A 57671-nucleotide genomic window follows, 5' to 3' on the forward strand; every position below is an offset into this window, starting at 1 on the left:
AGAGAGTTTATCGGTGAGCAGTGGTTTACATGGTTAATTGAACAAGACATCAACTTCTGCATTCGTGTTAAAAAAACTTCATTGTCACCAATCATTTAGGAAAGAATCATAAAATTAGTGATTTATTTCGCCATCTTAAAGTTGGTCAAATTGAATGTCGTAAACGACGGATTTTGGTTGGTCGGGTGAAACTATATATAAGTGCACTACAGTTAGAAAATGGAGAGCTTTTACTCGTCGTTTCTCCTCAGTTTAATGCCAATGCTATTCAGGATTATGCATTACGCTGGGAAATTGAAACCTTATTCAGTTGTCTCAAGGGACGCGGCTTTAATCTTGAAAATACGCGCTTGACAGACCCTAGACGAGTGAAAAAATTGATTGCGGTTTTAGCTATAAGCTTCTGTTGGTGCTACTTAACGGGTGAATGGCAACATGATCAAAAAAAAGCGATAAAAATAAAGAAGCATGGACGACTCTCAATGAGTTTATTTCGCTATGGTTTAGACTATGTTCAAATGGCGATTCAGCGTTTAAGTGGTTTTGGGAAAAAAGAAGAGTTTAAGGAAATTCTGGCAATTTTAAGAAGACAGAAGCCTGATAGGATAAGGGTTCTGTGAAATTTGTCGTGTACAGAGAAGAGGAAGCTTAAACGAGCTTCCTCCTGATTGATGGGGGCTTTATTGAGTGAAATAATGCTTTTAAGGTTTTATTTCAAATAAATTTACTTGAATTATTCTGAGTAAGAGCTGAACTGCATTAGTTCAGAGTTAATCTGATTTTTTTTTATCGTAGGAAAGAAAATTATTTCACCTGATCTTAAAATAATGTTTTTCAGTAACCAGCTTAATTTTTATTTGTTTATAAAGACGCTCTTTAGGGTCTTCTTTTGATTTTGTGACTTTATCAGCAAATTTCTTATCTAACATCAAGGCTGCATATGTTTTGTAACCTATTTCCAATCGGTCTATCTTATTTCCTTCTTGTTCAAACTCTTCAATTAATTTATTGACTTTTTTTACGCTGATATCACTCATATCTTTCAACCATTTAACTTTGGGTTCTTTTAATCTAATCTTTAATTATTGAGATTAGATTAAAGTACAAAACGCATTTAAGGGCTAATAGCTTATGGAGTAATCAGCCCAGGTTAGTTAACCCGAATTGTGGATAAGAAAAACTTGAAAAATAAGAGGATTAGAGCCATCAGTTGAGTTACCACACCAAACTAAAGCTTTAGCCCCGATGTTCAATAGTACCGAATTATTCTGCGTAATTGATGATTTCTTTCTGAAATTTGAAGCAACTTATTGGAAATTTTTCAAATAAAGTCATCAGTCTATAAGAATTTGAATAGCCCAACTCAGCCTCTCAGAAATTAGTTTTATCGTCATTTGGTATATTTAGGACTTGGAAAAATCAGGCTTCATAAAAATGTCATAATTCAGAGATATTAATGTCATCGAACTGGATTAAAAAAGAACAAAAAACCCACAATAGAAAGCTGTTATGACTAAAAAAATATCCAGACGTGAACTGCTTAAGACCTCCATTGCAGGCTTCGGTGCTTTGTCTTTACCCATATCTTTGACCGCTTGTGGCAGTGATGATGATGCTTCAGATCAAGCTCTGGCACATCCTAAAGTCGCTTTTAAACATGGGGTGGCCAGTGGTGATCCCTTACAGGATCGGATAATTCTATGGACACGCTTAAGTCCGGAAGATGAAAACCTGCGTTATCAGGTACAGTGGGAAATTGCTGCCGATCAGGATTTTCGTCAGATAATCAATACAGGACAAGTTGAAACCAGTCGGTCGCAAGATTTCACGGTTAAAGTCGATGCGGATCGTCTATCGGCAGGGCAAACTTATTTTTACCGTTTTAAGTGTGCATCGGTATATTCATCTGTCGGTCAAACCAAAACTTTAGCCACACAAAGCAAGCTGGTGCAATTTGCCGTTTGTTCATGTTCCAATTATCCAGCCGGATATTTTCATGTCTATCAGGAAATTGCCAAGCAAGACCTAGATGTGGTGATTCATTTAGGGGATTACATTTATGAATACGGGATGGGTGGTTATGCGACTGAACAGGCTGAAGCATTAGGCCGAGGTCTGGCTGCAGACAATGCTGAGGAAATCATTAAACTGGAAGACTACCGCAAGCGTTATGCCTTGTATCGAACTGATGCGGACTTACAAGCAGCACATCAGCGCCATCCATTTATTGTGGTCTGGGATGATCATGAGCTGACCAATGATACCTGGGAGCAGGGTGCGGAAAATCATGATGTTTCAGAAGGTGATTTTTTTGCACGTAAGCTGGCTGCTTTGCAGGCCTATTTTGAATGGATGCCGATTCGACCAGTGTCTGAAACAGATCATTTGAATATTTATCGCCAGTTTAATTTTGGTGATCTGGTTCAGCTGAATATGCTGGATACTCGTATTTTGGCGCGTAACAAGCAATTGCAATATGCTGACTATCTTACCGCGACAGGACTAGATGCCAATAAATTTCAGACAGATTTGCTCAATCCGACGCGTACCTTGTTAGGACATACACAACGTGAATGGATACTGAAACAACTCAGCCAATCGAATGCCGTCTGGAATGTGCTGGGTCAGCAGGTGCTGATGAGCAAGATGCTAATTCCGGCCGAAATTCTGGCTGTTTTGGGGCAGATCACCAGTGGTCAGGCCACTGCAGATGTGTTGCTACAAGTGCGTCAGATGCTGACAGAACTGGTAGGCCTAAAAATACGCTATCTGCAAAATGATCCAACTTTGACAAAGGCAGAATTAGCCAGAATACTGACTGTTGTGCCTTATAATCTTGATGCCTGGGATGGGTACGTCGTGGAGCGTGAGGTGATTTATACGGCTTGTAAACAGCTGAATAAAAAACTGATTGTATTTGCAGGAGATACCCATAATGCCTGGAACTCCACTTTGAGAGATCAAGCCGGCAGTACAGTCGGGGTAGAACTAGCGACCAGTTCAGTTTCATCACCGGGTATGGAGAAGTATTTGCAGATTCCCTTAGCCCAGTTACAGGAATTTGAAATGGCATTTACTACGCTAATTGATGAGCTGAATTATTGTAATTTGAATCAACGCGGATACTTGAGTGTTGCATTTACCCCGGATCAGGTACAGGCGAACTGGATTTTTATCGATAGCATCCAGAATCGTAGTTATCAGGTTGATCAAAGCCGTGCGTATCAGCTTCAATTAGATCATGAATTAAATGAAATCAAACCGTTAAAGCAAACTGCCTAAGCTGCTTAGAGTTTAAATATCCGGGCCAATGCCCGGATATTTTTTTATAACATTTCATCCCTATAGCTATCAATATCCAGATGTTTGATCGTATTTGCAATACTGATGCTCATATTTTAGTAGCCGCGTATATAATCCGGCAAAGTGAATTAATTGCTGTTTTAGTTCGGCATACCGAGGATCATGGCTTGAATAAAAACGTAATTTTAGTCGTAGCAGGCAGGTTTTTTATAAGCCTAAAAAAAAGATTTTATGTAATGGGAACAAAAATCATGGCAGCCAAGGCCCAAGGAATTAAGAGCTTGGCTTTGTCCCTGATTCCGCGGATTTTAATCTGGGGATTTACGCATCGTTATGTGCATATCAACTCACTCATCAAAATAAGCCAAAAATTCAAATTATAGAATCAGTGGCTTAAACAGGATTCGGGTTAATTAAGATGTATGGTTTAATAAGTGCTGTTGTGCGATATACATGGGCTTATCCAAACTTGGTGTACATTGAATCCACGTTCCATCTGCTTGAAGTTCCCATGCACGGCGGTTATCTTGAAGATAATTCATTAAGCCATCTTGCAGAATTTGTTTACGAAGTTTTTTATCTTCGATTGGGAAACAGGTCTCGATACGAGAGAATAAATTACGCCCCATCCAATCTGCACTGGCGCAATAAAGCTTGTTTTCGCCCTGATGGTAAAAATAATAAACCCGGGTATGTTCTAAAAAACGTCCCACAATTGAGCGGACTCGAATATTTTCAGAAAGCCCTTTCACTTGTGGGCGTAAGCAGCAAATTGAACGGACAATCAAATCGATTTGAACACCCGCTTGAGATGCTCTATATAGGGCATCAATTAGTTGAGGTTCAGTTAAGGCATTTACTTTAATAATAATCTGCGCTTTTTTGCCTGCTTTGCTATTTTCAGTTTCAATTTCGATGAGTTCAATCAATTGAGAATGCAGAGTAAATGGTGCATGAAAAAGTTTTTTCAATTTGACCATTTTCCCCATGCCCGTGAGCTCCTGAAAGACTTTATGGACATCTTCACAAATATCAGCATCACTGGTCAGTAGTCCATAATCAGTATAGATTTTGGCATTCATTGCATGATAGTTACCTGTGCCTAAATGAACATAACGTTTAATTTTGTCTATTTCACGACGCACGATCAGAATCATTTTGGCGTGGGTTTTATAGCCAACGATCCCATATACAACAACCGCCCCAGCTTCTTGTAATAGATTGGCAACTTCGATATTTGACTCTTCATCAAAGCGAGCACGTAATTCAATCACTGCTGTGACTTCCTTACCATTTCGTGCCGCTTCAGCAAGAACTTGCACAATTTCAGAATGTACACCACTCCGATAAAGGGTTTGTTTTATGGCTAACACATGTGGATCATGGGCTGCCTCTTTCAGTAGCTTAATGACCGGAGCGAAAGAGTGAAAAGGGTGATGTAATAAAACATCTCCGGTTTTTAATACCTCAAATATGGATTTTTTCCCATACAACACTTTCGGTAATTTTTGTACATGGGGAGGAAAACGTAACTCTGGCAAATTGAAGTTCGATATAAAGCGCGCCAGATTAAGCGGGCCGTCAATACGATAGAGTTGCTCTTGCTTAAGATCAAATTGTCTAAGTAAATAATCAATAATATTTTCAGGGCAATTTTTAGTCACCTCAAGTCTTACAGCCCGACCAAAGCGCCGTGAGGATAGTTCATCTTTTAAGGCAATTGCTAAGTCTTCAACATCTTCTGAGATAGTTAAATCTGCATTACGTGTGACCCGAAATTGATAACATCCAGTGGTGGTCACCCCTGGAAATAACTCATGAAGATGTTGCTGAATAATGGCTGAAAGTAGAATGTAGTGTTCATCCTCGCCAGAAATACTTTTAGGTAACTTTACTAATCTAGGTAATGATCGTGGTGCGGGAACAATCGCCAAATCAATTTTTCGTCCAAATGCATCTTTACCTTCTAGGGTTACAATGAAATTTAGACTTTTATTCACTAGCCGAGGAAAGGGGTGGGCTGGATCTAAACTGATAGGTGTGACCACAGGTCGAACTTCATTATGGAAATAGTCCTTAATCCATTCTTTATGTTTTTCGAGGATGTCACCATACTGAATGAAATGAACACCATGTCCTTGCAGTTGTGGTAAGAGATTATAATTAAGTATTTTATACTGTTCTTCGACAGCTTCGTGTGCAAGTTTGGAAATGGTGGTGACTATATCTGAGAGGAGTGAGTTATCTGGACGAGCTCTAGCATGATCTGAAAGTTCAATTTGTTGCATTAAACTGGCAACTCGTATTTCAAAAAACTCATCCAGATTACTTGAAAAAATAATTAAAAAATTTAATCGTTCAAGTAAAGGATATTCAGTATCTTTCGCCTGTGCCAACACCCGCTTATGAAACTCAAATAGTGAGAGCTCTCTATTTATATACTTTTTTAACGGATGTGATGAAGAGTTTGAAGACACATTTAAGGTAGTCATTTATGGCTCTTATAAAGTCAGATTGCAGCGCTGAAGGAAGCTAATAGAAAATTCTTTAAAGCCTTTGAAAGAGGTTAATTGACTCTTCGTAAATAAAAAAATGACTAATTCTGTAGAAAGGCTAAGAATTAAACTTTATTCAACTAAGCATTCTGTGACTGTTTCATGACATATTTATGACATCGTACTGTATAGTTATTTCATCTGGGTAATATTCAGCCTTTTATCTGAATTTAGAAGAAAAGGGGCAACGTTGATTTAAACCGGGACAACTTGGGGGCTTAATAAGAAAAATTCTAGAAAAGCGATTTCACTAAAACTGTCATCAGTTATTCATAGTGATGTCATGTATAAAAACTAAGCTATTTTGAATTTTAACAACTGTTCAAAATCATTATGAATATAAAACCAAAAATATTGAGTTTAAGTTTAATACTTATGGGGTGCTCGTTTTCTGCACATGCACAATTAATGTTTAGTCAGTATATAGATGGTACATCTAATAAAAAGGGTTTGGAAATCTATAACCCTGACAGTTTAACAGTGAACTTAGCTGACTATGAGATTCAACAATTTACTAATGGTTCAACCACGAAATCTGCGACTTTTCAATTAAAAGGCTCATTGGCAAGTAAAGCAAAATACATTATTGGTCGAACAGAGTTGCAGGCAGTAATGATGTGGGTCTAGGATTTTAGACCATGCCTATAAGTGATAATCTACTCCCCAATAAGCATGGGAAATGCTTGTTTTTGGAGTCAACCATGACACGAAGAAAACGTCGTAATCATTCAGCAGATTTTAAAGTTAAAGTTGCTCTCGCAGCAATTAAAGGCGACCACACACTCGCTGAACTTTCTACTCAATTCGACTTACATCAAAACCAAATAATTGATTGGAAAAATCAACTGCTTGAGCAATCAATCAATATTTTTTCACGACCAACAGCACAACAAGAACCTCAGATTGACCTCAAAGCTCTACATGCCAAGATAGGACATCAGGCATTGCAAATTGATTTTTTAGAAGGTGCGCTCAGAAAAATAGGGCAGCTGAGCGGCAAAAAATGATCGATAAGACCCATCAACTTTCGGTACGACAACAATCGCAATTGATTCAAATCAATCGCAGTACGTTGTATTACAAGCCCAAAGAGATTTCATCAACTGATTTGAGTTTGATGCGTCTGATCGATGAAATTCATCTCGACTACCCATTTATGGGCAGTCGAATGATACGAGGTATGCTACAGCGTCAAGGGCATCAAATAGGTCGGCGTAAAGTCCGACGTTTAATGCGCTTGATGGGAATACATGCCTTGTATCCAAAACCCAATACAAGTAAGCCTAATCTTGCACATCGTATTTTCCCATATCTGTTGAAAAACATGGTCATAGATCACTCTAATCAAGTCTGGTGTACAGATATCACGTACATTCCTATGGCTAAAGGTTTTGTCTATCTATGTGCAATTATAGATTGGCATAGTCGTAAAGTACTGGCTCATCGAGTATCGATCAGTATGGAAACAGACTTTTGCATAGATGCGTTGCAAGAAGCAATTGTGAAATATGGTTGTCCTGAGGTGTTTAATACAGACCAAGGCAGTCAATTCACAAGCGAGGCATTTTTGAATGAGTTAAAATTGCGAAATATCCGTATCAGTATGGATGGGAAAGGACGATGGATGGATAATGTAATGATTGAGCGTTTATGGCGCAGCGTGAAGCATGAGGAAGTCTATTTGAAGGCTTACGATACGGTTAAACAAGCGAAACAATCAATTGCTGAATATTTGGATTTTTATAACATGATACGTCCTCATTCAAGTTTGAATAAGGCAACACCGGATGAATTTTATGATCAACATTTACTAAAAGTAATGGCAGCATAATTTAAATATTTAGAGCGGATTTATCACTTATAAAACTGAATTGAGTGGTCTAATTAACGGAACCACATTATATCTCCTGTAAAAATGGACAGTTAACTCATTAATTCTAGTGATAGAAACTTCCGAAAAAGATGCTTATCTTGTGCTGCCAAAACAAGCTCATTATTTCAATAATGGAATCATCAATTTAGATAGAATCTAGGATATTATGGCAACATATTTGAATAGCCACCAAAATTCTAGATACACATAACCATCTTTTGGACTGCCACCACTCTCCTAGACAAATATCGTCTATTCTTTTTGCATAGGAGAGAACATTATGAGTGGACAACGATACACCCCAGAGTTTAAAGATGAAGCTGTTAAATTGATTACTGAATGTGGATATTCTGTCACTGATGTCGCAGAACGTTTAGGCGTATCACAACACAGCATTTATAAATGGCTAAAGGCAGTGCAACCCTTACGCAACAGCCCTGATGAACATGAATTGCTCGAGGAAAAGAAAGAAATCCTTCGTCTTAAAAGTCAGCTTAAACAGACTGAAGAGGAACGGGACATCTTAAAAAAGGCCGCAAGGTACTTTGCAAGCCTGCCCGAGTAAAGTATCAGTTTATTCTGGAATACAGCCATCAATTTAAGATTAAAACGATGTGTCGAGTTCTTAAGATTGCTCGTGCTGGCTATTATGCTTGGCTACATGAACCCGAATCAGGCAGAACAATTGAAGATAGACGGTTATTACAACTAATCCGTTCTTCTTATGATGCCAGTTATGGCCTCTATGGTTATCGTCGCATTACGCTGGATCTTAAAGAGCTAGGTGAAAGCTGTGGACCTAATCGTGTGTTGAAGATCATGAAAGACAATGGCATTACCGCTGTTCGAGGATATAAGAAGCATAAAAGTTATGGTCGTGGTCGTCCTCAGATTGTGCCACCTAACCATTTAAATCGAGAGTTTGTTGTAAACACACCTGATACCTCGTGGGTAACTGATATTACCTACATACGCACCTGGCAAGGCTGGTTATATCTGGCTGTGGTTCTCGATTTATATTCAAGGAAATTCATCGGTTGGTCAATGAAACCTACGCTTGCCAAGGATATCGTTTTAGATGCAATTCTTATGGCGGTATGGCGACGCAGACCCAATGAACCTGTGATCATACACTCAGACCAAGGATCACAATACAGCAGCGGAGACTGGCAGAAATTCTGCCAGAAGTATAACTTGGTTCCAAGTATGAGTCGCAGCCTTACGCAGTATACTGCTCATGTTGGGATAATGCTGTTGCTGAATCCTTTTTTAGCAGCTTAAAGAAGGAAAGAATTAAAAAGAGGATCTATAAAACACGAGAAATGGCACGTGCAGATGTGTTTGACTATATCCAGATGTTTTACAATCGAATCAGGCGCTTCGCATCTCGATGGAATGAGTCCAGAAGCCTTTGAGGCAGCTTCAAAATGAGGCTGTCTCATGTCTAGGATACTGGGAGCAGTCCACAGTCCAGATTTTGATTATATTCCTTATGGTTTTTGCTTTTTAGAATACAAATTAGAATTGAGATTTATTTAGGATGCTAAGAATCGGTTTATATCGTTGGATATATTCAACTAGTTCAGCACTATCAATAACCTCAATTTTATGATTATAACCAGAAGGTAAAGGCGTTTCATCATTAAAAAACAGGCTGCCAAAAAAAACATAGTCATATTCGTAGATACGAATACTCATCATGCTACCTACAATATCTAATTGTTGTACCTGAGGTCGGTGATCAATAATAGTTTTTAATTTAAACCCTAAAGATGACACTAAAAAAGATTTTAATTTATCCATGGTAATTCGGTAGGGTGGTAACTCATCATCACTAAAGCATTTTATATCCGTCTTGCTAAGGCAATGATGAGATAAATATCTATCCAATTGTTCTAACTCTTTATTAAGGGAATTAGACGTTACTACAAGTTGCTTATAGTTATCATTAAGTAATTTGGTAAATGTTGAAAATAGGTCAATTACGGATTTGTATTTACATTCTAAGGCTTTATGTTTCAATACTAATACAGGATCAGGTGTTTGTGGTACGACATGAGGTAGATTAAACGGGTGGGGGGTAAGGCTTGGTAACTTTGCACGTTCACTCCCATACGACTTGTAATGCTCTGCAGCATTTTCTCCCATATATTTGGTAAAAAGCTTCATAGTAACTTGATCTAGAAAAATATTTCTTTTTCCATACATAATTAAATCTTGAATATCGAATATCATGGTCCTTCCTAAAAGCAACTAATCATTTAATTGAATATTTATTCAAATATTATCTTTAATTTGTAAATTGACTACAATAAAAGTAAGCGTCCGCTGAACCCCATCGCTATTTTTAACTTGGGGTGGAATTCCAGCGGTGTGGCAGTAATTCTTCAGTTTGCAACAGTGCCGTTCGCTTTATCGTTTGTTCAATGTCTATAAAAGTGTTTAAGGCAATAAATATGATGTCCTTTTAATAAAAATGGACACTAATGGGATGTTGAGCAGATAAGAAAAGTGGGGTTCAGCGGAAGTTTACATTAGATTTAATAGACCTCTTTCATAAATCATTTTTTACTCAGCTCCAAGTTATAAATTCCAGCGATTAAACTAAATCTCAAACCAAGTCTTTTAGCTCTATTGCGATAACGTTCCGCAAGGATCTTAAAAGTTTTTAGACTGCCAAATACATGCTCAACCCCTATTCTTCTTTTATTGATTTCCTGATTATAGATTTTTAGTTCAGGATCCAATTTACAGCGTCTTTTGGCTTTTAAAGGCAACAGGCTATTGGGATACAAAGTATAAATCCCCTGATAACCTTTATCCGCAAGAACAAAGGCTCCTGAAGGAATCTGGTTTAAATTGCGTTTGAACAACTCGAAATCATGCACTGCACCGCGACTGGTACATAAACTCAGAATTTGCTGAGTTTTGTAGTGAATCATGGCCTGTACTTTAAAGGTATGGGTCTTTTTCTTACCGCTATAGCTTTTCTTCTGTTTTTTTAGGCCTTTGGATTGGAATTTCCGTGGCATCCACGATCACAACATTCCAGTCGATGCCTTCGCCCTCGGGTAAATCTTTGGGTAAATTAAACAGATTGGACCGAATCAGGCAGTCTTCAACATGACGGACAATTCTTGACGCTGTGGGCTCTGAAACCCCGTAACTCGTCGCAACGTGAAATAAGGTTCGGTATTCCCGCCAATAGCTCAGACAGAGCAGAACCTGATCCTCCAGGCTTAACTTGGGCGGTCTGCCTTTGGCAGAGACATGCTTCTGCAATTGCTCAACCATCAAATAGAAAGTTGACCATGAGATGCCTGTATATCGCTTGAACTGAGGATCAGAAAGCTTGTTTGAATCGATGTATTTCATCCGCAGATTATGCACGAATGCCAAGAAATCTGGAGTGCAAATATTAACCAAAAAGAAGATCATTTTTTGATTTATGAAAGAGATCTAATATTCAATTTATTTAAATAGTAATGTTCTACTTTATCAGGAAACAAGGACATACGTCTTGATTATATTGGAAATTTCTTCGCTGAAACTAATTTCTATATCATTATTTTCCTGAACATTTAAAGTTTTTTTCTCTATAGTAAACAAGTCTTTAAGTATTTTTATAGTCAGAGTGCTTTGAGGTGATGTTGAAAGTCGAAAGATAGACTCATCCAATACAGCATTTAACTTTTTAATCTCATTTTCAGAAGTATTTTGTTTTATAAAAACTAGATACGCACGATATAAGATTGCAATAGTATTTTTATATTTCATAAATCCATGCATATTTACTTTCCCTCGTTGCATAGAAGATACAATCATATCTCTGCAGGTGATCTTCTTATTTGATAAATCAAAATCAGCATGAGCAACTAAATCTCGAATTTCACGTTGAATATGTGCTTTGTTAAAATAAGGTAAGCTTGTTTCAATCGCTTTTTTAAGATTTTTAGGAGTTAAATCAGCCTTTTTATTAGCTAAGCTTGAAAAATCATAGCCTTTTGAACTATCGGCATATACTAAGGCATTACTACGCGTCATCATTGTAATAGCTGACCAGAATTGATAATTTATTTCAGCTCTAAGTTCAGTGCTAAGATTGAGCGCTACATAGTTTTTATAAACATAGACAATATCATCAAGATTTTTTAAAAGTTCAGAGGCAATAGCTACCTCAGACTTAACAGGATTGGGATTAAATTCAATTCCAATCATTGAAGAGATTAAAAAGCCGAACAGGCGAGCCATGTCCTGATTTTCAATAATGGATTCATAGTTATATTCTTGAGCAAAAGTATCCATTGCAGTTTGTGCCAAGGCTTCGTATAAATTTGAATCTTGTACTGGATTCAATTTACTTTTAGTGGCGACAGAAACATCAGGGTGTATGAAACTGGTGAATAAACCTGATGCAATATTAAATTCAGCATCAGATTTAAGAAGCTCATTCATCATAAGAACACGAATGAAATATTCTATATTTTTAATATTCTTGTTAGTTGGTATTAAGTTAATAACAGCATAAGTAAATCTTGGATCGCCCGTTTCCATATAAGAGACTTTTTTAACTTCATAAGGATGACGATAATTCTTAAGTGGTATTAGCTTAAACTTTGGCTCTAACATAATGATTTCTTGGGAACTCTGAATTTTAATAGTGTAAATTTAGGTAGGGTAGGTATCAACTTGATGGATAATCCATAAGAGGCGGTATTCGTATAAGGAACATTTGTGTTCTATAAAGAACCTTTTTACCCAATTTTATCAAATAAAACTACTATTTATCTAAAATATAATGTTAATGCAATTTTGAAAAATCTGATTATAAAAAGCCAATTATCTCGGAAGATAATTGGCTTAAGGGAGAGTTAAGCTTATCCGATTATTCGTCGATCATCCCAATAACACGGCACTACAATCAAATTGTTTTCATGCAACCGCGACCATAATCGAACACCTAAATCCCGCTGCATATTCTGGACTGTGAAATTGGAAATTAGCAGCGTGGACTTCATATTGTCATAACGGCTATACAGAACCTTATGCACCATCTCCAGGCGTTTTTCATGTCGGTCATGCAGGCCATATTCATCAATCACCAATAAATCAAAACTGGAGAAATGCTCGATAACTTCCTTCTCAGAACGTGAAGCATCTGACCAGGTATCCATCATTTTTTGAGCAATTTCTGTACTGGTATAGTAGCGTGCAGATTTTGTACTGTTATGCAGAATGTTGCGAATGATTGACGCACTCAGATGAGTCTTTCCTGTACCCGGTGTACCAATGAGCAGTAGGTTTGGATAATGGTCAGAAATAATCTGCTGTGCAAAAGCCTGACATAGTTTGATGGCATTGTCTTGTGCAGGACATGCAACTACATAATTCTTGAAGCCACGATCCAGGTAGCGTTTATTGAGCCCTGAGTTTTTGATTTTCTGTTGTAGCAATCGCTGTTGCAACTCATCTGCATAGGCTGCATGTGAGTGATGGACGGTTTCTTTGGCACACAATTTACATAGCTTGTGACCAGCGATTTCCATCAGGGGTATATGATGGGTAGGGCAAAGTGTTTCCGTTGTTTCTGTGCGAAACTGGAGCGTTTTAAGCATGGTATTCATGATCACTCTCCTAAATCCATTTGGAATTTTCTAAAAAATCCTCATTTTTTTCTTCAAAATTTGAAGATGAAGATGAAGATGAAGATGAAGATGAAGATGAAGATGAAGATGAAGATGAAGGGCATGGTTCAAGCATGACTTGAGTAATACTCGGGTTCTTCTCAGGAGCTGCTTGAGCATTTACTTTTCGTTGCTTGGCTGATGCTTGAGCATTACTTGCGGATTTCCCCCAACGTACTTGAGCTGCATTTTTAGCTTTATCAGATTTCATTTGCTGATTTTGCAATGCTTGGCTTTTTAAACTGCTTAAGAAATTTGAATGAATCTGCTCAGACTCGACTTCAAACAATTCTAGGGCCATCAGAGTATTTAACAAAGTTTTAGCCTTGGTGTGCTGCGGTAATTTCGTGATGCTACATACAGTAGCTAGGTCGTGAGGAATGTCACCATTTTTCCAGAAATCCATCATTAACAGCAGTGCCGCACCAATTTGTTCTGCTGTCATTCGTGCAAATTTCGCCTGTAGGTCGCCAATATAGAGTGGCATCCAAATTGAAATATCTTTATGCATGTGTTCACCTTTTTATAGGTATAAAGGGGCTGAGGTCATCAATTAGATGACCTTTTATGTTTGTTTTATGAGTGAGCGAGACTCATTAAGCGGACACGGGCCTGTTGAGCTAAGTCATCGTAATGAGCTTGCCCTTCATCCAGCATTCGCTGTAGCCAAAGTCTCAACGCCTGGTGATCATCGAAGCATTTATTGATTTCCAGCAAAAAGGCCAGATTGTGCAGTTTCGGAATGTGTAGCTCATGGATTAATTCACGAGCGACCATATCTGCTTCAGGGCTGATCACCACACCACCAAAGAAAGCTTTACTATTCATGTGCAAGCTCCTCTGTAGTGAGTCTCTCCAGCATGGCTTCAAAAGCACTGCCATCGCGACGGGTAACATTCGGAATGTAGCGGCTATAGACCCGGAACAACATTTCAGTGGTTGAATGCCCCAATTGGCGAGCGACCCATTCTGGATTTTCACCTGCCGCCAGCCAGAGCGTTGCTGCTGTATGACGTGTCTGATAAGCACGACGAGGCGTTAATCCTAAAAAGCGCAGGATAGGGTGCCATACACGCTTATTAACTAAACGGTAGTCTAGAGGACCGCCATCACGGTTACAGAAGACGAAGTCCGATTTTCCGTTGTTGAGGCTTTTCTGTTGTAGAAAGGCTTGGTATACCCGGTCATTCATCTGGATCGTGCGGTCAGAACCATACGTTTTGGTTCCACCAAGAACACCATTCACCAATGCTTCACGAATGTGGATTTCCCGACGTTGTAAGTCCACATTTTTCCATTGCAAGCCATCGATTTCACTGGTACGCATACCTGTGAAAAATCGAACAGTATAATAAGGCTTAAAATCATCACGAACTGTGGCAAGGATTGCGTGTACTTCCTTTAATGAAAAAGGTGTTACTTCAATCTTTCCTTGCTTTAAGTTCTTGATATTTTTATAAGGGCTATCAAATTCATATCGTTCGGCAGCACTATCGAGTATCATACGAAGCACTATCATAATCTGGTTGATTCTTGATGGTGAAAGGCATTCTTGGTTTTTTCCGTGAGTCACTTTGGCGAGGGATGAACGGAATCCAAGAATGTCTGACTTTTTAATATTAATAACAGGAATTGCGCCAAAAAAAGGGATCAAGTACTTTTTGATTACAATTTGAATTTTCTCCTTATAGCTTGTACGCCACTCTATTTCTTTATCAGTGAACCAGATTTCACAGAACTTTGAAAATAGAGGTGTTTTAGAGCTGATTTCATTTACTCTGTTTTCTGCATTTTTGATTTCTTTCAAACGAGAACTTTTTGGAAAGTACTTAGCATAGTCAAAAATACCCAATAAGATTTCCGCTTCCATTCGCTCAATCACTTTTTCAAGCTTTTTGCGATTTGGAGCATTGTCTTCAAGAGCTGTTGTTTCACGACAACGGATGTTTAAGTATCGAAAATCGACACATAACTTACCGTATCTAGTACGGATGGCAGCCATAATAATATCCTCCTTATTGAAGTTGTAGGCTGTGTAGCGAGCCTAAAGTGGTTTTAGTCATATCTTCTTCAATACGCTCCCATACATATAAAATTTTGCGTCCACCAAAAGGGCGGATGTAATGAATACCTTCGATTAGAACGCTATCCTTTAACTGATTACGAATGGTACGTTCGTTATAATGGATTCGTTCTGCCAATTCTTTTGTAGTAATATAAGTAAGATTCATGTTTGTATCCTTTTATAAAGTATCACAATGGTGTTATTTAAGATCACAATGCAATAATAAATGCGTTTAATACATCATGCAAGTACTTTATTACACAATGGTGGTAATTAATGATAGTTTGTAACTTGCCTGTTCTTTTGGCGGAACGAAGAATGAAAGTGGCAGATGTAGCTCGGGCAACCGGAATGAGTAAGACGACTTTACATAAGCTTTATAATGGTCAATCAACTCGTATTGATTTTGAAACATTAGAAAAATTGTGCGTATTGTTAAATGTAGACGTTGGTGATTTATTAAAGTTCAAGCCAGATGAATAATTATTGCTAATAAAAAGCGTCATATAATTTAATGATTTTCTAGTTAGTATATTGTTTTTATTGAGTATTTTTGGTGACCAAATTTGGTCACCATTTTTTATAAGAGATTAAAAAGCTTTAATGAAAGCCATAAGGGAGTGCTTCAGGTTTTTTTAAAAATTACTCAGTTCATATTGAGTAGAATTCATGCAAAAACTTAAACATGTTGATCTATAGTTGACATTGATAGGGCACGTTTTGGTCACTTTTGGTCACGTAAGCCCACTCTTAACTGATCTAACTTAACTTTTTACTCACTTTGAAGCTGATAGCTTTATAGAATGAAAGAAAAAATGTTATTTAAAATCAACAACGAAAAAGCCCCAATCTTTCGATTAGGGCTTTTTGAATTTGGAGCGGGAAACGAGACTCGAACTCGCGACCCCAACCTTGAGGACGTCAAACAAGGTCAGCCGTTAGTTAAAGTCAGCAGTGCTAACTACTCACAGCAAGTAGTACAAGCGCAATCAGGGCTGGAACAAGCGACCACCAATTTAGCCAACCAGCAACAAATCATCGAGCAGCGCAAAGCCGATGTCAAAGCCGCGCAGGCAAAAGTAGCACAAGTTAAAACCCAGCTAGCATTGTCTATCCAACAGCTTAAACGACTTGAATCCTTGGTCGGTGTTGGCGCCGTGTCACAAAATGAAGTCGATACTGCCAAAGCGGCAGTTAAAAACAATGAAGCACTGATGAGCCAAGCAATCGCCAGTGTCAATGTCGCCCGCGAAGGTCAAAAGACCGCGGAAGTGGCAAAAATTGGTTTGGTGGCACAGATTAAAAGCGCCAATGCACAGCTAAATCAAGCCAATACCAACCAAGAGTATGGCTTAATCACCGCCCCGACCTCAGGTAAATTAGGGCAAATCAATATCCGTACCGGTCAGTTGGTGACACAAGGCACGCAGTTGGTTTATCTCATTCCAAAATCGATGTGGGTCATTGCCAATTTTAAAGAAACCCAAATTGATAAAATGAAAATCGGGCAAAAAGCGTGGTTTACTGTCGATGCCCTAGGCAAACAAAAATTTACGGGGGTAGTCAAAAGCATCTCCCCCGCAACAGGGTCAGAATTTAGTGTCATTAAAACCGACAATGCCACCGGGAATTTTACCAAAGTGGTACAGCGCATTTCTGTACGCATTGACATCGATGGCAATCAAAGTCGTCTGAATGAATTGATACCCGGCATGTCGGTAGTGGCAACAGTAGATACGTCAAGTTAGCAAATTACCCCTTTTTTATTCTCCTTGGCCAAACGCAGTTTAGTGAATTAAGCTTAAAAAATCTTTCGCTAAATAAGCTGGGTTAGGATATTGATAGAACCCTTCACCCGTGGCTTCACCCAATTTGTTGGTATCGACCAGTTCTGCTTTGAGCTTTTCAGCGGGCTGCTGCAAAGAAGGGTCCGTTTTTGCCAGTTCATTTAAGATATTGTAGTTGGTTGTCATGCCATTTTTATCCAAAATCGCCATCGGTCCAAAGGGTGAACCCGTGGCTATCATCCACGTTTTATCAATGGTTGCGGCGTTGGCAACGCCGTTTGCCCACAGTTTTAACCCCGCTACCAATAACGGAATCAATAAGCTATCAAGCACATAGCCCGATTGTTCTTTTTTCACCGCTATCGGTAGCATAGCAATGGCTTTGGCAAATTCGATGACGTCAGCATAGACTTGTGGGTCGCAACTTGGGGCCGCCATCAACTCCACCGTATTACGGATATGGATATGATTGGCAAAATGCAGCATCAAGAATTTTTCTGGACGGTTAGTAAAGGTTGATAACACGCTTGGCAATAACGTCGATGAGTTACTGGCAAACACGGTTTTGGCAGGGGCGGCGGCTGAGGCTTTGCTATAAAAATCTTTTTTGATGTCTAAGCTTTCTGGCACCGCTTCAATCAATAGGTCTGCATCTTTTAACGCCTCATTCAAGTCCGTGGTGTAAGCCAAATTGTTGCTGGCTGCTGCCACTTGGGCATCGGTTTCACCTAGGTCATGCTGATGCTGATTGGCAAGGTCGGTAAAGCGGGTTTTCGCCTTAGCAATCGCGTCATCGTTAATGTCATAAATCGTCACGTTAAACCCATGAAACGCACATTGCACCGCAATTTGGTTGCCCAATACGCCACTGCCTGCCACGGTAATATTTTTATAGGGTACTTTGGATAAATCCGCTTTGGGTGGTTTTAAAAAATCAGGATTTTTAAAGGCGGGATTGGGGTATTGATAAAATCCTTCGCCCGTTGGTACGCCCAGTTTATTTTTCTCAATGTAATCTTTTTTGAGCATATCGACGACCGCTTGGTCTTGTTGTTTGCCCTTAGCCACAGCAAGCTTGTAAATATTGTAAGGGGTAGTCAGCCCCAGCATATCATAAAAAGCAAATGGTCCCATCGGCGAGCCTGTGCCAAGCATCCAAGTTTTGTCGATGGTTTGAATGTCAGCAATGCCTTGGATATACAGCTGCATCCCTGCATTTAACCAAGGATTGAGTAGTGAATTTAGTACATAGCCCGAGGTTTCTTTGTTGACGATAATAGGCACCATGCCGATTTGTTTGGCAAACGCGGTCACCGCATCAAATACATTAGGGTCAGTATCGGCATGCGACATAATTTCGGCAAGATTGCGCTTCCAAATCTCATTGGCAAAATGCATCATCAAAAACTTAGCAGGACGGTCGGTAAATTTGACCAAATCACTGGGCAACATGGTAGATGAGTTACTGACAAATACGGTTTTTTCGGGTGCGGCTGCTGAGGCTTTTTGATAAAAATCTTTTTTGATGGCGACATCTTCGGGCACCGCTTCAATCAACAAGTCGGCGTCTTTTAAGGCGGCGGTTAAATCTGATGTATAGCTCAAGTTTTGTTCAGCCTGTTTGGCTTGTTCGCTTGTTTCACTTAAATCATCCTGATGACGTTTGGCGATATTGGCAAATTTGGTTTTGGCTTTATTGAGCACCTCGTCATTGATATCATACACAACGACTTTAAAACCATGAAACGCCGCTTGTACGGCGATTTGATAGCCCAAAACACCACTGCCTGCGACTGTGATATGGGTAAAATTAACAAGAGGATTCGACTCTGACATACAATACTCCTAGATTGATTGGCAAATACGCAACTTTATTTTTGGTATTATCGTATTTGCTAATCACTATGTTTAATAGCTTAAGTTTAATGAAATAAGTTTAATGGCGTAAAAAGGTAAAAAACCGTTAGCCCAGTCACAGGCTAACGGTTTTTGAATGATTAAAGGCGATGTAGTTTTTTACCCAATGGGTGAAATTTTACCCCAAACAATGCCCCCATAACCGCCCCGCTACTGGTTTTTTGCCAAATTTAAAGGTTATAAAAATCTTTATCAAATGCCTGTTTTAGATTGATTGGCTCGGCACGTTTTTTATGATTTAAACGATGGCGAGTGGTCGAGGCGGTCTGATAGGCACGCAGTCGCGCATGTTGCAAATTACCAATCGGACGGTTGGCTTCAATACAGCGAAACGGGGTAAATGACAAGTGTTCCATAATGTCAAAATTACCGTCATCCGGCACATCTTGGCAAGGGATGGTGAGTTTTGCCACTGTCACAAACGGGGCGTCTTTTTCATCCCATTCTTTGGTCAAGTCATTAATGGGTTGGTCTTTTAAGTTACGGCACAGCTGGATTTGCACATCAAACTCATAATCGTGCTCACGGATTTCTTGTAAAATCAGAGGACGAATCGCCTCGTTAGTAGCGTTGACATCTAGGTCACGGCGCTTGATTTTGGCTTGTGACGCTTTGGTCGGAGCAACACGGATTTTTGCCATATAGTCGCCATGACGCACCGCTCCTTGTGAATAAAAACTGTATAACAAGGTATTTTGCGGTTTGATGGTTTTAAACTTACTAAAAGCCCTAAAAGTCTTGAGGGATTCTTTGGATGGCAGTTTTTTGCCATATTGGGTAAGCCAGTCAAAGGCAAATTTGGCTTGACCTTTCGCCCCTTTGGCAAAATAATCATTTAATTGTAAAAATAGCCGTGAAATATAACTATAGTCTTGGATAGTATTACAAAAGAAAATAGGGAAATTAATCAGATTGTAGTCAAAGTTTGGGCTATCTGGCTCATCTGGCAGTAATTTGTCGCCTTTGACACCAAAGACTTTAATCGCCAACCCTTGAGAAAGCCCCAACTTGTTGTCGGCAGCCACACGAGATGAGCCGTTAGAAAAACGAATCACTGCTTCATGACGAGCGGGTTTGGCATAGATACCTTGGGCGTATTCTTTGGGCAGTTTTGGTAAAATCTCAAAGTTGGCTTTTAAGGCACAGTAGCCTTTGGCATGTGCATCTCGGGTGTGATAATTGATTTTGCTAACGGTGTCTGATTTGCCGATATAGTCACGAATATCTGCGGTGATTTGGTCGATGGCTTTTTCATCGTCGCTAGTAAGCTGGTCGATGGCTGGATCAAACTTGGCATAACGACCACCGAATAATTTATTTAACATGATGATTGTCCTTTGTTATTTTCATTATTTTATAAGGTTAGGTGCACTAAAAACGCCTAACCTTTTTTTATTTAGTTTTACTCTAATATGAATTTTCGTTAAGCTCACTAATCCATTTGAGTGCCGACAAGCTTGGTACAAAAAGATATTCACCGCCTTGTAGGGTATTAAATTGCAAAATATTGGTATGACGCTTACGAATTGGCTCATCGGGTACGGTGAATACATCGCTATCAGCGTCACTACCTGCGTGTACGCCTAGCATTGGGTCACGTTCTTCCCCAAGGTTCATAAAGTTACCGTCATTAATCCATTGGCTTTGCAAAAACTCAAGCGTGTCCATGGCATGCGCGCTGATACCGATAAAAAATAAACCCCGTTCTTGACCATCGTCTTGGGTCACGTTGGGCGGCACGATATCGCCATACGAAACGCTACGGCGGATGATACGGTGAAGACGCACATCGCTTAGAATAAAATCTTTGGTATTGCGGGGGTTCATACGGCGAGCATGGGCACCAAATGGGCAGCCTTTGCCATACGGATCGTCCGTGTAGTCAAATTTATTGTTTGCTACATTGTCTTTACCGAGGGCTTCATCATCATGGTCTGGGCTTAGGGTGATGGGGGCACCCGAACGCCAGCGACCAAACATTTTTGCCCCCAATTTATCGGCTTTAGCTGGGTCATTGTCGCTTTGTTCAAGGCAATAGCGGTGAAAGTCAGCCACATTACTGTGGTATTTTCGCAGTACCATAAACGAGCCGTTTTTTCCCAATACTTCAGGCTGTGGCATGGGGGGTACCACGCCCGCCTCACCTTTATAACCTAACACAAATTCACCTGCCGCAATCGGGCGTTCGGTGTTATTTTCAAGGGTGATACCACTGCCATCCACTTCTGGGTTACTGATGCCATCGCGATAACCAAACACGTTTTTGACGTCACCATCTACGCCAAAATCATGTTCCACCAAGATTTCGATGGCGTTACGGCTGGTATCTAGATAAGGGGCAAACGCCTGTTTAAGTTCGGCAAGTTTGGCTTGCCATTTTTCTTGGCTACCGGCAATCACCGCGCCGCAAATATGAATATCGCCTTTATCACCAAATGGCGCAAGCCAGTTGCTCGGGTCATTGTCACCTTTGTCACCCAAGATATCGGAGCGGCCTGCCATCCCTGTTTTGAAATTTTCTGGGAAAGAATCAAGCGAGCTTTGCGGTAAGCCTAAAGCTTTTAGCCCCTCATACGTCATCACAATGGTCAAATTGGCATCCATGTCTTTTTGGAAATTTTTTGAGCCTGTGACGTTTGGTAATACCGCTTTTAGTAATTCACGACCTGCGTTGCTGTCATTGACTTTTAGCGCGGCAAGCGTGCCATAGTAAGGTGCAGGGCGGTCATGCAAGATGATGGCTTGAATATCCTCAAGCTCCATCGTGGCGATATTGGGATAGATAGCGTTCGTTGCCCGTGTCATGACGCTGTGCAGCTGCGTGCCGATTTTTTGTTTGGCTTCGTGTACCCGTTCTTTGACACTGCCTTTTTCAGCGGGTGTATCGCTGTGTTCAAATTTGTCTTTAATGGCATCTATGCCATGCTCGATACCATCTTGTAGATGGGTTTTTAATTTGCCAAGTAGGCTTTCATTCGCTGGGTTGTCGTTATTCATGGTCGTTCCTAGCAGAGAATTTTAAAAATTTGATGCTGAAAGCTTGTTCACCATACACCACGCTAAATATCGCTTGCTTATGGTAAAATCACTGAACAAATCGCTTTTGTATCGAAATTTTAACCTAAAGCTTGCCCGTTCAGAGTACGGTTAGAATAGTACGCTGATAAACGTGATATGGTGAATACAGGTTCTAAGCGGGCTTATTGGGCTTGTTCAATGGCTTTATTAATGCCACGCACGATTTTGTCATTACGCGCAATATCACGAACCGTCAGATGCGGTACACCTACATACCAACCGGTAGCGGTAATCTGATGGTCAAGGATAAATTGCTTGACAGTCGGGCTTTTAATCCCAGGCCAACCCTCTACATTGCCAAAAATCAAATCCATGAGTTCTGGAATTTTGGTAGCAAAGTCGTTGATGTAAGCATCCCAATCGCCATCATAGGCGGTACAAAACAGTAGCTTAGTATCATTGTCTAAAAACACCAACCGCAAATCATGCAAGGTGCCTACATTGGTCGCCCCTGCAAGATTGCCTTTGGTAATTTCCAAAATTCGCTTGATACGAGCTGCCCCATCTTTGGTCAAGGGGGCGATGGCGGTGAGTTCAGACACTTTGCCTGATTTTAAGCCCTTTTCACCGGCACTGGTGACAGAATGGTCATAGCCATCATTAGCGCCCTCTTTTAGATTTGCCATGAACATTTGGGCTTTTAATGCGACATCGTCTAATAAAGAAAGTTTTTCATTGTTTTCAGTTGTCATATTTATTGCCCTTATAGTTAGTTGATCATTAATTGAAGTGCATGATTTAAATTTATTTATCCCATTGTTTTATGATTTAAAATTTAAATCTTTTTTATTATATAAGCCGCAAAAAGCAAAAAGCGTTAAAATAACTTTCATCACCCATAAAATTACAAAACTAAACTATTGATTAAAAAATGACATACTAGAGACCGTAAAACTAACAGTGTTGGCTTAAAAAATTTTCATTACTATCAATAGGTTATTCACATCCCGAATATAACCTAGCTATAGAGAAGTCATTTTTCCTGTGTTGCATTTGCTAAAAAAGTTGGGATATTGACACCTTGATGATTAACTTTAGCAAAGTAGCTTGCTGGTCTAATCTCACCGTATAACTGGCTACCACTTTTTAAAACAAAGTCTATCAGTTAAAAGGTTTATCAGTTAAAAGATGTTTATCATGGCTAGGGTGGATTCCACAGACCCTGTCGGATGATAGGTGTCTAATGATAGGTATAGACGAAGCGAAAAACGTGCTTTAATTAGCACGTTTTATCACAAGCATTGAAGACGCCTTTAATATGTCTTTAAGATGAATTTAAGAGGCGATGGCGTGTTTAGGTGCAGCAGTGGTAGGTGTTTTTGGGGTTGCAGTGTCACGGGTTTGTTGCGGTGGTGCATAGTTATTAGCGACAATCTCACCAAACGGTCCTGTCAAATTTGGCTTGACCAAGGTGTTTTGGGTGTCTATCGGTAATAATGGGAAAACCAATTCAGCAAACCGATACGCCTCTTCTAAGTGTGGATAGCCTGAAAAAATAAAGTTATCAATGCCCAAATCGGCATACTCTTGAATACGCGCGGCAACAGTTTGTGGGTCGCCCACCAGTGCGGTGCCTGCGCCACCACGTACCAGTCCAATCCCTGCCCATAAGTTGGGCGAAATTTCTAAGTTATCACGGCGACCGCCATGCAAGGCTGCCATACGTTGTTGTCCCACCGAGTCCATTTGGGCAAATTTGGCTTGGGCAGCGGCAATGGTGTCGTCATTCACATGACTCAATAATTCATCAGCGGCTTGCCAAGCGGCTTCATTGGTTTCACGCACAATCACGTGCAGACGAATACCATAGCTTAATGTACGACCTTTGGCAGCGGCTTTGGTTTTAAGCTGCTCAATCTTCTCTTTGACGGCGGCAGGCGGCTCACCCCACGTCAAATAACTGTCAACTTGTTCGGCAGCCAGTGTTTGCGCCGCCTCAGATGAACCGCCAAACCACAAGGGCGGATATGGCTGTTGTAGAGGGGGGTACAGCAATTTAGCATCTTCTACTTGCAAGCGTTCACCGTTAAAAGTAAAGGATTCGCCTGTGTGCGAGCGAGTCAAAATCTCTCGCCAAATCGTGGTGTATTCACTGGCTGTCTGATAACGCGTCGCGTGGTCTTCAAAGATGCCATCGCCTTTAAGCTCTTGTTCATCGCCGCCTGTGACCAGATTAAGCAGCAATCGACCATTTGATAATCGATCAAAGGTGCCTGTCATGCGAGCAGCAAGCGCGGGTGTCGTCACCCAAGGGCGGAATGCCACCAAAAACTTTAAGCGAGTGGTCGCATCAATGAGACTAGCGGCGACCAACCAAGGGTCTTCACATGAGCGACCTGTCGGAATCAACACGCCCTCATAGCCAAGGTTATCGGCTGCCACTGCAATTTGCTTCATATAGGTATGGTCAACGGTTCTTGCCCCTTTACTCGTGCCTAAATAACGACTGTCGCCATGTGTCGGTATAAACCAAAAAATTTTCATCGTAACCCCTGCTTGTAAGCTCAAAAATTGATTAAGATAACTCGCCTTCGGTCGTCTTTGCGTAAGTCCTATTAATAAGTACGCTATTCGGTAGTAATTATTTTGATACCGGTAATTCATTAATGAACTTTATGATTTTCAACATAAAATGATAGGATTTCCTCTCTTTTTCTAGAATTTTTCTGTCTATATTTTAGAGAATAAAGTTGAGATTTTTAGAAATTAATTATAAAAAATGCCAATTATATCAATAATATAATTGGCGGTAGTAAAGACTTCTTTTATCCGGTGATGCGTCTATCATCCCAATAACACGGTACTACAATCAAATTGTTTTCATGTAATCGTGACCATAATCGGACACCTAAATCTCGCTGCATATTTTGGACTGTGAAATTGGAAATCAGCAGAGTAGATTTCATGTTGTCATAACGGCTATATAAGACCTTATGCACCATCTCCAGGCGTTTTTCATGCCGGTCATGCAGGCCATATTCATCAATCACCAATAAATCAAAACTGGAGAAATGGTCGATGACTTCTTTCTCAGAGCGTGAAGCATCTGACCAGGTATCCATCATTTTTTGAGCAATTTCTGCGCTGGTATAGTAGCGTGCAGATTTTGTACTGTTATGCAGAATGTTGCGAATGATTGACGCACTCAGATGAGTCTTTCCTGTACCCGGTGTACCAATGAGCAGTAGGTTTGGATAATGGTCAGAAATAATCTGCTGTGCAAAGGCCTGACATAGATTGATGGTATTGTCTTGTGCAGGGCATGCAACTACATAATTCTTGAAGCCACGATCCAGGTAGCGTTTATTGAGCCCTGAGTTTTTGATTTTCTGTTGTAGCAATCGCTGTTGCAACTCATCTGCATAGGCTGCATGTGAGTGATGGACGGTTTCTTTGGCACACAATTTACATAGCTTGTGACCAGCGATTTCCATCAGGGGTATATGATGGGTAGGGCAAAGTGTTTCCGTTGTTTCTGTGCGAAACTGGAGCGTTTTAAGCATGGTATTCATGATCACTCTCCTAAATCCATTTTGAATTTTCTAAAAAATTCTCCTCTGTACACGACAAATTTCACAGAACCCTTATCCTATCAGGGTTCTGCCTTCTTAAAATTGCCAAAATTTCCTTAAACTCTTCTTTTTTCCCAAAACCAATTAAACGCTGAATCGCCATTTGAACATAGTCTAAACCATAGCGAAATAAACTCATTGAGAGTCGTCCATGCTTCTTTATTTTTATCGCTTTTTTTTGATCATGTTGCCATTCACCCGTTAAGTAACACCAACAGAAGCTTATAGCTAACACCGCAATCAATTTTTTCACTCGTCTAGGGTCTGTCAAGCGCGTATTTTCAAGATTAAACCCGCGTCCTTTGAGACAACTGAATAAGGTTTCAATTTCCCAGCGTAATGCATAATCCTGAATAGCATTGGCATTAAACTGAGGAGAAACGACGAGTAAAAGCTCTCCATTTTCTAACTGTAGTGCACTTATATATAGTTTCACCCGACCAACCAAAATCCGTCGTTTACGACATTCAATTTGACCAACTTTAAGATGGCGAAATAAATCACTAATTTTATGATTCTTTCCTAAATGATTGGTGACAATGAAGTTTTTTTAACACGAATGCAGAAGTTGATGTCTTGTTCAATTAACCATGTAAACCACTGCTCACCGATAAACTCTCTGTCTGCGAACACATTCACAATACGGTCTTTACCAAAAATGGCTATAAAGCGTTGAATCAAAGCAATACGCTCTTTCGTATCTGAATTTCCACGTTTATTAAGCAATGTCCAAAGGATAGGTATCGCTATTCCACGATAAACGATTGCGAGCATCAGGATATTAATATTTCGTTTTCCCCATTTCCAATTGGTTCTATCTAAAGTCAGTTGCACTTGGTCGAATGAAAACATATTGAAAATCAACTGAGAAATTTGACGATAATCAAAATACTGACCTGCAAAGAAGCGCTGCATACGTCGATAAAATGATTGTGGTAAGCACTTGATGGGCAAGGCTTTAGATGCAGAAGAAAGATTACATGTTTGCTTTAAAATAATCACAAGCATGATGAGCGCAAAGCACTTTAAATGTGACTTGTTCCATTTTAGATATTTGTTTAAGATAAGATATAACTCATTGAGATGTGTCATAGTATTCGTCGTTAGAAAACAATTATTATGACATTATTTCAATGAGTTATCTATTTTTGTCGTGTACAGAGAAAATTCTCATTTTTTTCTTCAAAATTTGAAGATGAAGATGAAGATGAAGATGAAGATGAAGGGCATGGTTCAAGCATGACTTGAGTAATACTCGGGCTCTTCTCAGGAGCTGCTTGAGCATTTACTTTTCGTTGCTTAGTTGATGCTTGAGCATTACTTGCGGATTTCCCCCAACGTGCTTGAGCTGCATTTTTAGCTTTATCAGATTTCATTTGCTGATTTTGCAATGCCTGGCTTTTTAAACTGGTTAAAAAACTTGAATGAATCTGCTCAGACTCGACTTCAAACAATTCCAGAGCCATCAGCGTATTCAACAAAGTTTTAGCCTTGGTGTGCTGAGGTAATTTCGTGATGCTACATACAGTAGCTAGGTCATGAGGAATGGCACCATTTTTCCAGAAATCCATCATTAACAGCAGTGCCGCACCAATTTGTTCTGCCGTCATTCGTGCAAATTTTGCCTGTAGGTCGCCAATATAGAGTGGCATCCAAATTGAAATATCTTTATGCATGTGTTCACCTTTTTATAGGTATAGAGGGGCTAAGGTCATCGATTGGATGACCTTCTGTCTGTGTTTGTTTTATTAGTGAGCGAGACTCATTAAGCGGAGACGGGCCTGTTGGGCCAAGTCATCGTAATGGGCTTGCCCTTCATCCAACATTCGCTGTAACCAGAGTCTCAACGCCTGGTGATCATCGAAGCATTTATTGATTTCCAACAAAAAAGCTAGATTGTGAAGTTTGGGAATGTGTAGCTCATGGATTAATTCACGAGCGACCATATCTGCTTCAGGGCTGACGACCACACCACCAAAGAAAGCTTTACTATTCATGTGCAAGCTCCTCTGTATTTAGTTTTTCCAGCATGGCTTCAAATGCACTGCCATCGCGGCGCGTAACATTGGGGATGTAACGGCTATAGACTCGAAACAGCATTTCAGTCGTTGAATGTCCCAATTGACGTGCGATCCATTCCGGATTTTCTCCTGCTGACAGCCAAAGAGTTGCTGCTGTATGGCGTGTTTGATAGGCTCTTCTAGACTTCAATCCTAGAAAGCGCAAGATCGGATGCCAGACACGTTTATTCACCAGACGATAATCGAGAGGTCCACCATCACGATTGCAGAAAACAAACTCTGATTTACCATTATTTAAGCTTTTCTGTTGGAGAAAGGCTTGGTAAACGCGGTCATTCATCTGGATCGTGCGGTCAGAACCATAAGTTTTGGTTCCACCAAGCACACCATTCACTAACGCCTCTCTGATATGGATTTCACGACGCTGTAAGTCGATATTTTTCCATTGCAGACCATCGATTTCACTGGTACGCATACCCGTAAAAAAGCGAATGGTGTAATAGGGGCGGAAGTCTTCACGCACTGTGGTAAGAATTTTATGCACCTCTTCCAGAGAAAAAGGTGTGACTTCAATCTTGCTTTCCTTCAGATTGTTAATATTTTTATAAGGCGACTCAAACTCGTATCGTTCAGCCGCATCATTGAGTATCATACGTAAAGGCGTCATGATTTGATTGATCCTCGATGCTTTCAGACTTGTTTGATCTTTTCCGTGTGTCACTTTGGCGAGAGAGGCACGGAAGTTCAGCAAGTCTGACTTCTTGATTTTCGAGAGAACCTGATTACCAAAAGCAGGAATCAAATAGTTTTTGATCACAATTGAAACCTTTTGCTGATATGAGGTTCTCCATTCAACTTGTTTCTGCTTAAACCACAATTCAGTAAACTCTTTAAAAAGAGGAACTTTGGTCTGTACAGCAATTTGCTGACTTCTTTTTTCCTTAAACTCCTCAACACGGTTACTTTTTGGAAAGTACTTTTCGTATTCAAAAGTTCCCAAAGTAATTTCAGCTTCAAGCTGTTCGAGACGTTTTTTCAAAATGCGTCGGTTATAAGCATTGTCTTCAAGATTGGTTGTCTCTCTACAACGAATGCCCATGTAGCGAAAGTCGGCAATCAGTTTGCCACTTCGTTCCCGGATGGTAGCCATCAGTTAAACCTCCTAAGCCTTATTGCAAGGCATCCATGCCTAAACCGGTGAATTTAAGCATTTCAGTTTCAATGCGTTCCCAAACAAAAAGAATTTTTCGACCACCAAAAGGACGGATGTAGTGAACACCTTCAATAAAGACACTGTCCTTCAGTTGGTTGCGGATAGTACGAGCGTCGTACTGGATTTTTTCAGCCAGTTGCTGGGCTGTGAGATAGGTATATGACATAATAGAGCCTCATATTTTTTACTAGGTAACTAGGAAAAATTATTCCTAAGACATAAATTATCATATTTTTATGTTGTTGCAAGTACTTTTTATGATTTAACTAGGAAATTTTATGATTATCTCAAACTTGGCGGTTTTATTAGCAGAAAGGAAACTTAAGGTTGCTGATTTGGTGAGAAGTACTGGAATTAATAAATCTACTTTGCATAAACTTTATAATGATGAATCTGTACGGATTGATTTTGAAACCATTGATAAAATTTGTATTGCATTAGATGTAGAAGTGGGCGATTTATTGATTTTTAAGAAAATTGATAATAATCAAAATGATAATAGCTAGTTTGGTCACAAATGGTCACATCAAGAAGTGAAATGGTCACAAATCTTTGATCGTTTGGTAAAAAACACTTTGTTTGGAAGAGGACAGGGTGATTTTTTGCTTTCAAAAAAGCTCTGAAAGTGGTGATCGATTGAGGACATTTAAGGTCAATTGAGGCCATTTTTATTGTCGTGGGCACGCCATGGTCACATCTTGGTCACAAAATACAAATTACATTAAGAATATTTTTTATTGAATCGAATAACAAAGGAAGAAGGTTTTTTAAAAAAAATAATAAAATCAACATAAAAAAAGCCCCCATCTTTCGATGAGGGCTTTTTGAATCTGGAGCGGGAAAGGAGACTCGAACTCCCGACCCCAACCTTGGCAAGGTTATGCTCTACCAACTGAGCTATTCCCGCGGAGTCTATAAAGTTTTTTAAATGAAAAAACTAAATGAAAAAATTTTGAGCGGGAAAGGAGACTCGAACTCCCGACCCCAACCTTGGCAAGGTTATGCTCTACCAACTGAGCTATTCCCGCATGCCGTGTATAATACAGCATGCAAAAATGTGGTCAACACCTTTGTTAAAAATCTTGCATCAATTGCATAAAATAAAAGCAAAATGCTGTAGACCAGACAATAAATAACCAATATTCATATAAAAATCAATAAATTTTCGCCACAATCAACGGATTGCATCTGAACAGATTACCGAAATACTCGGCAGAACAAGGTATACTGAGACCATATTTTTGAAGATTGGAGTCAGACCATGAGTTTAGAACAACAACTGAAAGACCGTTTGGCGCAATTATCCCCAACCCATTTGGAAGTGGTGAATGAATCTTCGGGTCATGGCGGTTATTTTCCGGGAAAAGAATCGCATTTTAAAACCGTGATTGTGAGTCAGGCTTTTGCCGGTTTACGTCCAGTCCAGCGTCATCAGAAAGTTTATGCTGCTGCAGGTGATCTGCTGTCAAAAGACAAGATTCATGCACTGGCTATTCATGCATTTTTGCCTGAAGAGTGGGCAGGTCAGGATACGACCAGTCCTGCTTGTGCACACGCACCTAAAAACTAAGAGGACATGATGGAAACCCAACTTTTAGTCAAGATTATTCATATGTCGGCAGCAGGACTGGCCATTGTCGCCATTCTTGCCCGTGCCTTGACCTTGTTTGTCGGTACACAAGGGAATTTACCTAATCCGGTGGCACGTACAGCGCTAGTCGCTTTACAGCATTTAGCCATCACGGTGATTGCACTGACCGGTATTGTGTCGCTCGTCATCAAAGACTTTGATGTACAGCCCTGGTTCTATGCCAAAGTTATTTTATTTTTGGTACTGGTGTCCTCTCTAGGCAAAGCCTATAAGAAAGATGATTCGATCTTGCTGTCGCAGCGTCGTGCTGGCCTGGTTATTGCTGTGATTTCATTGGTGTCTATTCTGGCTTTGGTGATGATCAAGCCGAATTTTGGCTAAAAGCAAGCTGGCTGTGATGATCAGCACAGCCAGCCCATGCAAATAATTAAAAAATACAAATGTGGTAAAAGTAATTAAAAATGTGAGGAAGGGACATGCGTACACGTGTGGTATTTAATCAAAAGGGTGGGGTAGGCAAATCCAGTATTACTGTCAATCTGGCAGCGATCAGTGCACATCAGGGCTTAAAAACATTATTGATTGACCTGGATCCGCAGGCCAATTCTAGCCAGTATGTGTTAGGCGATGATGCGACGTATTCCAGCGACAAGCCGGCACTTGAACCGAATATCGAAAACTATTTTGAAGATGTACTCGGCAATCAGCAAAGCAAGGGCCTGCTCGGCAATGCCATTGGCTCGATCTTAAAAAGCCGAAGTAAAGGCCTGGAAAGCTATGTGCATCAATCCTCTTTTAAACATCTGGATGTTATTCCGGCCAGTCCAACGCTGGGTGCATTGACCCATGCACTGGAGTCCAAGCACAAGATCTACAAGTTAAGAGATGCTTTACAACAGCTATCAGGACATTATGACCGGGTGTTTATTGATACACCACCTGCGTTTAATTTCTTTACCCTTTCTGCACTCATTGCGGCAAACCGCGTGCTGATTCCCTTCGACTGTGATGTATTTTCTAAACGTGCCTTACAGACTCTGATTGAAAATGTGATTGAAACCCAAGATGATCATAATGAAGGGCTGGAAATTGAAGGCATTGTCGTCAACCAGTTTCAGGCACAGGCCAAATTGCCGCGTGAAGTGGTACAACAACTCAAAGATGAAGGCTTACCGGTGCTTGATAGTATGTTGCCACCATCAATCTTGATGAAAGAATCTCATCAGAAAAATCAGCCTTTGATTCATTTGGCTACTGATCATAAATTGACTCAGGCCTATCAATCGTTGTTCAATGAGATAGAGCAGAATTAAGATCGAGTTAGCTATGAAACTTGTGAAAATAAGCCTGAGTATTGCTGCACTTGCATTACTGAGTGCCTGTGCAACGACGGTAAAACCGACTTATGTGTCGCCCACCCCCTATCAGACCTTGGGTTGCTCGCAACTACAAGGTGAATATAACCGTATTCAGCAGTATATCGACAATGGCGTTGAGCCACCGAAACGTACTGGCGTCGGTGTGGGCGTTGGTCTTGGCGGTGGCTGGGGCAGTCGCGGTGGTTGGGGTATTGGCCCGAGTGTTTCAGTTAATATGGGACAGTCATCTGATACCAAAAGAACTGAACTGGCACGGCTTTTAGGCGAGCAGGAAGCGATTGTACAGGCTGCGCGTTATAAGAACTGTCCGATCATCGTTCGGCAGGCGACGCCTAAATAAATCATTCAACATTAAACGGATAAATGCTGACTTCGGGTCGGCATTTTTTTATTGCTTTCACCAAGAATAGGGCGGTTTAAATTAAGATAAAACTCACAGGAAATTGACCAGAGTGTATATAAATCTGAAATTTATAAGCTTGTTATCCCACTCCCATATTGATTAAGCTACAGCCTTGGCCCGGAAAAGTTCATTGCGATGATTGAAAATTGGTTATTTGTTTTAGGACTTATTGCTGTGCTGATGGTTCCAGGGCCCGCCAATGCCTTGGTGGCCAGCTCTGCTCATCAGCAGGAGCAGGCCAAAACCAGTCTCTATCTTCCTGCCATTTTGCTCGGTTATTTTTATGCCATTAATGTCTGGGCCTTGTTGATTCATCTGGCGTCACCGATCTGGCCAAACTTTAAAGGCTTGGTCTACGTGCTGAGTACCATCTGTGTGGGCTGGATGACCTTGCATTTATATAAGGCTCAGCAGTTAGAACGTTACAGCAAGACCCATCCGCAGATTCGCCCCTGGCAAATGTTTACAACTACCCTAAAAAATCCTAAAGCAGCATTGTTGGCCTCTGGAATTTTACCGATGGAAACCTGGCAAAGCCCGACCAACTTCGTTCTGGTTTTTGCTGCCTTTAGCTTGAGTACCGTTCCGGTCGGGATTTTCTGGATGGTCTTTGGTCAAGCCATTTTGACCAGTCCATCTGAAAAAATAAAAGCCGGCCTTATTTATAAAGGCGCGGCTCTATTTGTCCTGCTTTGTCTGATCCCACTCCTGATCAAGCTTTGGGATTAAACGCACAGGCTGTAAAAAAATCTTAATGTAAAAAGCTCTTAAGCTGTTTTACTTTTTTTGAGCTTTTGTTGAATAAAGCCAATCACACCTGGCAATACGCTTAAAATAATGATGCCAAAAATCAGATAGGTGAAGTTGTCTTTGACGATCGGCATATTGCCAAACATATAGCCCAAAATGACAAATGAGCCAATCCAGGCGAATGCACCCACCACATTATAGGTCAGGAAATATTTGTAATTCATGCTGCCAGCACCGGCGACGAAGGGTGCAAATGTACGGGCAAAAGGAACAAAACGCGCAAAAATAATGGTCTTACCACCATGTCTGGCAAAGAATTGCTGAGTCGCCAATAAGTGTTTTTTATTGATAAAGCGCGATTCGATCTCGAAAACCCGAGGACCAATATATTTACCAATATGGTAATTTAGGGTGTCGCCCAATACTGCCGCCACAAACAAGAGCGGAATCAGCACCCATGGATCCATCGCACCTGTAGAGGCTGCCAGTGCACCTGCTGCAAATAGCAAGCTGTCGCCAGGCAGGAACGGCATCACCACCAGACCTGTTTCTACAAAGATAATCAGGAAAAGAATGGCATAAATCCAGATCCCGTAATTGGTGATAAATTCAAGCAAGTGATCATCAACATGCAAGATAAAATCAATCAGTTCCATGAGCCCAATACAAGCAAAAGTGTGGTCAAATCCTAACAGCCCGGGGCATGAAAGTCAGTACCAGAAAGTAAAATAATTAACGCTTCATTCATCTTCAATCGAGCCAAAATTTCTCTTACATATTATCTTCAGATTTTTATAAAAATAGACTTAATTGGATTAAATCTTGAGCTTAAAAATATAAAAATGACAAATCAAACAAGGCATCCGAAGGGATGCTTTGTTGTGCTAGAAATATAATGCAATCAACTAAATGCATACCTCATGCGAATTGTGTGCTTAATGCGCTGAAAAATGTTAGAATACGGCGCTTATCTTTCGTTTGCCTTTCATAGTTGTTCGTCATGACTACCAATACTCAAATTACTGAAGATCGTATCCTGATTCTGGATTTCGGTTCTCAATATAGTCAGCTCATCGCACGTCGTGTCCGTGAAGCTGGTGTATATTCTGAAATGTATGCCTATGATATGTCTGAAGAAGACATTCGTGCATTTAATCCAAACGGTATCATCTTGTCTGGTGGACCTGAGAGCGTTCACCTTGAGGGCAGCCCGCGTGCGCCGCAAGTGGTATTCGAGCTGGGTGTGCCGGTATTGGGTATTTGTTATGGCCTGCAAACCATGTGCGAACAACTTGGCGGTAAAGTTGAGCCAGGTACTGTGCATGAGTTTGGCTATGCAGAAGTAGATATTGTTGTACGTGACAAGCTGATCGGTAATTTACAGGACCGTGAAAACCAGCTGCATGTCTGGATGAGTCATGGTGACAAGGTTGCCCGTATTCCAGAAGGCTTCCAGATCACTGCACAGACGCCAAGCTGTCCAATTGCGATGGTTTCTGACGAAACTCGCCGTTTCTATGGTATTCAGTTCCATCCTGAAGTGACACATACTTCTAAAGGTGCAGAATTACTGTCGAACTTCGTGCATCAAATTTGTGGCTGTCGCGGTCTGTGGACGCCAGAACACATTATTGATCTACGTGTAGAACAGCTTCGCCAACAGATTGGTGATGAAAAAGTATTACTAGGACTTTCTGGTGGTGTGGATTCATCTGTAGTGGCAGCGCTGTTGCATAAAGCGATCGGTGATCAGCTGACCTGTGTATTTGTAGACAACGGTTTGCTTCGTTTGAACGAAGGCGATCAAGTGATGCAAATGTTTGCTGATAACATGGGTATCCGCGTGATTCGTGCTGATGCTGAAGAGCGTTTCTTGACTGCGCTTGCAGGTGAAGTTGATCCTGAAGCAAAACGTAAAATTATTGGCCGTGAATTTATTGCTGTCTTCGCTGAAGAAGCACGTAAATTAGATGGCGTAAAATTCCTTGCACAAGGTACGATTTATCCAGACGTGATTGAATCTGCTGCAAGCAAGCAGGGTAAGGCGCATGTGATTAAATCACACCATAATGTGGGTGGTTTACCAGCAGATCTAGCGTTTGAACTGGTTGAACCATTACGTGACTTATTTAAAGATGAAGTACGTAAATTGGGTACGACTTTAGGCTTGCCACACAGCATGATCTACCGTCATCCATTCCCGGGCCCAGGTCTTGGTGTGCGTATCCTGGGTGAAGTGAAAAAAGAATATGCAGACATTTTACGTCTTGCGGATGACATTTTCATGCAGGAACTGCGTGCCAGCGGCTGGTATGACAAGACTGCTCAAGCATTTGCAGTATTCCAGCCAGTAAAATCGGTGGGTGTAGTCGGTGATGGCCGTCGTTATGCATGGGTGATTGCACTGCGTGCGGTAGAAACCGTGGACTTTATGACGGCTCGTTTCGCGCATCTTCCTTATGATTTAGTCGATAAGATCTCGACCCGTATCATGAATGAAATTGCTGAAGTTTCTCGTGTTGTGTATGACGTATCGTCTAAACCACCAGCAACAATTGAATGGGAGTAATTTAGGGGTTTCGGACAGCACTGCTGTCCGCCTAAATTACGCCACGCGCTATGCGCGTGGCAGTATCTGGTTTATCAGATATAACCTAATAAAAAAGAGCGCTTCGGCGCTCTTTTTTTGATTTATACTGAATAAAAATAAACCTTTAAAAGCTAAAAAATGCCTTTACCTACTTATGATTAATTAATGCTGCCTTTAATGAAATTATTATCAGAATTAAATGAGCCAATAAAAATTTCGGATGCTGCGAATATCCTAGCTGAACGTTCCAATTTACACGAAGAGGATTTAAATAAAATTCTTCCGAGCGGGAAAAATATATTTAAAGATAGAGTGGCATGGGCAAAGACCTACTTAGTTAAGGCGGGCTTAGTTCAACAACCGAAGAGAGCATATTGTGAGATTAGTAGCTTGGGTAGACAGGTTGATTTAAAAAGTTTAGATGCTATAACAAATGAATATTTAGTACAGTTCAACGGATTTTCAGATTTTAAATTAGGAAAGAAAAATAAAGATGAGTTTGGGATCGGGAATCTACAAGTTATTGAAAGCCTAAATAGTTACCAAGAAACTCAGACTCCAGAAGAAACAATCCAGAACACAACGGAATTATTAAAATCTGATTTGAAAAGTGATTTGCTTCAGATGGTAAAAGATAAATCTCCTTCATTTTTTGAAAGACTGGTTGTCGATCTTCTGGTGGCAATGGGCTACGGCGGTTCACATCAAGATGCAGCTCAAGCGATTGGTAAAACCAACGATGGTGGAATTGATGGTGTAATTAGTGAAGATCGATTAGGGCTAGATAAAATTTACATCCAAGCGAAACGTTGGAAAGATACTGTTGGTCGTCCCGACATTCAACAGTTTAAAGGTGCTTTGGCCGATCAAGTTGCTAAGAAGGGTGTATTCATTACTACGTCAAGTTTCAGTAAAGAGGCCATTGAGTCGGCAAGAAAATCCGGTATTGTTTTAATTGATGGCGATAAGCTGACGTCTTTAATGATTGAATTTGGTTTAGGTGTACAAATAGAACGTAGTTTTCATATCTATAAAATCGACCAAGATCGTTTTGATGAAGATAATTTTTAACGGGTAATTTAAGCCGGTTTAACCTGCCAGTTTTGCAGCTCCCCAGCTAAACTTTGCTCCAGATCTGGATCATAAGCTTCAACCCGATTCCGTCCATTGGCTTTAGCCTGATATAAGGCAATATCGGCCTGTTTAATCAGGGTCATTAAATCTGTTTCACAGCTTTCCAGAATGGCAGCACCAATCGAAATGCTAAAACTGAAACGATGCTGGCTGTCTAGATCGATCACAATATTTTCAATGTTATGCCTTAAACGCTCGGCAACTTTTAGCGCTTCATCCAGAGAGGTTTCGGGTAAAAATGCAATAAATTCTTCACCGCCATAGCGTGCCAAAATATCATGCTGTCGCATTTCACTGCGTGTGCTCAGGGCAATCGTCTGTAAGACCTGATCTCCGATATCATGACCATAACGATCATTAATCTGCTTAAAATGATCGACATCAAATACCAGTAAACTCATAGGTACCGGTTGATCAAAATTCTGTTGTACCAGTTGTTGCGCGAGATATTCAAAACAGCGACGGTTATTCAGGCCGGTGAGGGAATCGGTATGGGCCATATTTTCAAAGGCCTGCCGGTTATATTCATTCAGGGTATGCTGCAAGAATACCATGCGTGATTTTAAGGTTGAGCTCCAACTAATATAAAGACTGAAGGTCAATACCGGCAGATAAATCAGGGAAAATAAAAACATCTGGTACAGGTCAGACCGAGTATTGAAATATACACCGATGTAAATCATCAGGGTAATCAGACTTGAAGTAATCAAAGACGGCCAGAACCGGATCTGCACACATAAATTGGCCAGTACAATAAAGACTAAGGAGGCATATTGATAAATGAGGGTATAAGCACTTTCAGACTGATTCAGATTAAAAAACCAGATGGCACTTGCACCAATAATCGAGGTAGGCAAGAGCAGATCAAAGACAGGCAGATTGCGGTAAGAGTGATACATCCAGATCGTGATCAGTACGATCAGGATGGTATAGCTGATTTTGGTCAAAATGAGTAACTTGAGAATATCATTCAGCACCAGAATATCGGCGAGGGTATAAGAGGCATATGCCAGCTGTGCGAATAAATTGACCTGTAATAAGTATTTTAAAGTGAGTTTTTTCTGATGAGCATAGTAGGCCGGTTTTAGAGGTGCAGGAATACGAACAAGCGGATCTTGAAGAGCCTCCTGAATCAGGGTACGTGATTCTTTTTCGTTATCATGCGGCATGCAGCCTTCCCAAATTAAAATATATAAAAATGAATAAGATGAAATTTATATATAGTTGTATAAAAAATATTCTATTCTTTTGTTGGATATTTTAAAAGTGGAAGAATCAAATTTATTTTATAAAATGAAATCCCCGATTAACGCATTCTAAGAATGATCCTAGCTTATAGAACAGACTAATGATTCAGCTTTAATTCGCCGTTGACTGGGCTGGTTGAGTGTCTGGCTTAAATACATTCCAGGGATTTTCTGTTGCTGGCTTGGGCTTATTCAGCATATCCGGATGATAGACTTCAATCCGGTTTCGGCCAGACTTCTTGGCTTGATATAAGGCAATATCGGCTTGTTTGATCAGATCTTCCAGAGTCTGGGTATGGGATTCTAGTTCTGCAACACCGATCGAAATGGTGAACCGGATGGCATGATTGGATTCAACATAAATATACTGCTTTTGAATTGCACAACGAATTCGTTCTGCAATCACCAGGCTGTCTTGTAGCTGAGTATCTTCCAGGAGAGCGATAAACTCTTCCCCGCCAAAACGTGCCAGTACATCGCTATGCCGCATTTCTTTACGGGTCACTTCAGCAATCAGTTGTAGCACCCGATCACCGACATCATGCCCATAGCTATCATTAATATTTTTAAAATGATCCACATCAAACATCAACAGGCAGCTACTGGCATGTTTGGGCCATTGATGAATAGAGCGTTCAGCCATATCGACAAAATGGCGACGGTTGTAGAGCTGGGTCAAATCATCGGTATGTGCCAGATTCTTTAAGGTTTGATAGTTCCATTCATCAAGCAGGGAGCGCAGAAAAGAACGCCGCACATTCAGAATATTATTCCAGTTAATATAAATGCTAAAAAACCACAGTGGACTAAAGACCACACTAAAAATAAAGGCTTGAGAGGCACTCATGAACTGGGTCACCCCAAGCATGATAAACAGCGCAATCAAGATGGAGCAATAGACTGCGACTTTAAACTGGGTCTGCACACAGAGATTGGCGATAAGAATAAAGATCGCAGAGGCATAAATATAGGTGGCAACATGGGGACTGGTTGAAAGCGCGAGTAAGCTAATCCAGGCCGCTGCAGCTACAGTGGTGCCTATCGGCAAGATTCTGTCCAAAATCTGAATATTTTTATATTTTTTAAACAGGTAATAACAGCAAAACATCGCCCCCAGAACCAGAACGACGCGCATCAGACCAGAAATAAAAAACATGTCTGGAATAATCAGGATATCGGCAAAGAAATACAGTAAAAAGGCAATTTGCGCCAGATAGTTAATTTGACGCAAGTTATGATGACTATGCGTATAGACATAATCATGAAAATACTGCTGAAACAGGGCAGGGATACGGGCATGAGGATCTGTCAGCGCCTGTTCAATCAGCTGACGGTTTTGCAGATCACATTCAGATAATTTCAGTGATTTATCGGTCGTCGAATTTTGAAAAGATACATTCGCCGTTGAATATATATTCTCATTCTGAGCAGACATGTCCTGGTCCAGTATTATTTTTATAGGTGCCTATTATGCCGTGTTTGAGTAAAAAATAACCTCCCAAAAATTGGGTATCCGGGAAGTTTTTAAAGCTAAAACGTAACAAAATTTGTGTTTTATAAAATTGAAAGTGATTGAAATACATGAATAATCATCTTATTCATTGGGGTCTTTAGTTGTTGTGGATTCGTTTCACGTGAAACATAAATGACATTCCTGATCTTCAGTTTATTTAAACTCCTAACGTCATGTACCTAAATCATGATTGACTTGTTAAAACTCAAGTTTGGGGCTTTGAATATAAATCTCATCAGCTTTTCAGAATTTAAATTGATGGGACTAGTGAGGCGTTTTATACGTATCTAAATATTTCCAGGGATAGATTTTGCCCATAGACCCTGTACATTGTCCTGAACAGAGAGGCATCTTGAATCGGTCAAATACATGTCTCACCCACTCAAAAAGTAGAATGAAAATGCCGAGGTAAGCTCAGCCATGTCGAATAATAGTGATATTGAACTGTCGAATTCTGATGATTGCGAAAAGTATGTGAATCAGTTTATTCAGGAGTTTCCTTTACGTCGCGCGGAAATCGGACAGGGCACCGTGATTAAACGTGCCTTGCCAAGCAGACATAAGCGCATGATAGGTGCCTGGTGTTTTCTGGATCATGCGGGTCCGGCCATTTTCCCGCAAGGAGATGGTCTGGATATCGGCCCTCATCCACACATTGGTCTGCAGACCTTTACTTGGATGATCGAAGGCAGCATGATGCACAATGACAGTCTGGGAAATCAGCAGTTGATTCGTCCCAAGCAGGTCAATCTGATGACCTCGGGCTATGGTATCTCACATACTGAAGTTTCTCCGGAAAGTGAGACCCATATGCATGCAGCACAGTTGTGGATTGCCTTGCCGGACGACAAGATCAATATGGCACCAGGTTTTGAACATTATCCTGAATTGCCGGTCGTCAATGAGCAAGGCATTGAATTTACCGTGCTGGTCGGAGAATATTTAAAAACGAGATCACCGGTTAAAGTACATAGCGAACTACTCGGAGTAGACCTGTATGCAGCTCAAAGTACCAGTGCGCGCTTGCCGCTGAATCCGAAATTTGAATATGGCTTTATGGTGCTTGAAGGGACGGCCAGCATTAATGGGCATGAACTGACTGAAGATAATATGCTGATCCTGGAGCCGGGGTTGCAGCAAGTCAATGCTGAAATTCATACCGGGAGCCGGGTGCTATTGATTGGTGGGGAACCATTTGAAAGCCCGATTTTACTGTGGTGGAATCTGGTTGGGCGTACGACAGAGGAACTTAAAATTGCGCGGGAACAATGGATTGAAGGTCATGAACGTTTTGGTTCCATTCCTGCCTATGATGGGCCACGTTTAGAAGCGCCTGCATTTCCAGACCAGATGCGTGCTTCCCGATAAATGCTAAAAATGATGGGAATATGGAGCGCTGTCTGAGTTGAACTCAAATAGTGAATCTACAACATAGGATACATATCATTACAGTCATCAAAAAATGAGCTAGAGTCTGCTGCTTTTTGCTATGCTCGAAAAGTAAGAACAATAAAATCATGAGTCTAATATGCGTGTTTTACATCATCTCGAACAATCACGATCATTTCGTATCCTGTGGGCCATGGAAGAATTAGGACTGGATTACGAGGTTAAATACTATAAACGTCAACCCAACCTTTCTGCGCCACCGGCCTTAAAACAGATCCATCCGTTGGGTAAGGCTCCGATTCTGGTCGATCAGTCGCAGGTACTGGCAGAATCTGCGGCGATCCTGGAATATTTGCAGGAAACTTATGATGAACAGCAGCAGTTTCGCCCAGAAGATATTGCCGACAAGGCCCAGTACCGTTACTGGATGCATTATGCGGAAGGCTCGTTGATGCCGCTGCTGGTAATGCAACTGGTGATGACCACTGTACCAAAACATACCCCGTTGCTGATTCGGCCGGTGGCCAAGAAAATCTGCGATGGAGTGAAGAAACAGTTTGTGCAGAGCCGTTTAAAAGATCATATCCAGTTTCTGGAAAGCTATTTGAGTGAGCATGATTATTTTGCCGGTCATTTCAGTTTTGCCGATATTCAGATGAGTTTTCCTTTGGAGGCCATGCAAAGCCGGACGGGTCAAAGCTATCCAGCGATTCAAGCCTATCTGAAACGGGTCTCGCAACGTGCTGCTTATGCGCATGCACTGTCCAAAGAAAAACAGATCAGCTTTTAAACGCTTAAAAGAAAAGGTGCCGATGGCACCTTTTTTGAGGGTTATCTTATTCTGGAAAGCTGAGACGCTCTTTGGGGAAAACTACCTTAAATGTGGAACCTTGGTTTTCCTTGGACTCAATTTCTAGATGTGCCTGATGTTGCATCAGCACATGTTTAACAATTGCCAATCCCAAACCGGTACCACCAGTCCGGCGGCTACGGTCTGAATCGATGCGGTAAAAACGCTCGGTCAGACGTGGCAGATGTTTGGGATCAATACCGATGCCGTTATCTTGCACCACAAAATAGGCAGATTCGCCATCATCATGCCAGCCGATGGTGATGGTGCCGCCTTTAGGCGTATACTTGATGGCATTGGTAATCAGGTTGCTAAAAGCGCTAGCCAGTTCCATATCTGAACCGATCAGATCGCAATGACTGTCAATGTCCAGATTCAGGGTATGACCATAATCAATATTATAGGCCTGGGCATCATCGAATAGCTGGTTCATCAGACTCGGCATTTCAATGATCTGGTTTTTGGCAATATTCTTATCATTTTCCAGACGTGACAGCAGCAGCAGGTCGTTGACCAGTGCATTCATGCGTCGGGTTTGCGACTGCATTTGATCAAAAGCGCGTTTCCAGCGTGGATTGATATCTTCCTGATCGGTAAAGGTTTCAATATAGCCACTGAGTACGGTCAAAGGAGTGCGCAGTTCATGGGAAATATTGTCGACGAAATCCTTTCGCATCTGTTCCAGATTGTGCATCCGGGTCACATCATAAGCGACCAGTACCCGACTTTCTCCGCCAAAACGGGTCATTTTAACCTGCACATAGTGGTCTTCAAACAGCGAAGAACGCATTTTCAGGCCGTCGGGAGATTCATCAATATGGTGATAATATTCGATAAAGCTCGGTTGGCGTAACAAGGTCAGGATATTACGGCGACGGTCATCACTGGAGATTCCGAGCAGACGTTCAGCCGCCGGATTCCACCATTCAATCTGCTGGTTTTCATCAAGCAGCACCACAGCTTCTTGCAAGGCCACCAGCGAAGATTGTGCACGATCAATCAGTTCGACCATTTCCGCCTGAACAATCCGTTCCTGACGTTGGGCGCGATAAACATTGAAAAGTAGCGCACCCCAAATCCCGCCAATATTCGGTGGAACATCATAAGGGCGATTGGAAATCCATTCATTGACCAGATATAAGGAACGCATTTGGGTCGCAAAGAATGCCACGAAGGCAATTACGATACAAATCCAGAAATACCCAATCCCAAAACCGATAAAGCTGGCGATAATTAGGAAAAAAGCCAGTAGGCGTAAATCCTGCTTCGCAAAATCCCATAAACTGCTGTAACGGATTCTTTTGTGTTCGCGTGCCAGTTCGGGGACAGGGTAGGGTTCATACATAAAACAAGATTTACCTTAAAAGATATTAACCTAAAGCGACATCTGAACGGGTCGAAAAGCGATAGCCTGTTCCGCGAACGGTCTGTACAAAACGGTCTACACCATAAGGTTCCAGCACTTTACGCAAACGGCGGATATGCACGTCGATGGTCCGGTCTTCAATATAAACGTTACCGCCCCACACCTGATCCAGCAATTGCGCACGGGTATAGGCACGTTCCGGATGGGTCATAAAGAATGCCAGCAAACGGTATTCAGTCGGCCCCATTTCCAGAATGTTATTGCCAAAATTCACCCGCTGGCTGACCGGATCCAGAATCAGACCATTGGCATCAATGGTTTTTTCACCGCTCAGGGCATTGGCGCGGCGAAGCACCGCCTTAATCCGGGAGACCAGTTCCCTAGTCGAGAATGGCTTGGTCATGTAGTCATCGGCACCGGCATCCAGACCTTGTACCTTATGGTCTTCTTCACCGCGCGCTGTGAGCATGATCACCGGAATTTCCGAGAGGCTTTCATCACGTTTCAGACGACGACACAGATCTACACCGCTGACACCACCCGGCATCATCCAGTCCAGCAAAATCAGTGCCGGACGCTGATCCACAATCATCTGATGCGCCTGCTTGGCATCTTCTGCCTGTAAGCACTGAAAACCGGCCATATCCAGAGAGGTATGGATCATTTCCCGAATCGGGAGCTCGTCATCGACGATTAATATGTAGTCATCTTTCACAACGCAATACCCTATTTCATGTAAACGGTGAACCGTTTTATATTTATGACAGGCTTATTACAAAGACTAATTATGACAGTATCATTGCAGAAAGGGAAAAACTGCTGAAATTCGAAAAGATTTGTGACAAATATAGCGCGGAAACTTGTTAAAAAATCATAAATTAATTTTACTCATTTTCGTAGTACAGCATAAAGATTGCATTTACTACAGAAGAGATAGAAATCTATTAAACACATGATTTAAAATCTATTTTTTCTCTGAATATGACTCGAGCAGCGCCAAAAAAACCACACTACAAGACGATAAAACTTCCTCAAGCGAATGCTTAAAACCGCTCATCACCCAACGAATAGCAATTTGGGTGACATAGCCATTCAAACCGGTCGAAACCAGGGAAATTTCCTGCTCACTGCGATTTAATTGCGGCATCATCAACATGACAAAGGCATGAATCATGCGGTCGAAACGTGACATGGTTTCATGAATAGTGGCCTGATTATGCAGTTCCTGCACCAGCATGGCATCAATATAAATGATCCTGGCCATACGTGGATTGTCACGCAGGGTAGTGAGCAAAGCGGTCAGACCCGCCTCGATCATTTTTTTTGGATCGGTGGAGGCCTGCATCATGGCCTGCATGACATTCTGTTGCAGCTCATCAATCAGTTTTAAGAAAATGGTCTGAAACAGATGTTCGCTTTTCTTGAAAGATTCGTAAAAATAACGTTCGGTCAGCTTGGCTTCATTGCAGATATCTTTGACCGTAACTGAAAAAAAGCCGTGACGGCCATAGGCTTCAATCCCCGCTTCGATCAGCTTTTCACGACGTGCCTGCTGCCTTTCAGCCATCGACAGGCCTTTAAACTGACGTTCCTTGCTCTTGGAGGGGCGTGATTTTGCTGCTGAGTCGGTTGAATCAGTCATAAGGCCTATGTGCTCATCTGCATGAAGATTTTGAATATCTTAGCAATAAATCACGCTTAGACCTATATGGAAATGCTGCCCTGAAATTTGGCCTTTAAAGATAGGAGATAATTATTGACAATCCATATTGTCAAAACTATATTGAGGATCTGTGCTAACTCCTGAAACAACATAACAAGATCCTGCTGTCATGGAATGGCAGTTCTTTACATAAGGAAATTGAATGAAAAATTTTAACAATAAAGTCGCTGCGATTACCGGTGCCGGTTCAGGTATTGGCCAGCAACTGGCAGTATTACTGGCTCAGCAGGGTTGTCATTTGGCCCTCAGTGATATCAATGAACAGAGTTTGGCACAAACGCTCGAATTGCTTAAAGAGAGTGATGTCCGTGTCACCATTCAGAAAGTAAATGTGGCTGAACTGGAACAGGTGCGTAACTGGGCGGCACAGGTCGAACAGGATCATGGCAGTATCAATATGATCTTTAACAATGCCGGCGTTGCACTGGGTTCAACCGTTGAAGGGGCATCTTATGAAGAGCTGGAATGGATCGTCGGAATCAATTTCTGGGGCGTGGTTTACGGTACCAAAGAATTCCTGCCATTGATCAAGAAAACTGGCGATGGTCATGTCATCAATATTTCCAGCCTGTTTGGTTTAACAGCTCAGCCGACCCAGTCTGCTTATAATGCGACCAAGTTTGCAGTACGTGGTTTTACTGAATCCCTGCGTCAGGAACTGGACATGGAAAATTGCGGAGTCAGTGCGCTCTGTGTGCATCCGGGCGGGATCCGTACCAACATTGCCAATGCAGCAAAAATGAATAACAGCCTGCTGACTTTAGGTATGAATCCGGAAAAATCGGCCCGTAATTTTAATAAATTATTGCGTTGTCCACCTACAGAAGCTGCCCGTCAAATTCTGGAGGCGGTACAAAAAGACAAGCGCCGTCTGCTCATCGGCAATGATGCCAAAGCGATAGACCTGATTCAGCGAATCTTGCCGACCGGTTATCAGCATGTCACTGCACTGGCGACCCAATTTGGTAAAAGAAAGAAAAAGTCTGCTTAAGAAATTGTAAAACAGACCCGCGAAAGCGGGTTTTTTTATCGCTGTGATAGGGGCTAATTTTTTGCAAATGAGAGTATTAACTCCTGTAATGCTTTAGGCACGTAAAAAAACCTGCATCTAAATCAACGCTTCAACCGTTTTTTTCTTCCAGACCAACTGGTAATACAGTCCCTGCAAAATACACAGGCTGACAAAGGCCAACGCGTAGGCATACCAGATACCTTCCAGACCCCACCACCGGCTAAACAGATAAGCGGCGGGAACTTCAATACAGAGAATGGCAAAAATGTTGATTAACATTGGCACGGTCACCGTACCACTCGAGCGCATGATTGAAGCAAAAATGGCACTGGCGCCAAAAAACAGTATTGACCACAGCACAATAAACAGCAGTTGTTGTCCTAGTACTACAACCTTAGGATCGGTAATAAATAGCGCCATCAGATATTTGGAGAACAGATAGGCCAGAATCACCAGACCGCCGGTAAACAGGATATTCATACTCAGCGCAGTCCGGGTAACTTTATTGAGCAGATCTGATTTACCTGCACCAATCGCTTGAGCACCAAATACAGACGCGGCAATCGCAATCGACAAAGCGGGAAATTGAATATAATTTAAGACCTGATTGACCGCGCCATAGGCCGCTGTTGCTTCTGCACCATAGCGGTTGACCAGTCCGACAATCACCAGTCCGGCAACTGAAGTGGTGACCATTTGCACACCAGTAGGAACCCCCAGTTTCAAGATCATTCTACTTAACTGTGGTTGATGACGAATATTTTTTAATAAGGCCCAGTCGAGTTTGAGCGGATGCTGCCTATAATTCAAATACAGGATTAAAAACAACAGGACCGCCAGATTTCCCAGAATGGTGGCAATCGCCGGCGAGATTATACCCATTTTAGGAAAGCCAAAATAACCTGCAATCAGTACCGGTGTCACCACCAACCCGACCCCAATGGTAAGTGCGGAAGCAAACAGGGGGGTGGTACTATCCCCAACACCGCGCAAGATGGAAGTATAAATAATATAGATAAAGATTAAGGGGCTACCCGCCAGCATCCATTGCACATAGGGCAAGGATAAATGCATCACATCCGGATCTGTGCCAAGCGCCAAGAGAATATTCTCAGCAAAAATTACCCCAAAAAGTGCAATCAAGCTGCCGCCAATCAAGGTCATAAATAAAGTTGAACCGACCACACAGCGCACTTTTTCTATATTTTTCCCGCCCCAAGCCTGGCCAATCAATACGGTAGAGCCGGCCGATAAACCAATCACAAAGGCCATCAGACAAAACAGGATCGGGAAAAAAACGGCAACAGCAGCAATCGCATTCACTCCGAGCATTTGTCCCACAAAAACCGTATTGATCGTGCCGGAGAGACTTTGCAGGATATTGGTCGCAATTAATGGCAACAGAAATACCAGAAAGGCTTTCCATAAATTCTGTTGATGAATCAGTGAGTGCTGTGCCATGCGACATCCTGTGATTGAATTATCATCTATTTATTGATGCAGCTATTATTCGGCAGAATATAAAAAAAAGCCTTAGCTTTTAAGTAACTAAGGCATTTATTTTATGAGATTTTTAGTTAAAAAATGAGTTAAATCTTTGAAAGAATTTGACCTGCCTGGATCAAGGTTTGTTCTTTTTTTGCAAAGCAGAACCTGAGCAGACGTAAATCTGCAGGGGGGTGTTGGTAGAACGCGGAGACTGGAATCGCCACAATCCCATGTTGTTCTGCCAGAAAATGGCACATGGACAGATCATCGAGCTCAGGCCGAATCTCTGAATAATCTAAGTTCTGAAAATAAGTTCCTTGAGAGGGTGTCCATTTAAAGCGTGACATTTCAATGGAGGAGTTAAATAAATCCCGTTTGTTTTGGTAGAAAGAGGACAGTTCGCGTATATGCTCAGGATGCAGTTGCATATATTCCGCCAAGGCGACCTGAACGGGTGTCACACCGCAGAAGCTGGCAAACTGATAAATCTGTCTGAACATTTTCATCAGTGCCGGTGCAGCAATACAAAATCCGGTTTTCCAGCCAGTGACATGGAAGGTTTTACCAAAAGAGCCAATTACGAAGCTACGCTCGCGAAGTTCTGGAAATGACCAGGCCGAATAGTGCTGAACGCCGTCAAAAACCAGATGTTCATAGACTTCATCGGACAGCACCACAATATTGCGCTCGCGAATCAGTTCGATCAGTTGCTGCCAGTCTGCCTTGGACCAGACACTCCCACTCGGATTATGTGGAGTATTCACGATAATCATGCGGGTACGGTCATTAATGGCATCTTTGACCTGATTCCAGTCCACAGAAAAATCAGGATGCTGCAAAGCAATATGCACTGGCTTTGCCCCGACCAGTTGTACCGCAGGTCCATAACTGTCATAGCTCGGGTCGAAAATAATCACTTCTTCCCCGGCACGCACCGTGGCTTGAATGGCACAAAAAATCGCAATTGTCGCTCCAGGGGTAATCGTGATTTCCTCGACAGGATCAATAATCAGTTGATCACGCTGCTGATAGAGATCTGCCACCAGACTTCGCAAGACTGGCAGACCATCTCCCGGTGCGTACTGGTTAAATCCATTCTGGCTGGCCCGGTTTAAAGCTTCAATCAAGGCAGGAGGCGCTGCAAAGTCCGGAAATCCTTGAGAAAGATTCAAGGCTCCGAGTTTTTGTGCCAAGGCCGACATGGTACTAAAAATGGTCACGCCCAAATCAGGTAATTTAGAAGGGAGTTTCAGCATGTCTTTGGCCTTGAAGAATGAGATCTGAATGAGTGTAACAGCAAGTTCCGTATAGGATAATCAGAAAAATAGGGAATATTGGGCAATATTTTTAATTAAGATGTACCACATGCGATTTAAGATTTTTAATTGAAGAGTCATAAATTAAAGGCCTAATTATGTGAAATGCATCGTGAACTGGACGAAATGGATAACTTTTCCTAAAATTTGCCGCACAATAATAAAGCTTAAAATTATAACTATAAAATGCCAAAACCTATCCATATGCTGCTGGAGCAGCTCGGGCTTAAGCGCCAGCATCGTGCGCTACATTTACAGTTTTCACATCCTCCTTTAAATCATCAGGTTTTGATTCAGCGGATTGAGGGTCAGCATCAGATCAATCAAGGTCTGCAGGCTGAACTGATCTGTCTTTCCACTTATGCTCATATTGCCTTGAAACAGTTTATCGGCTGTCGGGTGGCCATTGATCAGGTCACAGACCGGGGTGAACTTTTCCGGACTACGGGCATTATTACTGCAGCCAGTCAAGGGCAGAATGATGGAGCTTTGACCCTGTATAAATTGACGCTAAATGATCCGACTGCACTCTGGCAGAAGCGCCGTAACAGTCGGGTTTTTATGAATAAGACGGTGCGCGAGATCAGTGAAATCCTGTTCAGTGAATGGCAAAACAGAAGTGCATTATTCGCGGCCAGTCTCAGCCTGGATTTGACAGGACTCAGCCGGGACTATGATGTCCGACCTTTTGTAATGCAGTCGAATGAATCGGATTATGATTTTCTGACCCGTTTATGGCGTAGCGAAGGAATTAACTGGTTGATCGATGAAAAGCAATTAACTGTGCCTGTATCAGCCAGCGAGATTCAAGCTCAGTTTTTAAAACTGGTAGATCATTCCCAATATTTTTCAGCTTTAAAACGCCGCTCCATCCGGTTTCATTGCAGTCATGCCACCGAACAGCTCGACACGCTGAACAGTCTGATTGCGGTACGTCAGCTCAATCCGAATAGTACCAGGACCCAGCGCTGGCATGCCCAGCAACTTGCCCAGGATCAAAGCCAGCCTTTATTCAGTAATCATCAGCAAAGTGATATCCATGCAAATGCCACTCTTCAGCTTGAAGATGCGTGGAACATCAGTCCGGCCTGGACCGGCGACTTAAATCATGAGGATCAGGTGACAGCATCTGGTATAGCCCAACTGGATCGACTCAATCAGCAGCTCAGTGACTATCATGCTTTACAGTCTAAATATTTTAAAGCCAGTAGCAGCGTACGAGATGCTCAGGTTGGATACTGGTTTGAACTGCAACAGCATCCTGAAATTGATCAGCATCCTGCCCATCAACGTGAATTTCTGATTTTAGCTAAGCGGTTTTATAACCAGAACAATTTACCCAAAGATATCTTATCTCAGCTGGACAGTTTGCTTGAGAAGAGCGGCTGGCAGATGACACAGGAGGAACGACAGGCCAATGAACTACAGATGGTGCGCCGTGAAATCCAGGTTGTTCCTGAGTACCACCCCTTCATTCATCGGCCTGCTGCTGCATATCCGCAACGGGCTCGAGTGGTCGGACCTGAAGGTGAAACGATTCATGTCGATGCATGGGGGCGGGTGAAAGTTCGTTTTCTGTTTACCCGGAGTGAGGATCATCAGCATGATGGCGGCGCAGGTAGCAATGACAATGATAGCGATTCTGCTTGGGTGGATGTTTTGACCCCTTGGGCGGGTGAGGGTTATGGCATCAGGTTGCATCCGCGAATTGGCGAAATTGTAGTGATTGACTTCTTTGAAGGTGATATCGACCGGCCCTTTGTGGTGGGACGGATTCATGAAGCAGAACGGCATCCGACCATGTTTGATGCAAAAGGAGAACTTCCTGCGACCAAAAAACTCAGTGGCATCCGTTCTCAGGAGGTCGATGGGGATGGCTTTAACCAGTTGCGTTTCGATGATACCCCTGAACAGATTAGTGCGCAGCTGCAAAGTAGTCATGCAGCCAGTCAGCTCAATCTGGGAAATCTAAGCCATCCTAAAGAAAGTGAAAGCAGCGAAGGTCGAGGAGAAGGTTTTGAACTAAGGACAGACCAGTGGGGTGCCATACGTGCAGGAAAAGGCTTATTAATCTCCACTTATCGGCAAGATTCAGCAGCAGGCAATCACCTGGATGCGAGTCGTGCCAAAGAGCAGATTGAATCGAATCTCGATCATAGTAAAGCCTTGAGTGATATTGCTGAACAACAGCAGACAGATCCGCTGCAATTTTTTGATAGTTTAAAACAGTTTCTGAGTCAGATTGAAGCTGAAGATCAAGCCAAGGCCATCGCATTTAAACAGGCCGTGATGTTATTAACTGCCCCCCAAACGATTGCACTGAGCACAAATGAAAATATTCATTTATCCGCTGATCAGCAAATCAATCAGAGTGCCGGGGACAATATTCATTTTTCCACACAGAAGTCTTTAGTTGCTCATGCACAGGACCGGATCAGTTTATTCGCTGCTCAAGAGGGCGCAAGTGTCTATGCCGCTAAAGGCAAAATTGAACTACAAGCCCAAGATGATGCAATTGAAGCGATCGCTCGTAAGGTAATCAAGCTCATTTCGACTGAAGACAAAATCGAAATCACTAGTCCGAAGGAGATTGTACTGACCGCTGGAGGGTCTCAAATTAAGGTAAATAGTGGCGGGGTATTTTTCACGACTGGCGGAAAATTTGAGTGTAAGGCGGGGCAACATAATTTTATGGGAGGGGCTAAAGTCTCTTATGAAATACCTCAGCTTCCGAATAATGCTTTATATAGCAATAGGCTGGATATATATGATCTATTTTGGCAGTCCGATTTCAGTTCAATAAATTATAAAGCTTTTATTCCTGATACTAATTCGTATATTTCAGGTCAGCTTGATGCGCACGGTCGTACTGGAAAAATTACTACAGCTGATTCCTCTAAAGTAGAAATTTTGGTAGGGCTCAATGATGAATGGGGATTAAGTGTCCAAGGTTATGATGTTGATGACCTGATTGAGCAGAATAATAAATAGGAGATAAAAATAAAAATGACAAATAAGTCTTTAGCAACAGTACAAATTCTAGATTTGTTAGGAAATCCAATTCCTAAAGTTCAATATGAAGTCAAAAATAGTAAGACAGGTCAACATGTAGTACGGGGTTCTACCAATTCCAAGGGGTGCCTTTATGAAATTCAAAGAGACAAAGGAACGGTTTTAGATATATATGTCAAAAGCCTTTTAGGTGGAGGTATGAAAAAAGTTCAGACTTTCATAATGGCGAAAGACCGTATGCTGGTTACGGTTATAAGTCCTAAAATTCTCTTGGATTTAAAAACATTAGAAAATAATGAAAATAAAGGAAGTTATAAACGTAAAACACATAAGGTTAAAAAAGGTGAAACTTTATCATCTATTGCACAACAGTATCACACCACAATCCGAGTGCTCGAAAGGCTGAATGGGATAAAAGATGTCAATAAAATCAGCATAGGACAAGTAATTAAACTTCCAATTAATATGCCTGCTACAGGAAATAATACAAGTATTGATAGAAAGCCAAACCCTCAAAAAAATGCTTCTCAAAATAATAAGTCTCAATCATCAGAGAAAAGTAAAAAAGAGACTAAACAGGCTGATAAAGGAATTGTGAATACAGTTGAAGAGTATGAGAAGAAAGCATTAGAGCAGCTTAATGAATGGTATGAAGAAGGTAAGAAAGCTTTATCGGATGCAATAAAAATTGATATGAAAGAGGATCGCAGTCAGGATGGCGGAACACCGAAAACTGATACTTCCAATTTATGTAAAACTAATCCTCAATGTATATCTCAAGGCAAAAGTGAACTTATTAGAGAGGTTAATATCAGGCTAGCAGGCTTTGGTGGCGCATTACCTACAGATGAATTTACTCCTTTAACAGCGGAATGTATAAAGCAATTTCAACGGGATTATATGGGGGTTCCTGAAACTGGAAAAATATGCGGAAGTTTTTTAGCAGCTTTAGATAAGTTCCGTGATGAATATGGAATTGCAAATTTTATGACTAAAGCTAGTTGTCCCTGTGGTCAGTGTTCAGGTTATGGTAATAATAGAAGAGGGGCAGAGTAAAACTTGAAGTGCGACATAAACCACCTAATTAATTTAAAGGGTTTATGGAGTATATAAAATTGTCATACCATCATCTTAACTTTGAAGATCGTACTGCATTAATGCTTGAGTCAAGAAAAGAAGGCTTTTCAGCCAGAAAATTTGCTGAACTCATTAAAAGACATCCTAGTACGATCTATCGTGAGCTTAAAAGAAATAGCATCAATGACGTTTATCAAGCTCAATATGCTTCTGATAACACCTTCGCTAGACGTAGACGTGGTCACAGAAAACTCAAAATCGATTCAATCCTCTGGAAATTTATTGTTGAAGCGATCCGTTGTTTATGGTCTCCTCAGCAAATAGCAAAGCGTTTAAAGACATTTCCTGATTTGGATCAAACAATGAATGTAAGCCATACAACGATTTATTCAACGATACGAGCATTACCAAAGGGTGAGTTGAAAAAAGACTTATTATCCTGTCTGCGTCATGAAAATAAAAAGCGAAAAGCTAACGGTGAACCTAAAAAAGATTCTATATTACAGGATATTAAAACTATTCATGAGCGCCCAGCCGAAGTTCAAGAAAGAAAAATACCGGGTCATTGGGAAGCTGATTTAATTAAAGGTAAAGACAATAAAAGTTCGATAGCAACACTTATTGAACGAAATACACGGCTCTGTATCTTGGCAACATTACCTGATGCAAAGGCAGAATCAGTGCGCAAGGCTTTAACTGAAGCTCTGAAATATTTACCTGCAGAACTGCGTAAAACGTTGACCTATGACCGTGGACGCGAGATGGCAGAACATAAAATACTTGAAGAAGATTTAGGCATAGATGTATATTTCTGTGACCCACATTCACCCTGGCAAAAAGGCACATGCGAAAATATGAATGGTTTAATTAGGCAATATTTACCTAAAGGGATTGATTTAAATCAGGCAGATCAGCATTATTTAAATCAAGTTGCCATGTCACTGAATACTCGTCCTAGAAAAGCGTTAGATTGGCTTACACCATTAGAGAAATTTGCTCAGCTTGTTGATTATCATAAGACTTTTCAAACTGTCGCACCTCATGTTTGAATTCGCCAGGTATTAAATCTGGTTTGAATACTGCTAATGAATATCCAGGATTGCATAGATCTTTAATATGGATATTAAAAGCATTAAATTTTTATTTAAAAAATGAATTTAAATATAAAGGTCTTGAAGTGGCTTATATAGAATCTGGTTATAGATGTATAAATGATAATAAGAAAAAAGGCAGAACTACAGTAAATCATATGGGTTTAGCATTAGATATACATATTAATAAAAATGGGAAGAGGACTAAGGCTATAGAAGATATAGAGTTTATTAGAAAAAAAATTATGACTATAAAAATGAGAGCAAGTGAAGAAAGGGCTTCTGATAAAATATATTTAGAACCAAAAAAATTTAAGAGTGGAGCAAATGGAGCAACTACTTGGGTTCATTTTGATGTGACAAGATTCTCAAGTATTTACTTTAATGATGAATACTTCAAAAAAGAAATTAAAGATCTCAATGGAAATCCGGTAGTTGAGATTATTAAATCACTAAATATGAATTCTATTTTAAATTGTGCAGGAATAATCGTAAATACTTCTACTATTTCTAAAATAACAGATCAAACTATTGAGGCTCTGGTAAAAGAATTAGGTGATGCGATTGCTAGTGGTGAAGGTAGCTATGAAGCTTGGAATGCAGGAGCTCCAGAAGGAAAAAGAGTTAAATACGGAAAAATGAATGACTTGCCAGGTACAATCACTGAAAAAACTATTGATGAAATTTTAGACGCTGCGAAAAAATATAGATGGGATGACAATAGAAGAAGATTTGCCACTGGAAAATATCAAACAATTCCTTCTACTTTAGCAGCAGCTAAAGCGAGACTAAATTTGAGTGGTAATGAATTATATGATCCTGCTATGCAAGAAAGAGTCTTTAAGGAGCATTTATTAAGAGGTCGTTCATCTATCTACAGCTTGATTATTAAAGGTGATAAAACTGTAGAGCAGGCCATGGTTGATGCTTCGAAAGAGTGGGCTTCAATTGCTTTACCGAAGGGAGAAAAGAATAAATATGGAATTATTTCTGATGGTAGTATCGGTTATCATGAATCTAAAACGAATAAAGCAAATAAACATTCTACCGAAAAAGTTAAAGTTATATTTGAAAAAATTCATGCTTATCATTCAAATAAATAGGTTTTAAATATGAAATCCAAATTAATTTTATCATTGTTTTTTAATGGTTTATTATTTTCAAGTTGTACATACCCAAAAGAAAATATATTAATAACATCAAATAATGTATCAAGATGTTATTTTGAAAGTGAAGTTGTTGATTTTTGTTCTAGAAACAAGATTGAAATCTATAATCAACATATTAAAGATTTGCCTAATTTTTCAAATGATAAAATATTATTAATTTTAAATCATAATAGAAGTACAGGTAAAGGTGAAAGTAGAGTTGTTAAGCTGATAGTTATATTAGATCCTCTAGAAAAAAAAGTAATTCCTGTGCCTCAGATGGTAGGTAATTTTGTCGATGGTAATTTAAGGGAAATTAATGATGATCCTGCTATTATAAAATATAATAAAAAAGATAATAAAGTTTGTTTATCAGGGACTACCTACTTTTTAGAAAATAATAATATTAATATTGAAAATGAATGTTATAAGTTTGAAAAAGGACGTGTAAATAAAATAGAGGGCTTAAGATTAAATGGTATTGAAGAATTTTCTAAGTTGCCCTATTCATCTGATATTCATTTTAAGTGTATAAATAATATTAAATTAAATCAATGTAATAACTTGAGATTAATATCTTCGCAAAAAATATTAAATAAGTATAATTTTATTAACCCTCAAGATGGAATGAGTGTTTTTCTGAAAGGGGAAAAAGATTTCTTTTTAATAGTATCTCCGTTTTTTGATGAAGGGGGAGCTAATTTAAGGATTATGAAAGTTAAAAATTTTAATTTAATTTCAGAAAAATATATTTATGCAGGAAAAAATGTAAATATTGATGGTGATTTAAACATAAAATATTTTGAAGGAAATAATAAAAAAGAATTCTCATTCTAAGAATAATTAATTTAAAAAGCCGGCTTCCACCGGCTTTTTTCTTTTACCCTTCCAAAACCTCTCCCAGCAGCTCCTCACTTGGCGCAAAGTAATAGGCACCATCCAGAGGTGTTACGAAATGCAGCAGACCGTCATGAATTCCATCGCCAGAGGTACCGAACATACGTTCTAACATAGTATCAATAATTTTCAGGTCTTTGGTATAGGCAATAAAGAATAGACCCTGGTCACCACGTCCGTCACCATAAGGCAGAGAATGACGTAGAATTTCCATTTCTTCGCCTTCTTCATCTTCAACTACAGTACGTGCCACGTGCGCATTTTCAGGTTTGACTTCATCATCCAATTCAATGGATTCAAGCTTGGTGCGACCCATAACCTGTTCCTGAGTATCAACTTTTAGCTTTTTCCATTTTTCCAGGTTATGCGCGTAACGCTGGGCAAAAATAAATGAACCATCTTGGAAAATACCTGAATCTTCACCTAATAATGCGACTTCAGCACGATCATCCGGGAATTGTGGATTTTCAGTACCATCGATGAAGCCGGTAATATCACGACCATCAAAGTAGCGGAAGCAAACTCGCTCATCCAGCACCTGAACCTGGTCCTGAATTCCTTCAAAAAAAGCTTGACTGAGCGCAAAGCAGATATCAGCACGGGCACTGGCAATATGAATCAGTACATCTGCTGGAACAACCGGCATATCAAACGAACCATGAATGGGTTCAAGCTGTTTAAAGCCTGCAGGAGCTTGATCATAAAGTTTTGTCCACAGTTCAGGACCAAAAGCTACGCCTGTTTTAATTTGTGCTTGAGGGTGTTGCGTGATCAGCCGATCACGAGAAGTAAACAAATGTTCGAGTTGTTCTTTTAATTTTTCAATACTCAAATCTTTAAGACGTAACACAATAAAGCGAGCATGATCTGAAGGAAGTGGCAAGATTACCGATTGGGCTGTCATTCATGGCTCCTATAAGGATAGATCCTGTTTTTTAATGTACATATTGTGCCTGAAGCTAGACAGAGTGAATAGTGCAGTGCCTTATATTTAAGCAAGTTTTTAGCCTGATTTTATTGGAAAATTCATATAATATTGGGCAAGTTTTGCTGAGTTAAATATTCATGTCCTATCAAATGTGGTTTGCCTATATGTTGGCCTGCTGGGTGATTAGTGTCTCTCCGGGTGCTGGTGCAATTGCATCGATGTCGAGCGGATTGAATTATGGTTTTCGGCATGGTTACTGGAATGCGCTGGGTCTGCAACTGGCTTTACTGGTACAGATTGCAGTGGTTGCAGCAGGCGTGGGAGTTTTGTTTGCGACAACCCCATGGGCATTTTTAGTGGTGAAATGGTTTGGTGTTGGCTACCTGTTATATTTGGCAGTTTTGCAATGGAAAGCACCTGCACAGAACATCGAAATTAAACATGAATTGACGCGAAAATCGAGAGGAAAACTGGTACTGCATGGTTTCTTGGTTAATATCACTAATCCTAAAGCCATCGTATTTTTACTGGCCGTCTTGCCGCAATTTCTGGATTTGTCCAAACCACAATGGATTCAGTATTTGATTATGGCTGCAACAATGGTGACGATTGATCTGATTGTGATGGCGGGTTATACCGGATTGGCTGCTAAAGTTTTAAGGCTACTAAAATCACCGAAACAACAAAAAGTCATGAACC

General features: G+C 40.8%; 51 protein-coding genes, 2 tRNA genes and 7 pseudogenes (1 of these 60 only partly in view). 26 read left to right on the forward strand and 34 right to left on the reverse strand.

Going from position 1 to position 57671, the window contains the following annotated elements:
• Nucleotides 1-620, forward strand: a pseudogene (locus F891_RS16115) (IS4-like element ISAba1 family transposase); the annotation flags it as partial.
• A gap of 189 nt (nucleotides 621-809) precedes the next feature.
• Here the strand turns inward: F891_RS16115 and F891_RS16120 are convergent.
• Nucleotides 810-1037 carry a hypothetical protein gene (locus F891_RS16120; RefSeq protein WP_005264607.1) on the reverse strand — a complete coding sequence of 76 codons (228 nt, stop codon included), beginning with the start codon at nucleotides 1035-1037 and terminating at the stop codon, nucleotides 810-812.
• Nucleotides 1038-1245: 208 nt separating this feature from the next.
• On the opposite strand from F891_RS16120, the pseudogene F891_RS17970 reads away from it, so the two are divergent.
• Together F891_RS17970 and F891_RS16125 are read left to right on the forward strand one after the other, a co-directional pair.
• Nucleotides 1246-1350: pseudogene (locus F891_RS17970) on the forward strand (IS982 family transposase); the annotation flags it as partial.
• A gap of 159 nt (nucleotides 1351-1509) precedes the next feature.
• On the forward strand, nucleotides 1510-3282 hold the full coding sequence (locus tag F891_RS16125) for an alkaline phosphatase D family protein (RefSeq protein ID WP_005264608.1): 1773 nt from the start codon (nucleotides 1510-1512) through the stop codon (nucleotides 3280-3282).
• A 44-nt stretch (nucleotides 3283-3326) separates the two neighbouring features.
• On the opposite strand, the pseudogene F891_RS18515 reads toward F891_RS16125, so the two are convergent.
• A pseudogene (locus tag F891_RS18515) lies at nucleotides 3327-3510 on the reverse strand (hypothetical protein); the annotation flags it as partial.
• Nucleotides 3511-3610: 100 nt separating this feature from the next.
• Between F891_RS18515 and F891_RS18595 the strand changes: the two are divergent.
• Nucleotides 3611-3700, forward strand: a pseudogene (locus F891_RS18595) (IS982 family transposase); the annotation flags it as partial.
• Between the two features lie 16 nt (nucleotides 3701-3716).
• Here F891_RS18595 and ppk1 read toward each other — a convergent pair.
• The gene (ppk1, locus tag F891_RS16135; protein ID WP_005264611.1) at nucleotides 3717-5795 is read right to left on the reverse strand and encodes a polyphosphate kinase 1; all 2079 of its coding nucleotides are present in this window, start codon (nucleotides 5793-5795) and stop codon (nucleotides 3717-3719) included.
• Between the two features lie 396 nt (nucleotides 5796-6191).
• Between ppk1 and F891_RS16140 the strand changes: the two are divergent.
• From F891_RS16140 to F891_RS16160, 3 genes and pseudogenes are all read left to right on the forward strand, one after another.
• Nucleotides 6192-6467 (forward strand): annotated as a pseudogene (locus F891_RS16140) (lamin tail domain-containing protein); the annotation flags it as partial.
• Between the two features lie 92 nt (nucleotides 6468-6559).
• A protein-coding gene (locus F891_RS17750) for an IS3-like element ISAcsp5 family transposase (protein WP_155756708.1) occupies nucleotides 6560-7689 on the forward strand; the annotation gives its coding sequence in 2 pieces (ribosomal slippage) (nucleotides 6560-6812 and nucleotides 6812-7689; 1131 coding nt in all).
• Nucleotides 7690-8011: 322 nt separating this feature from the next.
• A pseudogene (locus F891_RS16160) lies at nucleotides 8012-9162 on the forward strand (IS3 family transposase).
• An 87-nt stretch (nucleotides 9163-9249) separates the two neighbouring features.
• On the opposite strand, the gene F891_RS16165 reads toward F891_RS16160, so the two are convergent.
• From F891_RS16165 to F891_RS16200, 9 genes are all read right to left on the reverse strand, one after another.
• Nucleotides 9250-9966, reverse strand: a complete 717-nt coding sequence (locus F891_RS16165; protein ID WP_005094648.1) for a hypothetical protein — start codon at nucleotides 9964-9966, stop codon at nucleotides 9250-9252.
• Between the two features lie 326 nt (nucleotides 9967-10292).
• Nucleotides 10293-10763, reverse strand: a complete 471-nt coding sequence (locus F891_RS16170; RefSeq protein ID WP_005094645.1) for an IS5/IS1182 family transposase — start codon at nucleotides 10761-10763, stop codon at nucleotides 10293-10295.
• On the reverse strand, nucleotides 10711-11106 hold the full coding sequence (locus F891_RS17755) for a transposase family protein (RefSeq protein ID WP_008306679.1): 396 nt from the start codon (nucleotides 11104-11106) through the stop codon (nucleotides 10711-10713). The genes F891_RS16170 and F891_RS17755 overlap by 53 nt, the downstream gene beginning before the upstream one ends.
• A 123-nt stretch (nucleotides 11107-11229) precedes the next feature.
• A complete protein-coding gene (locus tag F891_RS16175; protein ID WP_005094642.1) occupies nucleotides 11230-12360 on the reverse strand; it encodes a hypothetical protein in 1131 nt (376 codons plus the stop codon).
• A gap of 248 nt (nucleotides 12361-12608) precedes the next feature.
• Nucleotides 12609-13355, reverse strand: a complete 747-nt coding sequence (locus F891_RS16180) for an ATP-binding protein (protein WP_005094638.1) — start codon at nucleotides 13353-13355, stop codon at nucleotides 12609-12611.
• A gap of 10 nt (nucleotides 13356-13365) precedes the next feature.
• Nucleotides 13366-13926: a DUF1376 domain-containing protein gene (locus F891_RS16185; protein ID WP_005264613.1), complete on the reverse strand. Its 561-nt coding sequence runs from the start codon at nucleotides 13924-13926 to the stop codon at nucleotides 13366-13368.
• Nucleotides 13927-13991: 65 nt separating this feature from the next.
• Nucleotides 13992-14243: a hypothetical protein gene (locus tag F891_RS16190; RefSeq protein WP_004835501.1), complete on the reverse strand. Its 252-nt coding sequence runs from the start codon at nucleotides 14241-14243 to the stop codon at nucleotides 13992-13994.
• Nucleotides 14236-15417 (reverse strand): site-specific integrase, encoded by a 1182-nt coding sequence (locus F891_RS16195; RefSeq protein ID WP_005094635.1) that lies wholly within the window; start codon nucleotides 15415-15417, stop codon nucleotides 14236-14238. Before F891_RS16195 ends, F891_RS16190 begins: the two co-directional genes overlap by 8 nt.
• Before the next feature lie 13 nt (nucleotides 15418-15430).
• Nucleotides 15431-15646: a hypothetical protein gene (locus F891_RS16200; protein ID WP_001054887.1), complete on the reverse strand. Its 216-nt coding sequence runs from the start codon at nucleotides 15644-15646 to the stop codon at nucleotides 15431-15433.
• Between the two features lie 110 nt (nucleotides 15647-15756).
• On the opposite strand from F891_RS16200, the gene F891_RS16205 reads away from it, so the two are divergent.
• Both F891_RS16205 and F891_RS16210 read left to right on the forward strand, forming a co-directional pair.
• A complete protein-coding gene (locus F891_RS16205) occupies nucleotides 15757-15963 on the forward strand; it encodes a helix-turn-helix domain-containing protein (RefSeq protein ID WP_004280956.1) in 207 nt (68 codons plus the stop codon).
• Nucleotides 15964-16295: 332 nt separating this feature from the next.
• Nucleotides 16296-17228 (forward strand): HlyD family secretion protein, encoded by a 933-nt coding sequence (locus F891_RS16210; protein ID WP_004732685.1) that lies wholly within the window; start codon nucleotides 16296-16298, stop codon nucleotides 17226-17228.
• Nucleotides 17229-17267: 39 nt separating this feature from the next.
• Here F891_RS16210 and F891_RS16215 read toward each other — a convergent pair whose 3' ends face one another.
• From F891_RS16215 to F891_RS16270, 11 genes are all read right to left on the reverse strand, one after another.
• Complete coding sequence (locus tag F891_RS16215; protein WP_005094630.1) at nucleotides 17268-19103, reverse strand: 3-hydroxyacyl-CoA dehydrogenase; 1836 nt, start codon at nucleotides 19101-19103, stop codon at nucleotides 17268-17270.
• Between the two features lie 251 nt (nucleotides 19104-19354).
• Nucleotides 19355-20509 carry a catalase family protein gene (locus tag F891_RS16220; protein ID WP_005094628.1) on the reverse strand — a complete coding sequence of 385 codons (1155 nt, stop codon included), beginning with the start codon at nucleotides 20507-20509 and terminating at the stop codon, nucleotides 19355-19357.
• 82 nt (nucleotides 20510-20591) lie between these two features.
• Nucleotides 20592-22181, reverse strand: a complete 1590-nt coding sequence (locus F891_RS16225) for a Dyp-type peroxidase (protein ID WP_005094626.1) — start codon at nucleotides 22179-22181, stop codon at nucleotides 20592-20594.
• Between the two features lie 203 nt (nucleotides 22182-22384).
• Nucleotides 22385-22954 carry a hypothetical protein gene (locus F891_RS16230; protein ID WP_004732677.1) on the reverse strand — a complete coding sequence of 190 codons (570 nt, stop codon included), beginning with the start codon at nucleotides 22952-22954 and terminating at the stop codon, nucleotides 22385-22387.
• Between the two features lie 583 nt (nucleotides 22955-23537).
• The gene (gene ssuD, locus F891_RS16235) at nucleotides 23538-24746 is read right to left on the reverse strand and encodes an FMNH2-dependent alkanesulfonate monooxygenase (protein WP_004732675.1); all 1209 of its coding nucleotides are present in this window, start codon (nucleotides 24744-24746) and stop codon (nucleotides 23538-23540) included.
• A gap of 281 nt (nucleotides 24747-25027) precedes the next feature.
• Nucleotides 25028-25774, reverse strand: coding sequence for an ATP-binding protein (locus F891_RS16240; RefSeq protein WP_005264618.1), 747 nt, complete (start codon nucleotides 25772-25774; stop codon nucleotides 25028-25030).
• A gap of 61 nt (nucleotides 25775-25835) precedes the next feature.
• A protein-coding gene (locus tag F891_RS17760; RefSeq protein WP_085940413.1) for an IS4-like element ISAba1 family transposase occupies nucleotides 25836-26926 on the reverse strand; the annotation gives its coding sequence in 2 pieces (ribosomal slippage) (nucleotides 25836-26386 and nucleotides 26386-26926; 1092 coding nt in all).
• Nucleotides 26927-26976: 50 nt separating this feature from the next.
• Nucleotides 26977-27510: a DUF1376 domain-containing protein gene (locus tag F891_RS16255; RefSeq protein WP_005264620.1), complete on the reverse strand. Its 534-nt coding sequence runs from the start codon at nucleotides 27508-27510 to the stop codon at nucleotides 26977-26979.
• Nucleotides 27511-27582: 72 nt separating this feature from the next.
• Nucleotides 27583-27831: a hypothetical protein gene (locus tag F891_RS16260; protein ID WP_004895356.1), complete on the reverse strand. Its 249-nt coding sequence runs from the start codon at nucleotides 27829-27831 to the stop codon at nucleotides 27583-27585.
• The gene (locus F891_RS16265) at nucleotides 27824-29005 is read right to left on the reverse strand and encodes a site-specific integrase (protein ID WP_005094618.1); all 1182 of its coding nucleotides are present in this window, start codon (nucleotides 29003-29005) and stop codon (nucleotides 27824-27826) included. Before F891_RS16265 ends, F891_RS16260 begins: the two co-directional genes overlap by 8 nt.
• Nucleotides 29006-29024: 19 nt before the next feature.
• Nucleotides 29025-29234, reverse strand: a complete 210-nt coding sequence (locus tag F891_RS16270) for a hypothetical protein (protein ID WP_005094615.1) — start codon at nucleotides 29232-29234, stop codon at nucleotides 29025-29027.
• A gap of 112 nt (nucleotides 29235-29346) precedes the next feature.
• Here F891_RS16270 and F891_RS16275 point away from each other — a divergent pair, with 112 nt between their 5' ends.
• Nucleotides 29347-29574, forward strand: a complete 228-nt coding sequence (locus F891_RS16275) for a helix-turn-helix domain-containing protein (RefSeq protein ID WP_005094613.1) — start codon at nucleotides 29347-29349, stop codon at nucleotides 29572-29574.
• Nucleotides 29575-29899: 325 nt separating this feature from the next.
• Here F891_RS16275 and F891_RS16280 read toward each other — a convergent pair.
• Together F891_RS16280 and F891_RS16285 are read right to left on the reverse strand one after the other, a co-directional pair.
• Nucleotides 29900-29975, reverse strand: a tRNA-Gly gene (locus tag F891_RS16280).
• Nucleotides 29976-30023: 48 nt separating this feature from the next.
• Nucleotides 30024-30096, reverse strand: a tRNA-Gly gene (locus F891_RS16285).
• 233 nt (nucleotides 30097-30329) lie between these two features.
• Between F891_RS16285 and F891_RS16290 the strand changes: the two genes are divergently transcribed.
• The 5 genes from F891_RS16290 (at nucleotide 30330) to F891_RS16310 (ending at nucleotide 33170) form a co-directional block, all read left to right on the forward strand.
• Complete coding sequence (locus F891_RS16290; RefSeq protein WP_004280957.1) at nucleotides 30330-30638, forward strand: BolA family protein; 309 nt, start codon at nucleotides 30330-30332, stop codon at nucleotides 30636-30638.
• Nucleotides 30639-30647: 9 nt separating this feature from the next.
• A complete protein-coding gene (locus F891_RS16295) occupies nucleotides 30648-31040 on the forward strand; it encodes a SirB2 family protein (RefSeq protein WP_005264623.1) in 393 nt (130 codons plus the stop codon).
• Between the two features lie 95 nt (nucleotides 31041-31135).
• Nucleotides 31136-31972, forward strand: a complete 837-nt coding sequence (locus F891_RS16300) for a ParA family protein (protein WP_005264624.1) — start codon at nucleotides 31136-31138, stop codon at nucleotides 31970-31972.
• A gap of 13 nt (nucleotides 31973-31985) precedes the next feature.
• Nucleotides 31986-32378: a hypothetical protein gene (locus F891_RS16305; RefSeq protein WP_005264625.1), complete on the forward strand. Its 393-nt coding sequence runs from the start codon at nucleotides 31986-31988 to the stop codon at nucleotides 32376-32378.
• A 198-nt stretch (nucleotides 32379-32576) separates the two neighbouring features.
• Entirely contained in the window at nucleotides 32577-33170 is a 594-nt protein-coding gene (locus F891_RS16310; RefSeq protein ID WP_005264626.1) for a hypothetical protein, read from the forward strand.
• Between the two features lie 38 nt (nucleotides 33171-33208).
• Here the strand turns inward: F891_RS16310 and F891_RS16315 are convergent, their stop codons facing one another.
• On the reverse strand, nucleotides 33209-33847 hold the full coding sequence (locus F891_RS16315) for a DedA family protein (RefSeq protein ID WP_005264627.1): 639 nt from the start codon (nucleotides 33845-33847) through the stop codon (nucleotides 33209-33211).
• Between the two features lie 344 nt (nucleotides 33848-34191).
• On the opposite strand from F891_RS16315, the gene guaA reads away from it, so the two are divergent.
• Both guaA and F891_RS16325 read left to right on the forward strand, forming a co-directional pair.
• Nucleotides 34192-35760, forward strand: a complete 1569-nt coding sequence (gene guaA / locus F891_RS16320) for a glutamine-hydrolyzing GMP synthase (protein WP_005245345.1) — start codon at nucleotides 34192-34194, stop codon at nucleotides 35758-35760.
• A 186-nt stretch (nucleotides 35761-35946) separates the two neighbouring features.
• On the forward strand, nucleotides 35947-36852 hold the full coding sequence (locus F891_RS16325) for a restriction endonuclease (RefSeq protein ID WP_005264629.1): 906 nt from the start codon (nucleotides 35947-35949) through the stop codon (nucleotides 36850-36852).
• Between the two features lie 8 nt (nucleotides 36853-36860).
• Here the strand turns inward: F891_RS16325 and F891_RS16330 are convergent, their stop codons facing one another.
• Both F891_RS16330 and F891_RS16335 read right to left on the reverse strand, forming a co-directional pair.
• Nucleotides 36861-38084 (reverse strand): GGDEF domain-containing protein, encoded by a 1224-nt coding sequence (locus F891_RS16330; RefSeq protein ID WP_005108388.1) that lies wholly within the window; start codon nucleotides 38082-38084, stop codon nucleotides 36861-36863.
• A gap of 190 nt (nucleotides 38085-38274) precedes the next feature.
• Entirely contained in the window at nucleotides 38275-39597 is a 1323-nt protein-coding gene (locus F891_RS16335) for a GGDEF domain-containing protein (protein ID WP_005264631.1), read from the reverse strand.
• A 498-nt stretch (nucleotides 39598-40095) separates the two neighbouring features.
• Here F891_RS16335 and F891_RS16340 point away from each other — a divergent pair, with 498 nt between their 5' ends.
• Both F891_RS16340 and F891_RS16345 read left to right on the forward strand, forming a co-directional pair.
• Complete coding sequence (locus F891_RS16340; RefSeq protein ID WP_005264633.1) at nucleotides 40096-41043, forward strand: pirin family protein; 948 nt, start codon at nucleotides 40096-40098, stop codon at nucleotides 41041-41043.
• A 160-nt stretch (nucleotides 41044-41203) separates the two neighbouring features.
• Entirely contained in the window at nucleotides 41204-41854 is a 651-nt protein-coding gene (locus F891_RS16345; protein ID WP_005264641.1) for a glutathione S-transferase family protein, read from the forward strand.
• Nucleotides 41855-41900: 46 nt separating this feature from the next.
• On the opposite strand, the gene phoR is transcribed toward F891_RS16345, so the two are convergent.
• The 3 genes from phoR to F891_RS16360 all read right to left on the reverse strand — a co-directional run bounded on the left by phoR (nucleotide 41901) and on the right by F891_RS16360 (nucleotide 44922).
• Nucleotides 41901-43259 carry a phosphate regulon sensor histidine kinase PhoR gene (gene phoR, locus F891_RS16350; RefSeq protein ID WP_005264642.1) on the reverse strand — a complete coding sequence of 453 codons (1359 nt, stop codon included), beginning with the start codon at nucleotides 43257-43259 and terminating at the stop codon, nucleotides 41901-41903.
• Between the two features lie 25 nt (nucleotides 43260-43284).
• On the reverse strand, nucleotides 43285-43995 hold the full coding sequence (gene phoB, locus F891_RS16355) for a phosphate regulon transcriptional regulator PhoB (RefSeq protein ID WP_004280972.1): 711 nt from the start codon (nucleotides 43993-43995) through the stop codon (nucleotides 43285-43287).
• Between the two features lie 249 nt (nucleotides 43996-44244).
• Complete coding sequence (locus F891_RS16360) at nucleotides 44245-44922, reverse strand: TetR/AcrR family transcriptional regulator (RefSeq protein WP_005264643.1); 678 nt, start codon at nucleotides 44920-44922, stop codon at nucleotides 44245-44247.
• 223 nt (nucleotides 44923-45145) lie between these two features.
• Between F891_RS16360 and F891_RS16365 the strand changes: the two genes are divergently transcribed.
• Nucleotides 45146-45994 (forward strand): SDR family NAD(P)-dependent oxidoreductase, encoded by an 849-nt coding sequence (locus F891_RS16365; RefSeq protein WP_005264644.1) that lies wholly within the window; start codon nucleotides 45146-45148, stop codon nucleotides 45992-45994.
• A gap of 117 nt (nucleotides 45995-46111) precedes the next feature.
• Here the strand turns inward: F891_RS16365 and F891_RS16370 are convergent, their stop codons facing one another.
• Both F891_RS16370 and F891_RS16375 read right to left on the reverse strand, forming a co-directional pair.
• Nucleotides 46112-47476, reverse strand: coding sequence for an MATE family efflux transporter (locus F891_RS16370; protein ID WP_005105118.1), 1365 nt, complete (start codon nucleotides 47474-47476; stop codon nucleotides 46112-46114).
• A gap of 128 nt (nucleotides 47477-47604) precedes the next feature.
• The gene (locus F891_RS16375; protein ID WP_005264645.1) at nucleotides 47605-48759 is read right to left on the reverse strand and encodes a methionine aminotransferase; all 1155 of its coding nucleotides are present in this window, start codon (nucleotides 48757-48759) and stop codon (nucleotides 47605-47607) included.
• A 246-nt stretch (nucleotides 48760-49005) separates the two neighbouring features.
• On the opposite strand from F891_RS16375, the gene F891_RS16380 reads away from it, so the two are divergent.
• From F891_RS16380 to F891_RS16400, 5 genes and pseudogenes are all read left to right on the forward strand, one after another.
• Nucleotides 49006-51810: a type VI secretion system Vgr family protein gene (locus tag F891_RS16380; protein ID WP_005264646.1), complete on the forward strand. Its 2805-nt coding sequence runs from the start codon at nucleotides 49006-49008 to the stop codon at nucleotides 51808-51810.
• 15 nt (nucleotides 51811-51825) lie between these two features.
• Nucleotides 51826-52878, forward strand: a pseudogene (locus tag F891_RS16385) (LysM peptidoglycan-binding domain-containing protein); the annotation flags it as partial.
• 110 nt (nucleotides 52879-52988) lie between these two features.
• The gene (locus tag F891_RS16390) at nucleotides 52989-53957 is read left to right on the forward strand and encodes an IS30 family transposase (protein WP_081398964.1); all 969 of its coding nucleotides are present in this window, start codon (nucleotides 52989-52991) and stop codon (nucleotides 53955-53957) included.
• 23 nt (nucleotides 53958-53980) lie between these two features.
• On the forward strand, nucleotides 53981-55102 hold the full coding sequence (locus F891_RS16395) for a lysozyme family protein (protein ID WP_228129164.1): 1122 nt from the start codon (nucleotides 53981-53983) through the stop codon (nucleotides 55100-55102).
• Nucleotides 55103-55111: 9 nt separating this feature from the next.
• Nucleotides 55112-55984, forward strand: a complete 873-nt coding sequence (locus F891_RS16400) for a hypothetical protein (RefSeq protein WP_004644854.1) — start codon at nucleotides 55112-55114, stop codon at nucleotides 55982-55984.
• A 43-nt stretch (nucleotides 55985-56027) separates the two neighbouring features.
• Here F891_RS16400 and F891_RS16405 read toward each other — a convergent pair whose 3' ends face one another.
• Entirely contained in the window at nucleotides 56028-56948 is a 921-nt protein-coding gene (locus F891_RS16405) for a Dyp-type peroxidase (RefSeq protein ID WP_004644855.1), read from the reverse strand.
• A 161-nt stretch (nucleotides 56949-57109) separates the two neighbouring features.
• Between F891_RS16405 and F891_RS16410 the strand changes: the two genes are divergently transcribed.
• On the forward strand, nucleotides 57110-57671 hold the 5' portion of the coding sequence (locus tag F891_RS16410; protein WP_004644856.1) for a LysE family transporter. The gene runs 59 nt beyond the window's last position; 562 of the gene's 621 nt are visible here — the first part of the coding sequence; the start codon lies at nucleotides 57110-57112; its stop codon lies beyond the right edge, outside the window.

This window comes from Acinetobacter sp. CIP 101966 (assembly GCF_000369725.1).
Taxonomy (GTDB): domain Bacteria; phylum Pseudomonadota; class Gammaproteobacteria; order Pseudomonadales; family Moraxellaceae; genus Acinetobacter; species Acinetobacter lwoffii_Q.

Excerpts from the sequence above, each read along its gene's own strand:
- F891_RS16120 (WP_005264607.1), bottom strand. The coding sequence starts at position 1,037 with ATGAGTGATATCAGCGTAAAAAAAGTCAATAAATTAATTGAAGAGTTT.
- F891_RS16125 (WP_005264608.1), top strand. The coding sequence starts at position 1,510 with ATGACTAAAAAAATATCCAGACGTGAACTGCTTAAGACCTCCATTGCA.
- ppk1 (WP_005264611.1), bottom strand. The coding sequence starts at position 5,795 with ATGACTACCTTAAATGTGTCTTCAAACTCTTCATCACATCCGTTAAAA.
- F891_RS16165 (WP_005094648.1), bottom strand. The coding sequence starts at position 9,966 with ATGATATTCGATATTCAAGATTTAATTATGTATGGAAAAAGAAATATT.
- F891_RS16170 (WP_005094645.1), bottom strand. The coding sequence starts at position 10,763 with ATGCCACGGAAATTCCAATCCAAAGGCCTAAAAAAACAGAAGAAAAGC.
- F891_RS17755 (WP_008306679.1), bottom strand. The coding sequence starts at position 11,106 with ATGAAATACATCGATTCAAACAAGCTTTCTGATCCTCAGTTCAAGCGA.
- F891_RS16175 (WP_005094642.1), bottom strand. The coding sequence starts at position 12,360 with ATGTTAGAGCCAAAGTTTAAGCTAATACCACTTAAGAATTATCGTCAT.
- F891_RS16180 (WP_005094638.1), bottom strand. The coding sequence starts at position 13,355 with ATGAATACCATGCTTAAAACGCTCCAGTTTCGCACAGAAACAACGGAA.
- F891_RS16185 (WP_005264613.1), bottom strand. The coding sequence starts at position 13,926 with ATGCATAAAGATATTTCAATTTGGATGCCACTCTATATTGGCGACCTA.
- F891_RS16190 (WP_004835501.1), bottom strand. The coding sequence starts at position 14,243 with ATGAATAGTAAAGCTTTCTTTGGTGGTGTGGTGATCAGCCCTGAAGCA.
- F891_RS16195 (WP_005094635.1), bottom strand. The coding sequence starts at position 15,417 with ATGGCTGCCATCCGTACTAGATACGGTAAGTTATGTGTCGATTTTCGA.
- F891_RS16200 (WP_001054887.1), bottom strand. The coding sequence starts at position 15,646 with ATGAATCTTACTTATATTACTACAAAAGAATTGGCAGAACGAATCCAT.
- F891_RS16205 (WP_004280956.1), top strand. The coding sequence starts at position 15,757 with ATGATAGTTTGTAACTTGCCTGTTCTTTTGGCGGAACGAAGAATGAAA.
- F891_RS16210 (WP_004732685.1), top strand. The coding sequence starts at position 16,296 with ATGTTATTTAAAATCAACAACGAAAAAGCCCCAATCTTTCGATTAGGG.
- F891_RS16215 (WP_005094630.1), bottom strand. The coding sequence starts at position 19,103 with ATGTCAGAGTCGAATCCTCTTGTTAATTTTACCCATATCACAGTCGCA.
- F891_RS16220 (WP_005094628.1), bottom strand. The coding sequence starts at position 20,509 with ATGTTAAATAAATTATTCGGTGGTCGTTATGCCAAGTTTGATCCAGCC.
- F891_RS16225 (WP_005094626.1), bottom strand. The coding sequence starts at position 22,181 with ATGAATAACGACAACCCAGCGAATGAAAGCCTACTTGGCAAATTAAAA.
- F891_RS16230 (WP_004732677.1), bottom strand. The coding sequence starts at position 22,954 with ATGACAACTGAAAACAATGAAAAACTTTCTTTATTAGACGATGTCGCA.
- ssuD (WP_004732675.1), bottom strand. The coding sequence starts at position 24,746 with ATGAAAATTTTTTGGTTTATACCGACACATGGCGACAGTCGTTATTTA.
- F891_RS16240 (WP_005264618.1), bottom strand. The coding sequence starts at position 25,774 with ATGAATACCATGCTTAAAACGCTCCAGTTTCGCACAGAAACAACGGAA.
- F891_RS16255 (WP_005264620.1), bottom strand. The coding sequence starts at position 27,510 with ATGCATAAAGATATTTCAATTTGGATGCCACTCTATATTGGCGACCTA.
- F891_RS16260 (WP_004895356.1), bottom strand. The coding sequence starts at position 27,831 with ATGAATAGTAAAGCTTTCTTTGGTGGTGTGGTCGTCAGCCCTGAAGCA.
- F891_RS16265 (WP_005094618.1), bottom strand. The coding sequence starts at position 29,005 with ATGGCTACCATCCGGGAACGAAGTGGCAAACTGATTGCCGACTTTCGC.
- F891_RS16270 (WP_005094615.1), bottom strand. The coding sequence starts at position 29,234 with ATGTCATATACCTATCTCACAGCCCAGCAACTGGCTGAAAAAATCCAG.
- F891_RS16275 (WP_005094613.1), top strand. The coding sequence starts at position 29,347 with ATGATTATCTCAAACTTGGCGGTTTTATTAGCAGAAAGGAAACTTAAG.
- F891_RS16290 (WP_004280957.1), top strand. The coding sequence starts at position 30,330 with ATGAGTTTAGAACAACAACTGAAAGACCGTTTGGCGCAATTATCCCCA.
- F891_RS16295 (WP_005264623.1), top strand. The coding sequence starts at position 30,648 with ATGGAAACCCAACTTTTAGTCAAGATTATTCATATGTCGGCAGCAGGA.
- F891_RS16300 (WP_005264624.1), top strand. The coding sequence starts at position 31,136 with ATGCGTACACGTGTGGTATTTAATCAAAAGGGTGGGGTAGGCAAATCC.
- F891_RS16305 (WP_005264625.1), top strand. The coding sequence starts at position 31,986 with ATGAAACTTGTGAAAATAAGCCTGAGTATTGCTGCACTTGCATTACTG.
- F891_RS16310 (WP_005264626.1), top strand. The coding sequence starts at position 32,577 with ATGATTGAAAATTGGTTATTTGTTTTAGGACTTATTGCTGTGCTGATG.
- F891_RS16315 (WP_005264627.1), bottom strand. The coding sequence starts at position 33,847 with ATGGAACTGATTGATTTTATCTTGCATGTTGATGATCACTTGCTTGAA.
- guaA (WP_005245345.1), top strand. The coding sequence starts at position 34,192 with ATGACTACCAATACTCAAATTACTGAAGATCGTATCCTGATTCTGGAT.
- F891_RS16325 (WP_005264629.1), top strand. The coding sequence starts at position 35,947 with ATGCTGCCTTTAATGAAATTATTATCAGAATTAAATGAGCCAATAAAA.
- F891_RS16330 (WP_005108388.1), bottom strand. The coding sequence starts at position 38,084 with ATGCCGCATGATAACGAAAAAGAATCACGTACCCTGATTCAGGAGGCT.
- F891_RS16335 (WP_005264631.1), bottom strand. The coding sequence starts at position 39,597 with ATGTCTGCTCAGAATGAGAATATATATTCAACGGCGAATGTATCTTTT.
- F891_RS16340 (WP_005264633.1), top strand. The coding sequence starts at position 40,096 with ATGTCGAATAATAGTGATATTGAACTGTCGAATTCTGATGATTGCGAA.
- F891_RS16345 (WP_005264641.1), top strand. The coding sequence starts at position 41,204 with ATGCGTGTTTTACATCATCTCGAACAATCACGATCATTTCGTATCCTG.
- phoR (WP_005264642.1), bottom strand. The coding sequence starts at position 43,259 with ATGTATGAACCCTACCCTGTCCCCGAACTGGCACGCGAACACAAAAGA.
- F891_RS16360 (WP_005264643.1), bottom strand. The coding sequence starts at position 44,922 with ATGACTGATTCAACCGACTCAGCAGCAAAATCACGCCCCTCCAAGAGC.
- F891_RS16365 (WP_005264644.1), top strand. The coding sequence starts at position 45,146 with ATGAAAAATTTTAACAATAAAGTCGCTGCGATTACCGGTGCCGGTTCA.
- F891_RS16370 (WP_005105118.1), bottom strand. The coding sequence starts at position 47,476 with ATGGCACAGCACTCACTGATTCATCAACAGAATTTATGGAAAGCCTTT.
- F891_RS16375 (WP_005264645.1), bottom strand. The coding sequence starts at position 48,759 with ATGCTGAAACTCCCTTCTAAATTACCTGATTTGGGCGTGACCATTTTT.
- F891_RS16380 (WP_005264646.1), top strand. The coding sequence starts at position 49,006 with ATGCCAAAACCTATCCATATGCTGCTGGAGCAGCTCGGGCTTAAGCGC.
- F891_RS16390 (WP_081398964.1), top strand. The coding sequence starts at position 52,989 with ATGCTTGAGTCAAGAAAAGAAGGCTTTTCAGCCAGAAAATTTGCTGAA.
- F891_RS16400 (WP_004644854.1), top strand. The coding sequence starts at position 55,112 with ATGAAATCCAAATTAATTTTATCATTGTTTTTTAATGGTTTATTATTT.
- F891_RS16405 (WP_004644855.1), bottom strand. The coding sequence starts at position 56,948 with ATGACAGCCCAATCGGTAATCTTGCCACTTCCTTCAGATCATGCTCGC.